General features: G+C 35.3%; 49 protein-coding genes and 1 pseudogene (1 of these 50 cut by a window edge). 38 read left to right on the top strand and 12 right to left on the bottom strand.

Annotated features, from left to right (window positions below; genetic code table 11):
- The 14 genes from HCX49_RS17515 to HCX49_RS17450 form a co-directional block, all read left to right on the top strand.
- On the top strand, positions 1-475 hold the 3' portion of the coding sequence (locus tag HCX49_RS17515; RefSeq protein ID WP_132769815.1) for a hypothetical protein. It extends 710 nt beyond the left edge of the window; only the last 475 of its 1185 coding nucleotides appear in the window; its start codon lies beyond the left edge, outside the window; it ends in the stop codon at positions 473-475.
- Positions 476-554: 79 nt separating this feature from the next.
- On the top strand, positions 555-1526 hold the full coding sequence (locus HCX49_RS17510; RefSeq protein WP_168127775.1) for a glycosyltransferase: 972 nt from the start codon (positions 555-557) through the stop codon (positions 1524-1526).
- A complete protein-coding gene (locus HCX49_RS17505) occupies positions 1505-2734 on the top strand; it encodes a hypothetical protein (protein ID WP_132769812.1) in 1230 nt (409 codons plus the stop codon). The genes HCX49_RS17510 and HCX49_RS17505 overlap by 22 nt, the downstream gene beginning before the upstream one ends.
- Positions 2735-2745: 11 nt before the next feature.
- Positions 2746-3312 carry an acyltransferase gene (locus HCX49_RS17500; protein ID WP_132769810.1) on the top strand — a complete coding sequence of 189 codons (567 nt, stop codon included), beginning with the start codon at positions 2746-2748 and terminating at the stop codon, positions 3310-3312.
- The gene (locus HCX49_RS17495) at positions 3313-4521 is read left to right on the top strand and encodes a glycosyltransferase (protein WP_132769808.1); all 1209 of its coding nucleotides are present in this window, start codon (positions 3313-3315) and stop codon (positions 4519-4521) included.
- Entirely contained in the window at positions 4518-5663 is a 1146-nt protein-coding gene (locus HCX49_RS17490) for a glycosyltransferase family 4 protein (RefSeq protein WP_168127774.1), read from the top strand. Before HCX49_RS17495 ends, HCX49_RS17490 begins: the two co-directional genes overlap by 4 nt.
- 127 nt (positions 5664-5790) lie before the next feature.
- A complete protein-coding gene (locus HCX49_RS17485) occupies positions 5791-7113 on the top strand; it encodes a right-handed parallel beta-helix repeat-containing protein (protein WP_132769804.1) in 1323 nt (440 codons plus the stop codon).
- Positions 7114-7158: 45 nt separating this feature from the next.
- On the top strand, positions 7159-8055 hold the full coding sequence (locus HCX49_RS17480; protein ID WP_132769802.1) for an NAD-dependent epimerase/dehydratase family protein: 897 nt from the start codon (positions 7159-7161) through the stop codon (positions 8053-8055).
- Between the two features lie 90 nt (positions 8056-8145).
- On the top strand, positions 8146-9036 hold the full coding sequence (locus HCX49_RS17475) for an aldose 1-epimerase family protein (protein ID WP_165905882.1): 891 nt from the start codon (positions 8146-8148) through the stop codon (positions 9034-9036).
- A gap of 7 nt (positions 9037-9043) precedes the next feature.
- Complete coding sequence (locus HCX49_RS17470) at positions 9044-11008, top strand: polysaccharide biosynthesis protein (RefSeq protein WP_237682839.1); 1965 nt, start codon at positions 9044-9046, stop codon at positions 11006-11008.
- A 173-nt stretch (positions 11009-11181) separates the two neighbouring features.
- Positions 11182-11916 carry a polysaccharide biosynthesis/export family protein gene (locus tag HCX49_RS17465; protein WP_237682838.1) on the top strand — a complete coding sequence of 245 codons (735 nt, stop codon included), beginning with the start codon at positions 11182-11184 and terminating at the stop codon, positions 11914-11916.
- Positions 11917-11924: 8 nt separating this feature from the next.
- Entirely contained in the window at positions 11925-14324 is a 2400-nt protein-coding gene (locus tag HCX49_RS17460) for a GumC family protein (RefSeq protein WP_132769796.1), read from the top strand.
- Between the two features lie 145 nt (positions 14325-14469).
- Entirely contained in the window at positions 14470-15426 is a 957-nt protein-coding gene (locus HCX49_RS17455; RefSeq protein WP_132769794.1) for an MraY family glycosyltransferase, read from the top strand.
- A 1-nt stretch (position 15427) separates the two neighbouring features.
- Positions 15428-15856 carry a WxcM-like domain-containing protein gene (locus HCX49_RS17450; protein WP_165905881.1) on the top strand — a complete coding sequence of 143 codons (429 nt, stop codon included), beginning with the start codon at positions 15428-15430 and terminating at the stop codon, positions 15854-15856.
- Between the two features lie 130 nt (positions 15857-15986).
- Here the strand turns inward: HCX49_RS17450 and HCX49_RS17445 are convergent, their stop codons facing one another.
- Positions 15987-17087 carry a nucleotidyltransferase family protein gene (locus tag HCX49_RS17445; protein WP_132769790.1) on the bottom strand — a complete coding sequence of 367 codons (1101 nt, stop codon included), beginning with the start codon at positions 17085-17087 and terminating at the stop codon, positions 15987-15989.
- Positions 17088-17320: 233 nt separating this feature from the next.
- Between HCX49_RS17445 and HCX49_RS17440 the strand changes: the two genes are divergently transcribed.
- Genes HCX49_RS17440 through gldN form a run of 3 tightly spaced genes read left to right on the top strand, consistent with a single transcriptional unit; the run spans position 17321 to position 20307 of the window.
- Positions 17321-18004 carry an outer membrane beta-barrel protein gene (locus HCX49_RS17440; protein ID WP_132769788.1) on the top strand — a complete coding sequence of 228 codons (684 nt, stop codon included), beginning with the start codon at positions 17321-17323 and terminating at the stop codon, positions 18002-18004.
- A gap of 55 nt (positions 18005-18059) precedes the next feature.
- A complete protein-coding gene (locus HCX49_RS17435) occupies positions 18060-19343 on the top strand; it encodes an SUMF1/EgtB/PvdO family nonheme iron enzyme (protein ID WP_168127773.1) in 1284 nt (427 codons plus the stop codon).
- A 13-nt stretch (positions 19344-19356) separates the two neighbouring features.
- Entirely contained in the window at positions 19357-20307 is a 951-nt protein-coding gene (gldN, locus tag HCX49_RS17430) for a gliding motility protein GldN (protein WP_168127772.1), read from the top strand.
- A gap of 71 nt (positions 20308-20378) precedes the next feature.
- On the opposite strand, the gene HCX49_RS17425 is transcribed toward gldN, so the two are convergent.
- Entirely contained in the window at positions 20379-21548 is a 1170-nt protein-coding gene (locus HCX49_RS17425; RefSeq protein ID WP_132769784.1) for a homing endonuclease associated repeat-containing protein, read from the bottom strand.
- 489 nt (positions 21549-22037) lie between these two features.
- Between HCX49_RS17425 and HCX49_RS17420 the strand changes: the two genes are divergently transcribed.
- From HCX49_RS17420 to HCX49_RS17385, 8 genes are all read left to right on the top strand, one after another.
- Positions 22038-22571 (top strand): sigma-70 family RNA polymerase sigma factor, encoded by a 534-nt coding sequence (locus tag HCX49_RS17420; protein ID WP_168127771.1) that lies wholly within the window; start codon positions 22038-22040, stop codon positions 22569-22571.
- A 275-nt stretch (positions 22572-22846) separates the two neighbouring features.
- Positions 22847-25297 carry a TonB-dependent receptor gene (locus tag HCX49_RS17415; RefSeq protein WP_168127770.1) on the top strand — a complete coding sequence of 817 codons (2451 nt, stop codon included), beginning with the start codon at positions 22847-22849 and terminating at the stop codon, positions 25295-25297.
- A 40-nt stretch (positions 25298-25337) separates the two neighbouring features.
- On the top strand, positions 25338-26576 hold the full coding sequence (locus HCX49_RS17410; protein ID WP_168127769.1) for a hypothetical protein: 1239 nt from the start codon (positions 25338-25340) through the stop codon (positions 26574-26576).
- 496 nt (positions 26577-27072) lie between these two features.
- Positions 27073-28299 (top strand): hypothetical protein, encoded by a 1227-nt coding sequence (locus HCX49_RS17405; protein WP_168127768.1) that lies wholly within the window; start codon positions 27073-27075, stop codon positions 28297-28299.
- Between the two features lie 233 nt (positions 28300-28532).
- Positions 28533-28823: a helix-turn-helix domain-containing protein gene (locus HCX49_RS17400; RefSeq protein ID WP_168127767.1), complete on the top strand. Its 291-nt coding sequence runs from the start codon at positions 28533-28535 to the stop codon at positions 28821-28823.
- Positions 28824-29082: 259 nt separating this feature from the next.
- Positions 29083-29274 (top strand): helix-turn-helix transcriptional regulator, encoded by a 192-nt coding sequence (locus HCX49_RS25850; RefSeq protein WP_410528505.1) that lies wholly within the window; start codon positions 29083-29085, stop codon positions 29272-29274.
- 44 nt (positions 29275-29318) lie between these two features.
- Positions 29319-29510, top strand: a complete 192-nt coding sequence (locus tag HCX49_RS17390; protein ID WP_168127766.1) for a hypothetical protein — start codon at positions 29319-29321, stop codon at positions 29508-29510.
- A 314-nt stretch (positions 29511-29824) separates the two neighbouring features.
- The gene (locus tag HCX49_RS17385; protein WP_168127765.1) at positions 29825-30214 is read left to right on the top strand and encodes an MmpS family transport accessory protein; all 390 of its coding nucleotides are present in this window, start codon (positions 29825-29827) and stop codon (positions 30212-30214) included.
- 261 nt (positions 30215-30475) lie between these two features.
- On the opposite strand, the pseudogene HCX49_RS25845 reads toward HCX49_RS17385, so the two are convergent.
- Both HCX49_RS25845 and HCX49_RS17375 read right to left on the bottom strand, forming a co-directional pair.
- Positions 30476-30730: pseudogene (locus HCX49_RS25845) on the bottom strand (ORF6N domain-containing protein).
- Between the two features lie 997 nt (positions 30731-31727).
- Positions 31728-32417: a hypothetical protein gene (locus HCX49_RS17375; RefSeq protein WP_168127764.1), complete on the bottom strand. Its 690-nt coding sequence runs from the start codon at positions 32415-32417 to the stop codon at positions 31728-31730.
- Positions 32418-32798: 381 nt separating this feature from the next.
- On the opposite strand from HCX49_RS17375, the gene HCX49_RS17370 reads away from it, so the two are divergent.
- Positions 32799-33314, top strand: coding sequence for an outer membrane beta-barrel protein (locus HCX49_RS17370; RefSeq protein WP_168127763.1), 516 nt, complete (start codon positions 32799-32801; stop codon positions 33312-33314).
- A 1047-nt stretch (positions 33315-34361) separates the two neighbouring features.
- Here HCX49_RS17370 and HCX49_RS17365 read toward each other — a convergent pair.
- Together HCX49_RS17365 and HCX49_RS17360 are read right to left on the bottom strand one after the other, a co-directional pair.
- The gene (locus HCX49_RS17365) at positions 34362-35042 is read right to left on the bottom strand and encodes a hypothetical protein (RefSeq protein ID WP_168127762.1); all 681 of its coding nucleotides are present in this window, start codon (positions 35040-35042) and stop codon (positions 34362-34364) included.
- A 154-nt stretch (positions 35043-35196) separates the two neighbouring features.
- Entirely contained in the window at positions 35197-35745 is a 549-nt protein-coding gene (locus HCX49_RS17360; RefSeq protein WP_168127761.1) for a hypothetical protein, read from the bottom strand.
- A gap of 820 nt (positions 35746-36565) precedes the next feature.
- On the opposite strand from HCX49_RS17360, the gene HCX49_RS17355 reads away from it, so the two are divergent.
- The 4 genes from HCX49_RS17355 (at position 36566) to HCX49_RS17340 (ending at position 42305) form a co-directional block, all read left to right on the top strand.
- The gene (locus HCX49_RS17355) at positions 36566-36805 is read left to right on the top strand and encodes a hypothetical protein (RefSeq protein ID WP_168127760.1); all 240 of its coding nucleotides are present in this window, start codon (positions 36566-36568) and stop codon (positions 36803-36805) included.
- 111 nt (positions 36806-36916) lie between these two features.
- Positions 36917-37711 (top strand): TlpA family protein disulfide reductase, encoded by a 795-nt coding sequence (locus HCX49_RS17350; protein ID WP_168127759.1) that lies wholly within the window; start codon positions 36917-36919, stop codon positions 37709-37711.
- On the top strand, positions 37708-40908 hold the full coding sequence (locus HCX49_RS17345; RefSeq protein ID WP_168127758.1) for a SusC/RagA family TonB-linked outer membrane protein: 3201 nt from the start codon (positions 37708-37710) through the stop codon (positions 40906-40908). The genes HCX49_RS17350 and HCX49_RS17345 overlap by 4 nt, the downstream gene beginning before the upstream one ends.
- Before the next feature lie 83 nt (positions 40909-40991).
- Positions 40992-42305: a RagB/SusD family nutrient uptake outer membrane protein gene (locus HCX49_RS17340; RefSeq protein WP_168127757.1), complete on the top strand. Its 1314-nt coding sequence runs from the start codon at positions 40992-40994 to the stop codon at positions 42303-42305.
- A gap of 66 nt (positions 42306-42371) precedes the next feature.
- Here HCX49_RS17340 and HCX49_RS17335 read toward each other — a convergent pair whose 3' ends face one another.
- Positions 42372-42689, bottom strand: coding sequence for a hypothetical protein (locus tag HCX49_RS17335; RefSeq protein ID WP_168127756.1), 318 nt, complete (start codon positions 42687-42689; stop codon positions 42372-42374).
- Between the two features lie 159 nt (positions 42690-42848).
- The gene (locus tag HCX49_RS17330) at positions 42849-43454 is read right to left on the bottom strand and encodes a MauE/DoxX family redox-associated membrane protein (RefSeq protein WP_168127755.1); all 606 of its coding nucleotides are present in this window, start codon (positions 43452-43454) and stop codon (positions 42849-42851) included.
- 386 nt (positions 43455-43840) lie between these two features.
- On the opposite strand from HCX49_RS17330, the gene HCX49_RS17325 reads away from it, so the two are divergent.
- A complete protein-coding gene (locus tag HCX49_RS17325; RefSeq protein WP_168127754.1) occupies positions 43841-44368 on the top strand; it encodes a hypothetical protein in 528 nt (175 codons plus the stop codon).
- Positions 44369-44397: 29 nt separating this feature from the next.
- Here HCX49_RS17325 and HCX49_RS17320 read toward each other — a convergent pair whose 3' ends face one another.
- The 4 genes from HCX49_RS17320 to HCX49_RS17305 form a co-directional block, all read right to left on the bottom strand.
- Complete coding sequence (locus tag HCX49_RS17320) at positions 44398-45420, bottom strand: AraC family transcriptional regulator (protein WP_168127753.1); 1023 nt, start codon at positions 45418-45420, stop codon at positions 44398-44400.
- Positions 45421-45532: 112 nt separating this feature from the next.
- Entirely contained in the window at positions 45533-46345 is an 813-nt protein-coding gene (locus tag HCX49_RS17315) for a hypothetical protein (protein ID WP_168127752.1), read from the bottom strand.
- 64 nt (positions 46346-46409) lie between these two features.
- Positions 46410-46982 carry a hypothetical protein gene (locus HCX49_RS17310; RefSeq protein WP_168127751.1) on the bottom strand — a complete coding sequence of 191 codons (573 nt, stop codon included), beginning with the start codon at positions 46980-46982 and terminating at the stop codon, positions 46410-46412.
- Positions 46983-47008: 26 nt separating this feature from the next.
- Positions 47009-47209: a hypothetical protein gene (locus tag HCX49_RS17305; protein WP_168127750.1), complete on the bottom strand. Its 201-nt coding sequence runs from the start codon at positions 47207-47209 to the stop codon at positions 47009-47011.
- 161 nt (positions 47210-47370) lie between these two features.
- Between HCX49_RS17305 and HCX49_RS17300 the strand changes: the two genes are divergently transcribed.
- The 7 genes from HCX49_RS17300 to HCX49_RS17270 all read left to right on the top strand — a co-directional run bounded on the left by HCX49_RS17300 (position 47371) and on the right by HCX49_RS17270 (position 57614).
- Entirely contained in the window at positions 47371-48138 is a 768-nt protein-coding gene (locus HCX49_RS17300) for a LytR/AlgR family response regulator transcription factor (RefSeq protein ID WP_168127749.1), read from the top strand.
- 15 nt (positions 48139-48153) lie between these two features.
- A complete protein-coding gene (locus HCX49_RS17295) occupies positions 48154-49212 on the top strand; it encodes a histidine kinase (RefSeq protein ID WP_168127748.1) in 1059 nt (352 codons plus the stop codon).
- A gap of 952 nt (positions 49213-50164) precedes the next feature.
- The gene (locus tag HCX49_RS17290) at positions 50165-53215 is read left to right on the top strand and encodes a SusC/RagA family TonB-linked outer membrane protein (protein ID WP_237682837.1); all 3051 of its coding nucleotides are present in this window, start codon (positions 50165-50167) and stop codon (positions 53213-53215) included.
- A 5-nt stretch (positions 53216-53220) separates the two neighbouring features.
- Positions 53221-54867, top strand: coding sequence for a RagB/SusD family nutrient uptake outer membrane protein (locus HCX49_RS17285; protein ID WP_132769721.1), 1647 nt, complete (start codon positions 53221-53223; stop codon positions 54865-54867).
- A gap of 804 nt (positions 54868-55671) precedes the next feature.
- A complete protein-coding gene (locus HCX49_RS17280; RefSeq protein WP_168127747.1) occupies positions 55672-55989 on the top strand; it encodes a hypothetical protein in 318 nt (105 codons plus the stop codon).
- Positions 55990-56531: 542 nt separating this feature from the next.
- A complete protein-coding gene (locus HCX49_RS17275) occupies positions 56532-57149 on the top strand; it encodes a fibronectin type III domain-containing protein (RefSeq protein ID WP_168127746.1) in 618 nt (205 codons plus the stop codon).
- The gene (locus HCX49_RS17270; protein WP_206368573.1) at positions 57150-57614 is read left to right on the top strand and encodes a DUF5675 family protein; all 465 of its coding nucleotides are present in this window, start codon (positions 57150-57152) and stop codon (positions 57612-57614) included.
- Positions 57615-57671: the final 57 nt, after the last annotated feature.

The raw sequence follows: 57671 nt of genomic DNA, 5'->3' as shown, positions 1-57671 counted from the left end.
TCTTGCGCAACGCATAATGGAAGTTACTTTGATGCTTCCAAATTCATATACTAGTAGTGTTATTGGTAAATTCTTTAAAGGAGAGGTGATAATGAAAGAAATTCAAGGAAAAACTCTAAAGCTTTGGTTGGGATCATCTTGTTTGTGTTTTATTATTACTTTGGCTGTTATGTATTTATATCCAAAGTATAACATTGTAGTATATTTATTTGTTCTGCTCCTACCACTTGGATTTGTCCGTTCGATGAGTATGTCTTACAGTGTTATACTCGATTACACTAAATATTATTTAGTTCGCACAGTTAGTATTTGTTTTATTCTAATATTAAATCTATTACTTGCTAAATATATTATTCAACTTCCGTATGGCCTTTATTGGTTTTCTATTTATATTGGTGTGTTGATATCTTTACTAATAATTGTATATAAAGTAACTTTTAAAAAGTATAATATTTATGAAATGTTTCATAGTTGATTTTAAGTCGGTTTCATTTTCGAAATTTAAGGCTCATGGTGGAGGTGATTTTGCATTGAGGATTATTGACTATTTCTTGATGAATAATGTTTCTTTTTTTATTCTAAATAATACAACAGAATATTATCAAGAATATTCAATAAAGAATCTTAAAGAGCAAGTAAAAATTAGTGAAACTTACTCTGATTTTCAGTATTTCAACCCTTTGTATCACGGAGGGGATAATAATGATTTCATCTATTCATGTAAATTTCTTTATGTCCATGGAGTGAGGATGTTGGAAATGCCATATGATAAGTATTCATATAAATATTATACATTCCCTAATAATTTTGTTAATTTTATTAAAAATGCTTTTTTAAATAAATATTATAAATCGAAGGCGACAGATTTATTAAATAGTACTGAGAAACTAGTCGGGAATGTTAAATTATTAACGCCAAGTGAGCATTCTAAATATATCTTTCTCAGTCAAAAGAATTTTAATAGAGAAATTTCCGTACTTCCTCCATTTCTTAATAAACCTATACATCCTGAAGAATTGAGATTAGATTTTAATGAGCCTTTTATTCTTTTTTTAAATGCTGATAGATGGGTGAAGAATTCTTATCGATTTTTAAGAGCTTATGATGAATTAATTAAACAAGGTAAAATTAAGAATATTAAGTTAGTAATGGTAGGAAAACCTATTTTCCATGAAGACTTTTCAGATGAAGTAGTTTATTTTGATTATTTGAATAGGGGTAATTTAGAATGGTTAATGAAAAATGCGCTTTTTCTTGCGTACCCTTCTCTAAATGAGGGGTTTGGGTATCCGCCTGTTGATTGTCTGAAATATAATACCCCTGTGCTTTGTACGGCTATATCAGCGACAAATATAGTCTACAACGGGAGTGTTGTTTTTGTTAATCCATTTAATATAGATGAGATAAAGTCCCGTATTCTTTATATGATCGATAATTTAGATCATTTGAAATCACAAAGCTTAGAAAGTAAATATTTTCAAATTGAACAAGAAATCAATAATAAATGGATGAAATTAATATCATAACAACTTGTTTTTCCATTGTTTACGGACTAATTATACTCAGTGGGATTCAATATTTATTATTTAAGAATATTTATAGATCTGTTAATAAAACATTTTTATTTTATGTTTTATTATCGATCGTTTATTATTTTCTTAACTTATTGGTAGTTCCAGATTTTTATGGATTTACCGGTGGTTTTAAAGTTGGGACTGATGATTTGAAATATTTTACCCAAATAAAGGATGAATCTGTATTACTTAAGAATACTCTTTCATATGGAGTGTTGAGTCATACTCATCAATTTAGTATATTTTTAAAAATATTATATCCTTTTCCAATCTATAGTCCACTGCAAATAATAACTTTTAACTGTTTGGGAATTACTTTAATTCCAATACTAGGGAAAAGAATTTTTGATATATATTTTACTGATGAATTTTATAGGACAAAGATCTTATTTATTTTATTGCTTCTTTGTCCTACTTTATTAATGAATGGACTTATCTTAATTAGAGATGGGTGGACAACTCAATTTTTTATGATTTTTTGTTACTTGTTATTAACAAAAAGATATAACTTTTTAATGTTTTTGTCTGCTGGTTTGCTAATTTTTTTACGTCCTTCATTTATCGTATTTCCTTTTTTGTTTGCTTTTATTGAGCTAAACTTTCATAAGAAGTTCTTTTGGTCAAGGAGTATAGCTTTGTTATTAATTCTGTTACCAATCGCAGCTATTTTTTTAAAACAAATTGAAGGAGTAGATTTAAGTGAAGGTGTAACTAGAGATGGATATGTAGATAGTTTCTTAGGGAAATTTGAGGATGAGTCTATCTTCTATAAAATCATGAAGCTTCCCTTTCCTTTAAATATTTTGGTTAGTTATATCTTCTTTTTAACGAGTCCTTTTTTAAAGTTTAGATTTTTTTATGAGGATACATTTATTATAAGAAATGTTTTTTCAATTTTAGAAGCAGTAATGATGATTATTTTAATGCCTGTTTTTTTTAAAAATCTCAAATCTAATGTTTCAAATTTATCATTTCAAAAATTATTAACTTTTGTCAGTGTATCAATTTTAGTGCTTTCCACTATTAGTCTTCAATTTAGACATAAAATTATATTATTGCCATTTATATATATGCTATTAGTTTTTTCATTTAAGAAAAGTTCATTAAATTTTATACTCATAACAATTTATCTGCTATTGCAATTGATGATAGTACTGTAAAATATTTAGAAATGAAAGGAAGAGACAAATTTAAAGCGCTGAAACCCATTTTTACGATATTAATTTTATTCTTTAAAATTTTACCAAAAGTTATTTGTGAAATTTTTTGGTCTATAATTATGCCTTTCAATGGCCTTTTAGCGAAGGGAATAAGATATTCTATACTGAAAGCAAATGCTAAGGAAGTTGGAGATAATCTATCGGTTGGTGCTAATACTATTATTAAAAATTGGCAGAATTTTTCTTGTGGAAATAATGTTAGTATTCACGAAAACTGTGTTGTAGATTGTGATGGTGAAGTGAAGATAGGAAATAATGTTTCCATCGCTCATGCTTCGTCACTTGTAGCAGCAAATCATACATGGAGTGATTATAGTGTTCCTATAAAATATAATCCACTTACGGTAATCGGTATTATTATTTACGATGACGTATGGATTGGTTGTGGAGTTAGGATTCTAGATGGTGTTAGAATACATAGTCGCTCGATTATTGCTGCAGGCGCTGTAGTAAATAGAATTGTGGAAAGTAATTCACTTGTTGGCGGAGTACCTGCCAAGTTAATTAAAAAAATATAGATGAAAGCATTATTTGTACATGATCATATTTTCTATAAAAAGAGTAATGACTTTTATAGTCCCGGTGGATTGCCAGTAGTGGCATGGGATCGTTATCTTGCCAGTGTCGATCAATTATTTGTTGTTTCAAGGGGGAATGTAGATGATCACAAAGAAGGTCTTGTAAAGTCTTCTAGACCTAATGTTGAGTTTGATTTGCTTTATAAAGTAAAAGGTGGATTAGATTATTATAGATTTCGGAAAGAAATTGAAGCTAAACTTCGATTTTATATTCAAAAAGTCGATTTTGTAATTATTAGATTACCATCAACAATAGGTTATTTTGCGTATCTTTTATGCAAGGAGTTAAAAGTCCCATTTGTAAGTGAGGTAGTTGGCTGTGCTTGGGATAGTACATGGAACTACGGAACGTTTTTAATTAAATTACAAGCCCCCATCAGATACTTTCAAATGAGGAAAGTTGTTAAGGAGAGTTTTGCTGTTACGTACGTAACTGAATTTTTTCTTCAAAATAGATATCCTACTCAATCTAATATAGTAATATCGGCTTCCAATGTGCAAATTCCGGAAATATTAGAAGAAACTAAATTAAGCCATATTAATTTTTTGAAAAGAAGTGAGGATGAACGCATAATAAAAATTGGCATTATAGGGAATTTAAATGTAAAGTATAAGGGCTTTGATGTTGCTATGCGTGCGCTTCATGAATTGAAAGTAAAAATGCCTGAATTGAAATTTGAATTTTATTTAGTTGGCGGAGGAGTTCAGGATTATATCCTTTCGTTAATTGAGAAATTTAATTTGAATGAGGAATGTAAGATTGTCGGTCGATTAAAAGCTGGCTCCGAAATTTTTCAATTTCTCGATGGTTTAGACCTTTATATTCATCCTTCAAAACAAGAAGGGTTACCTAGATCGGTAATTGAAGCAATGAGTAGAGCCTGTCCTGTTTTGGCATCTAGTGTAGCAGGAATTCCAGAATTAATTGCGGATAAATATTTACATCATCCAGGTGACTATCGTAAATTATTGCAAGACTTAATTTACGTCCTTACAGATTTAGAAGTCAGAGTTTCTATGTCCAATAGTAATTTTAAGAAATCTAAAGATTATGTTCAGTCTAGATTAGAAAGTATAAGGAAAGATTTCTTTCAACGAATAGTTGATCAGGTCAAATTAATTAAAGAATCTGAAATTAGTAATAGATGAAAATCGCTTTAGTAGAAAATTTTGGATCAGATTTTTTTGGTGCAAGATTAAGATATGCTCAATTTCTTAAAGATAACGGGCATCATGTAGTTGCAGTTGTTCCTGATGACGGTTATGCTGATAAAATAGTAGGAGCTGGTATTGAAACGATAAGTATTAAAGTTAACATTCGAAGCAGAGATGTGAAGACAATGTTTGCTTATGGCAGTAAATTAGGAGAAATATTTAAAAAAGAAAAATTTGATATTATCCATTTTTATCGTATGCAACCGAATATAATAGGAAGCCCGATAGCTTATTTTGCTTCAAGAAAAAGTAAGATTATAAATCATATTACTGGACTAGGTGTTGCTTTCACAAAATCATCCTTTAAGTACAATGTTATTAGATTTATAATAAAAAGTGCTTATAATTTAAACAGTCGAATTTTTAATGCACAATTAATTTTGCAGAATAATGAGGATAAGATAGAACTTGGAAATCTTCAAGAATTTTTGGTTGTTAAAGGGAGTGCTGTAAATGAAGATAGGTTTAGACTTGGATTACCTAAAAATATTGAGCTTATAGATGAATTGAAGAATACCTATGGTATGACGGAGGGCATAACTTTAATATTTGTTTCTCGTTTATTAAAGCAAAAAGGACTTTCTTATTTAGTCGAAGCTGTAAGGGTTCACAATTTGAATCATATAAATAATAAAGTTAATTTACTAATAGCAGGGTGGTTAGATTTTAATAATCCTGATTCCTTCACTAAAGAAGATATTGAGAAATTTAGTGATGTAGATGGCGTTATATTTTTAGGAAAGAGAAATGATATTGATCAATTGATCAATATATCTGATATAGCTGTCCTGCCTACATATTATAGGGAGGGTACGCCGCGCTTTCTTCTTGAAGCAATGGCCATGGGAAAACCGATATTAACAACAGATATGCCAGGTTGTAATCATCTTGTTAAAGATAATGAAAACGGTATTTTAGTTCAACCTATGGACCAAAGTGCATTAACAGCTGCGATAGAAATATTATCTAAAAGAGATCTGAATAATTTAGGTTCAGTAAGTCGAAAAATATATGAAAACGAGTTTTCTGAAAACGTAGTGTATAATAAATTGTTGGAGACCTATTTAAAGAAGTAGATCAAGCAAGGATATACAAACAGTATAATTTGTTTTTTGTTATAGTATAAGTAATCTTATCTATAATAAAAGGTAAGATTAAAGTAAAATCATTTACGAACACATTATTTATTAATTATTATATAGCATGTTAAAATTCAGTTTGATATTATTGATAATTTTTGGTGCTTCACTGAAAAATAATGCATTAGAAAATAGAAGAGAGAATGGTCCTGATTTACAAAAATATATCGGTAAACAAAAGAAATCTATTGATACAATTGACATTCGTACATTTGGTGTTTTAGGAAACGGTGGGGACGAAACAAAAAAGATACAAGAGGCATTAAATAAGTCTGTGGGGAAAACATTGTATATCCCAAAACAAAAGGGTAGCTTTTACCTTAGTGGCCAATTGATAGTACCAAGCAATTTAGAAATTATATGTCACAAAGAAGTTGTTTTTAAAGCTAAAAATAATTTGAAGCAAGATATAGAGAATTTTGAAGTATTATTTCGGTTTGAAAATTCAAAAAATGTAGTTTTTAATGGAAATGGGGCTAAATTCTTTATGGAAAGAAAATTTTATAAAAGTGAATTTAATCATTTGTTTATGATAAATGGTGCATCAAATATAACTCTAAAAAATATTTTAGCTGAAAATTCTGGAGGTGATGGTATCTATGTAGGTGCGTACAAAACTAGAAGCAATTATTCACAAAATATTAATATCATAAATTGTAAATCAAAGTATAACAGACGACAAGGGCTTAGTATTACAAGTGTATCGAGTTTTAAAGCAGAAAACTCTGAATTTTCATATAGTAGGGGAAGTGCTCCGTGCTCAGGCGTTGATATAGAGCCTAATAGTAGTAATTCTGTTTTAAAAAATATTCATTTTAAAAACTGTTTGGCTCAAGGAAATGAGCGAAGAGGATTTTTAGTTACTTTAAGTCGTCTAAACAATAAAAGCCAAAGTGTTGATATTACTTTTGAAAATTGTAGAGCCCTTAATAACTATAATGGTTTCACCTCTATGTATTTTTCACCCACTTCTTCTGGAGAAGTTCGCTTTATTAAATGTATTGCTGAAAATTCTGCTAATTCTGGTTTTACAGAGCTCTCAAGCTCTGGTTTAGGTGCAAAAAAAATATATGATAGTTGCATCTCAAAAAATAGTTCAAAAAATAGTATTAATTCTAATGAAGTTAATAACTCTGGGTTTTCTATTTACAATGTTAGAAATCGTAAAGAAAAATATCTAGGAAATTCGCAATTTATAAATTGTGAAGTTATTAGTGAAACAAAGGGAGTTAAGTGCGGTTTTTTTGTTGAGTCAGGAGGTAAAGTAATTAATGTTGATGTGAAGAATTTGCAGTTTAAAGGTGGTATAATAAAAAAAACCAACTTATTAATTAAAGACAATTTGAAATCAACAAGGAGTTTATCCGTTGCTCGAAATGATTTTTAATTTAATTACAATTAGGATAAATAAAATATCGAATATTTTAAAAAAATGAAGATAACTATTACAGGAGCAACGGGATTTGTAGGGCAAAATCTTACTAAATATTTAAAAAATAGTCATTGCTTAACACCAGTTTCACTACGTAATCAAAATTGGACAGATAATTTTAATATTGATATTGACGTTATCATTCATCTTGCAGGAAAAGCGCATGATACTGCAAATGCATCAAATGATTCTGTATATTTTAAAGTAAATCGTGATTTAACTATTCAGTTATTTGATGTTTTTTTAAAATCTAATATTAAAGACTTTTTCTATTTCTCTTCTGTAAAAGCAGTCGCTGATACGGTTGATGGTGTTTTATTTGAAGATATTGATGCTAAGCCATTGACTCCATACGGCAAGTCTAAATTTGAAGCCGAGGAGTATTTGCTCAAGCAAACTCTTCCTGAAGGAAAGCGTCTTTTTATTATTAGACCTTGTATGATACATGGACCTGGTAATAAAGGAAATCTCAATCTTCTTTATAAAGTCGTAGAAAAGGGTATCCCTTGGCCTTTAGCAGCATTTCATAATGAACGTTCCTTCTTGAGTATTGATAATTTGAGTTATTTGATTGAAACCATGATTGCAAAAAAGGATCTATCGTCTGGTGTATATAACTTTGCAGATGATGATGCACTGTCGACCAATGATGTGGTTCAATTAATCTCGATGACACTTGGACAGAAACCAAGATTGTGGTCTATATCGTCTTCATTTATTAAAACGGTAGTTAAAATCGGAGATATACTTCCATTGCCTTTAAACTCAGAACGTTTGAAGAAATTAACCGAATCGTACGTAGTCTCTAATTCGAAAATTAAAAAAGCTTTGGGAATTGAGAAATTACCTACCTCGGCCAAGGAGGGATTAATTAAAACAATTCGATCTTTTCAATAATTGCTGATAGAGTAGATTGATGGTGTAAAGGGGAAAAATTTAGTTTTACAAACTTATGAAATTATAAGAGTATTAATGTCTTTATATAAGATGCATAAAATCGAAAATAGTTTTTTAAAGATAGAAGTATCTGAAATGGGAGCAGAGCTAAAATCTCTCATTGATAAGAGGGTTGATTTCGAATGTATTTGGCAAGGTGATAATAGATTTTGGGCAAAATCGAGTCCAATATTGTTTCCCATTATTGGACAATTAAAAGAGAATTGTTATCATTATGATAAACAATCTTATTATCTTAATCGTCATGGTTTTGCTAGAGATCTTCTATTTGGCCTAGTAGAAAAGTCAGATAATAGTTTAACTTTTGAATTAAAATCTAATGACGCGACAAAGAAAATCTATCCTTTTGACTTTACACTAGCAGTCACTTATGAATTGTACGAAAATGAATGTATGGTAACTTATTGTGTTATCAATGATAGCAATATAGATCTGTTATTCTCGGTAGGTGGGCATCCTGCTTTTAATTTGCCTGAATATTCTCAATGCTTAAATGAAAATTATATTGAATTTCCATTGGATCATTCCTTAAATCGTTTTTATTTGAATGGTGGTTTATTATCAATAGAATCTGATCAAATTGAATTAGACGCTAAGAGGTTATTTTTGGACAATAAAATGTTCGATCAAGATGCTTGGGTACTAAAAGAAGTACAGTCAAAAGAAATCTATTTAAAAGAAAGATCTTCAGGAAATGGTATACTTTTTTCTTTTGAGGGATTTCCTTATTTAGGTCTATGGTCTGCTCCAGAAGCACTCTTTATATGTCTAGAGCCGTGGGCTGGTCTTCCAGATGATGAAAAACATAATCAAGATTTTCATGAAAAGGAAGGAATTATAAAATTGTCTTCATTGTCCAAGTGGTCTGCGAAATGGAGTGTACGAACAATAAATCAAAATTTCTTAAATTCGACAATATAAATTTGTGATGGAAAGTCAAGAAGAATACCACTGGACAAATATGTTAAGAAAGCATGGCCCCCGTTGGTTAGTGTTGCTAATCGACTTTTTATTGATGTGGTGTAGTTTTATATTTACCTATATTGTTATATTCAAGTATCGTGGGCCGATATCATTCTCTAGTTTATTGTTAGAGTCTTTAATCATATCCCTGGTCTATCTTTTGATTTTTATTCTTTTTAAACCCTATCAAAGTATTGTTAGACGAACTGGTCTAAGAGATTTAAAACTAATGGGTAACTGTATCGGTACCGCTTTTTTGATTTCGATCTTATTTTCTTACTTCTGGGAGTTATTCCTCGGAAAAGCATTTGTAAATAATTTTGGTAATAAATGGGAAATTCATTTCTCGCAAACCCAATTGCTCTTTCATGCCCTGCTTACTGGATGCGCACTGATTTCCGTGCGGTTATTATATAAAACGGTATATCATTCCTTTTTTTGGAATAACCGGCAGAATATGATACCTATTATCCTCTTTGGTGCAGGTAACATGGGGCATAACGCTTTTAATTTACTACAACTGGGATCGCGCAATCGTTACAAAGTAGTGGCTATTATAGATGATAATGTAACCCGTATAGGTCGTTATATCCAAGGAATACGTGTCAGATCTTTGAGTGACTTAAATATGGATCTTTTGGAGCGGATCGGCGGAGCACAAGAATTGGTTATTGCTATCGATAACTCTTCTCCCGAGCGATTGGCAAAGATTTCTGAAGTGGCCGAACAGCTTCCTTTAAAACTAAAGGTGATGCCTAACTCTGTTAAAATGATGGAAGGGGCGGTAGCAACCCGGCAGATTCGTACCCTAAAAATAGGCGATCTATTGGGACGTAATCCCATTGAGCTCAACAATCCAGTTATTGCTAATGCTCTAGCTAATAAAGTAGTCTTGATTACAGGTGGGGCAGGTTCTATAGGTTCGGAACTGGTTAGACAAATTGCTAGAACAGACTGTAAGTCCTTGCTTATACTGGATCAAGCCGAATCGGCACTTTACGATCTACAGCAGGAGCTTAAGAGCTTGGATAATTTCGATCGTTTTGAATTTGTCGTTGGAAATGTGCGGGATCATGGATTTATAAAAAATATCTTTGAACGCATTCATCCTCATTTTGTTTTTCATGCAGCGGCTTATAAGCATGTACCTTTGATGGAAGCTAATCCTTATGAAGCGATTCTAACGAATGTGTGTGGTTCTTATCAAGTTGCGAAATTGGCAGATACTTACCAGGTTGAGAAATTTGTGATGGTTTCTACAGACAAGGCTGTCAACCCAACGAATGTGATGGGAGCTACTAAAAGGGTGGCTGAAATTGCTATATCAGCCATTAACAAGCATTCTAAGACTAATTTTATCGTGACTCGTTTTGGAAATGTACTGGGGTCGAATGGCTCAGTAATACCCTTATTTGAAAAGCAGATTGATCAAGGAGGTCCAATTACCATTACACATCCAGATATAACACGTTATTTTATGACCATACCAGAAGCTTGTCAACTTGTTCAAGAGGCTGGAGTGATGGGGAATGGTGGTGAGATATTTGTTTTTGATATGGGAGTATCGGTTAAGATTATGGATCTGGCAAAGAAGATGATTAGTCTCAAAGGTTTATCCTACCCCGATGACATCGATATTAAAATCGTAGGATTACGTCCTGGAGAAAAGATTTACGAAGAATTGCTGGCAAATGATGAAAATACAATGAAGACACATCATGAAAAGATTATGATTGCTCAAGTCAATAATGTCGATATTGATGAAAAGAAGAAGAAAATCGATGAGTTATGTTTTATCGTTCAATCGGGTGATAATTCCATTAATCATATGAAAATGGTTTCCTTGATTAAGGAAATTGTACCGGAGTTTAAATCTCAAAATTCGGTTTTTGAAAAGTTAGATTTTACACAGCCTAAGTTTGAGGCATAATTGTTGTTAGTGACGTGATGTCATTTAAAAATCAGGATTAATTCAGTATTACTGTTAATAGTATGGAAAAAAAATATATTTTTGTGATTAAAGTTATGGAACCAATCTTAATAATAAAATAGAGTATGCGATTTAGTTTAAAGCACAGTCTTGCATTAGCAATGTTTGCATTAATGTTAGTAATATTTAGTTCTTGCGGATCCCGTAAGAATATGGTGTATCTGCAACAGGATTCCACCCAGATCAATACCCTATATAATCAACATGTACCCCGTATCCAAAAGAATGATATCCTGACGATTGTGGTGACCGCAGCCGATCCTAAAGTAACGGCGCCATTTAATCCTGTTAGTACAATGACTACCAGTAATATGACACAGGCTGTTGATATGGCTTTACGTCCTACTTATACAGTAGATGAAAATGGCGATATTACCTTGCCAATGTTGGGAAAGGTAAAGGTAACAGGCTTAACGCGTATTGAGGCAATTGAAAAAATTAGGACCGAATTGAGCCAGTACATTAAGGATCCTGGAGTCAATATCAATTATAACAACTTTAGAGTATCTGTACTAGGGGAAGTTAGTAAACCAGGGTCATTTACTTTACCTACAGAGCGGATAACAGTTTTGGAAGCATTGAGTATGGCTGGAGATCTGACTATTAGAGGTGTACGAGAAAATGTATTATTAATACGTGAAGTGGATGGACAAAAAACGATGCATCGTTTAGATCTCACTAAGCAAAATACCTTAAACTCTCCTTATTATTACTTAGCACAGAATGATGTGATCTATGTAGAACCAAATAAGGCTCAGATCAATAACTCTAAATTAGGCGCAAATACAAATATTATTATTTCAATTGCAGGTCTTATTATTACCGTAATTTCAGTATTGACACGATAGAATCATCCATGGAACAACCGATACAAAATAAAGAAAACAAAGAAGAAGAATTCAATCTTAGACAGATATTTGAGCAATATGCTTTCTATTGGAAGTGGTTTGTGCTAGCTGTGATATTAAGCGTTGGTATTGCTGTGGTATATTTACGATATGCGCAAAAGACCTACAATACTACAGCTAAGATTTTATTAAGAGATGAACGTAGTGCTTCTGCAGGAGAATTGGCTGGTATAGCAGAATTGACCAGTAGTATGGGTTTAGGTGGTGGAGGCCGCTCTGCATTTGTAACGGATCAAATTGAAGTGCTGACCTCACGTAGATTAATGCGTAAGGTTGTTGATCAACATAATCTAAATGTTATTTATTCTTCGAAGGGTAATATTAGATCATCGGAGCAGTTAGAAAGAGATATGCCTTTTGTGGTACAAACTTTGGGTACCCAAGATTCAATATTATTGAAGATAAGAGTTACTGTCGTGAATGATAGTCAATTACAGCTGACTGATTTGAGTTCTGGAGAGAAAAAGGTGGGTGTTTTCGATCAACAAATAAAAATTGGTAATTATAGTGTTCTTTTTAAAAGAAACCCAGCGCACAAAATTGAATTGAGTACAGATTATGAAATTTCTGTTATTCCTAAAGATTGGGCAATTGACATGATTTTGGGAGCGATTACTATTATGCCAAATAAAGAAATGCAATCGTATATTGTTAATTTCGGAATGGTATCTAGTTCAAGTAAGAAAGCAGCATTAATATTGAATTCATTAATTGAGATTTATAATCAAGATTTGACGTATGATAAAATGCGGATGACCAAAGCAACCTCCGATTTTATCAACAATCGATTGGTGTTAATTTCTAAAGATCTTTCAGGAGCAGATGAGCAAGTGGCCGATTTTAAATCGAACAATGCCATGGTCGATATGCAAGCTGAAGCAGGTGTGTTTTTAAATAATGCTTCTGATAATGACAAGAAAGTACTGGAGTACCGGACACAACTGCAGTTGGTGGATCATATGAATGATTACCTCAAAGGGGAAACCGAAGGAAAATTATTACCCTCCAATATTGGCTTGCAAGATGCTTCAATAGGAACTGCGATAGCAGCTTACAATAAATTAGTAATGGAACGCGACGATTTATTGAAATCGGCATCGGATATGAACCCTGCTGTAATTGCCTTAAATGAGAATATCGCCGATAATAAAAACAATATCCGTCGCTCGCTGGAGAACTATCAACAGGTGACGAAATTGGCCTTGAATAGTATTGAACGTAAATCGAATGAAATAAAAGGACGTATCAGTTCAATCCCGAATCAGGAGCAGGGCTTTAAGAAGATTTCGCGTCAGCAACAGATTGTCGAATCCCTGTATTTGCTTTTATTGCAAAAAAGGGAAGAATCTGAGGTCAGAGCGGCAGCTACACCGGATAACTTAAAAATTATTGATGCAGCTTATGGCAATGGAATACCTGTTGCTCCTCGAAAAATGATTATTTTATTAGGAGCATTAATGTTCGGTTTTCTAATTCCTTTCATTATTCTTTATCTGAAATTTTTATTGGATAATAAGATCCATTCGCGCAAGGATATTGAAGATATCGTCAAAGCGCCTGTACTGGGTGAGATCCCATCTGCTGAGGATACCATTATCCATCAGAACGATCGCTCATCGCTGGCAGAAGCTTTTCGGATTTTGCGTACCAACATGAACTTTATGTTCGGTGCTGATAAAAAGGATAAGTCGAAAGTGGTATTTGTGACCTCAACCATATCGGGTGAAGGAAAGTCTTTCGTAACGACCAATCTGGCGCAGATCTTATCCATGTCTGACCAACGTGTCTTACTAATTGGTGCAGATATCCGGAGTCCAAAAGTATTGGATTACCTAGGACTATCCCATTTACAGCATACCAATGTCGGTATTACCCAGTTTTTGATCAATCCTGAGATGGATGTGGATAATATCATTATCAAAAAACCTGGTAATTATGATTTTGATGTGGTGTATTCAGGGTATATTGCTCCTAATCCAGCAGAGTTATTGATGAATGGTCATTTTGATGATGTGATCAAATACGCTCGTGAACATTATGATTATATATTGGTCGATACAGCTCCTGTGAGTTTGGTAACCGATACGCTATTGATTGCACATAATGCAGATCTTACTTTATATGTATCGCGTGTCAATTTCTTGGATAAACGCTTGCTTCAAGTGCCACGTGAATTGTATGTCGATGGTAAATTGAAAAACTTAGCGGCTGTTGTCAATGATGTTGACTTTGCTCGTGGTTACGGTTATGGCTATGGTTACGGTTATGGTTATGGCGACAAAGGTGAAAAGAAAACAGGCTTAAGTAAATTGTGGTATGATTTACAGAGCAAGTTTAAAAAGAAATAAATTATAATTCAATATCAATTGGCGCATTTCTTTGTAGAATTGCGCCAATTTTTTTAGATCCATCAATGGATATTAACGCTATTTTTACATTGATATATCGTTCAGCATAACACGGACTGCCGATATTAACCTACTGCTTATAACAATGAATTATTTAATTGTCCTTATCATATTATTTGTTCTGGAGCTTCTTTATTTTAAAGTCGCCGACCGTTTTAATATTATTGATAAACCAAATGAGCGCTCATCGCATAGTACAGTGACTTTGCGTGGTGGTGGCATCATTTTTTATTTTGGTGCATTCATCTACTTTATCCTGTCAGGTTTTCAATATCCTTACTTTTTCTTGGGTCTAACGTTAATGACTGCAGTCTCTTTTTTGGACGATGTATTTACATTGTCCAACAAAATTCGTTTGGTTATTCATTTTAGTTCTGTCCTATTGATGACCTATCAATTGGACCTCTTCAGTATGCCCTGGTACTATCTGCTGATTACTTTTATTATTGTCGTCGGTGTTATCAATGCCTATAATTTTATGGACGGCATAAATGGCATTACCGCTTGCTATAGCTTGGCTGTCGGGGCGCTATTAATGATTGTCAATCATCAGCTCAATTTTATCCAACAAGATTTACTTTCGTATACGTTACTTGGTGTATTGGTCTTTGCATTTTTTAATTTCCGAAACAAAGCAAAATGTTTTGCAGGAGATGTGGGGGCGGTTGCGATTGCTTTTGTTCTGTTATTTGCACTTGGTGCTTTAATTATCCAAACCGGAAATTTGATCTATATCTTATTTTTGTCAGTATATGGTATTGATGCCGTCTGGACAATCGTACGTCGCTTATTGCGTAAAGAAAATATCTTTGAAGCCCATCGATCGCATCTGTATCAATTTTTAGGGAATGAAGCTAAGGTGAATAAATTGGTGATTTCTTTCTGTTATGGATTGATCCAGTTACTAATCGGATTATTAGTAATCCAATTTTCGGATCAGGAAGCAATGGTTCAAATTATATTTGCAGTGAGTTTATTAGTGGGGTTGAGCGCCATTTATCTGATATTAAAAACTTACATCATCAAAAAATATGTTCATTAATATGATACAAACTATACAAGGAGGAATAGCCCAGGATCAACGTGGACAGATTCGTTTTGTTAATGACTTTGATATGTCTCTGGTAAAGCGGTTTTATATGATCAAAAATGCCGATGTTGAACTGGTTCGAGGTTGGCGTGCCCATCGCATCGAACAGCGCTGGTTCTATGTCGTCGCTGGTGCTTTTGAAGTTGATCTGATTCAAATCGATAGCTGGGACAAGCCTGCACATGATCTTCCTGTTGAGAGAATAAAATTAGCAGCTACTGCCATGCAAGTTTTGCACGTGCCTAAAGGATATGGTACTGCTTTTCGTGCCCTACAGCCCGACAGTGAGTTACTGGTATTTGCCGATCATGGAATTGAGCATGCGCCATTAGATGACCACACTTGGCCCTTGGAATATTTTGTAGGAAGGTTAGACTGTTAGTTAGTTAGTTAGTTAGTTAGTTAGTTAGTTAGTTAGTTAGTTAGTTAGTTAGTTAGTTAGTTAGTTAGTTAGTTAGTTAGTTAGTTAGTTAGTTAGTTAGTTAGACCATTCTCACTTTCTAACTTCAATATTAATCGTTATCTATTCCCAGAAATTTGGAATAGGTATGAACGATAGGAAAAAAGAGTACTTCCTGCGGAGCATATCTTAAATAGCGTTTAAAATTTAACCACATTCGATATGCTCCTTCCGGATGGACGGATATTACGGATATTTTTCCACCTTCAAAGCGCTCATCATGCTGTCCAAAATTTCCGGAATACCAAATTTCGTCCATCATCCAGCCTGCATCGCAGTTATCGGGATATGGAAAGGGTAGTGATTCTTTAGGTAGACCTAAATAGTTTACCAAAATCTGGTGTAGTAGATGTGTCCAGTCCAATATTCCGGCAGCTCGATAAATGTTTTTTAATGCTTGCGGATCGATCTGTGTTGATACATGTGCATATAAGCGCGCAGAGTCACATAATTGCCTTAGTCCAATACCAAATGTGATCAAGTGTTTTAAAATATGTGCATTCACCTGTAGCAATTGTAATTCTGGAGCGAGTAATTTAATCGAAGTAGCATTGATGGTCAGCTCTTGTTGCTGGTTTTTATAACTATTTTCAAGCTTTTTCAACAAATTGCTTTTGAGAGGACTGCGGATATCAAAAAGCTTTTTATGATGCTCAATATGGATACCTTTCCAATCATAATCTAAACTAAATCCTGCTGTATCTTGAAATTCTACTTTTTTGTCTTTCAGTATTTCCCGTGCTTGTGCATAACCTTGATCTTCGAAATACCAGTCGATATCTCCTGAAATACGATGCTGAGGGACTTTATAGCACGCTGCAACGCCTTGCCCTTTTTGCAGAATAGGTTTAAGGCCTTGTTTGGTAAATGACGTATATTGCGCGGCAATCACTTCATTCATTTTGCTATTGTGACGTTCTATTTGATCGACCCTAACTGTCCATTTTATTCTTAATGACTGCGGAGGTAGCTGATCCTCTTCTAAATAAGAAAAGCTATCATATATAAGACCTTCTAAGGTATGATTAATGGCATACGCTCGGATTTTTATCCAATCCGCCTCAGCTAATGGCTGCGATAACAAAAGTGTTTCTTTACCCCATAGTCCGATACGTAATAACTGAAAAAAAATATCCTTATGTCGAATGTCCATATTTTCTTTTTTATATTTATAGATCAAAAATAGCTTTTTTTAGGGATTATTATGCTTTACAAGGTTGGATATATTGGTTCAATATTGAAATTTAATAAGCGGTAATCATGTATATGGCTCAAAAATTGCTATGAACCTCCATGAAAAACAGAGTTTGGTCTGCATCCAATTTTTGCAATTGCAACAACAATGTGACCTAAAATTTCGTTTCTAATAACAAATCAACTTATACAATGAAAAAACTATTTTTTACCCTTATTATGTCTGGCTGTCTTGCGACTGCTTCAGCCCAGTTTTCCCGTCCTATCAGTATAGGTGCTGGTGCAGGAGTTTCTTTTGGCTTGACAGATCTGAAGAATTCAAAAGTAAATTTTGCATGGTACGGAGAAGGGGATTATTTATTAACCCCATTTGTATCTGTCGGATTGCAGGCTCAGAAAGGTGAATTGACGGGTAACAGTGGCGATAATTCGTTTAAGAATAGCTATTATGCAGGTAACGTGAACGCAAAGTTAAGATTAGGTCAATTTATGGATCTGCCCGATAATTATAGCTATTATACTTTAGGAGCGAGTACGTTTCAACGTATTTTATCTAATGTTTATATCGGAGCTGGCGCTGGATTAATGAAAAATCGGATTTCAACTGATTTTACAACGACCTACAGAGATGCTGTCGTGAATATTGGAGGAGAAATTGCAGATGATCGTTCTGGCATTCATTTCGTCGTTCCATTAAATATTGGTGTAGATATTCCTTTTGGACGTACCTTATATGGTCCAAAATGGGCAGTAAATGTAAACTACCAACACGGTCTTAGTTTTAATGATAATCTGGATGGCGTCATGAATAAAAATAATGATCAATATGGCGTTATGACTGTTGGTGTGAAATATGCCTTTTTCAACCGTAACTAATTTGATAATAAAACATACTCTTCTATAAATAATAACAACCGCAATTATGATTAAAATGAGAAAACACTATCCGACATTTACATTCGGGCTGTTTATTTTAGCAGTTTTAGTGTCTATGCAGGCTTGTAAATCAAGCTCATCCATATATAAAGCACCGAAAGTTTCCGCATTCCGTGCAGGCGAAATGCCAGCGCCTCCGGGAATGGTTTATGTACCTTCTGGAACGATACTTTTTAAAAGCTCCCTTGACACTGCTGATACAGGTAAAAACGTAAGCTTAAGTGCTTTTTTTATCGACGAAACAGAAGTGACCAATAAACAATACCGTGAATTTATCAATTGGGTAGCAGATTCGATTGCCGTAACGGATTACTTACAGGATGATCAGTACTTTTTAGAGACTGGTGAACAAGGAACTGAGAGAAGAATTAATTGGAAAAAGGTAAAGAAAGCTTCTCCAATTTGGAAAAGCAATGATCCCACTATCCGTGAGCGCTTAGCGCCAATGATCGAAATGAGAGGTTCTCAGCGCACTTTAAATCCAGAGGTATTACGCTACCGTTTTTCTTATCAAAAGACAAAAGGGAACATTAAAAAGGTCTATGTGACCGATACGGTTCCAGTGATGCCGGTTGAAGAAATCTGGTCTTCTGATTTTCCAAATGCACAACTCGCTTCCCTTGATGTCAATTATTTTACACATCAATCTTTTGATTATTACCCGGTAGTGGGTGTCACTTGGAGACAGGCACGTGCATTTACTGACTGGAGAGGTAAAGAAATTATGGCAACTTTAATGAAAAACTCGTATTTGAGCGGTTACCAATTGACTTTAAGTCTTCCTACGGAAGCGCAATGGCAATATGCCGCTGAAGGTAAATTGGACCCCCGTGATACTTCGTCAACGAAACGCATGACAATCGATGGATCTGAAGGTAAAGAAAAGCTTGCAGTAAACTTTAAGCAGGGGGATGGTACCTATTCTCGTGATGGAGCAACTTTCACCCTTCCGGTAAAGTCTTATACGCCAAATGCTTTTGGAATCTATAATATGGCCGGTAATGTTTCGGAATGGACATTAGATGCTTTCAGTCCTTCTGCAATGGTTTTTGTAAACGATTTAAATCCTGCTCTTTTATATGATGCAGATGAGAAAGATGCTGATGCACTGAAAAGAAAGGTCGTACGTGGTGGTTCATGGAAAGATAATGGTGAGCAATTGAATACCGATACCCGTAACTATTCAGTGGACTATGAACCGCATTCATACATCGGTTTCCGTTGCGTGATGTCGGCATTTGAGATGCCAACGATCCAAAGTAAGACTAGAAAATTTTAAAATATAAATTCAGATGAAGATATTTATAACAATGGCAATGGCTTTAGGATTTATACCGGTCTTTGCGCAACAAGAAATACCGGATAGTTTGAAATCGCAACAGGTTACAACTGCCGTACAAGGAGAAGTTTTAATGGATACCATACCGACAACGGATGGTTTTTATCAGGCCAATAACCTGGAAGATGCGGTTCCTTTCGCTTATCCGGAAATTAACATGAAAAATATTCGCTTTTATAAGCGAGTGTGGCGTGATATTGATCTGAAAGATGAAAAAAATGCATTACTTGCTACTCCTGGTAATTCATTAATAGAGATCATTATGAAATCTATCGAAACGGGCAAGTTATCTCTATATAGTCCAGATGATGATTCTTTTAAAGGAAGAATGAGTGCCAACGAAGGTATGGCCCGTTTTACGGATAGTGTATTGGTTCCAATTTTTGATGATGAGGGAAACCAGATCGATTCAAAGATGACTTTAAATGAATTTGATCCGACCCGCGTAACGAAATTCCGCATTAAAGAAGATATCTTTTTTGATAAACAGCGTAGCCGTTTGGAAAGCCGTATTATCGGCGTAGCTCCGCTAATGAATATCACAACTTCGGCTGAACTTGCGGAATCGGTCGGTTCTACTCCTGCATTTTGGTTGTATTTCCCGCAGTTACGTTACAGTCTGGTTAAAGTTGATATTACAGATCCGGATAAGGGTCTATACGATATGACGATGGATGATTTATTCGTTCAAAAGAAATATGCAAGTACCATCATCCGTGAATCATCTGCCGGAGCTTTAAAATTAGGTGATGAAGCACAGCAGGCGCAAGATGCGCAACAGATCGAACAAAAGATCGATGCATATAAAAAGAAACTGTGGACAAGCCCTAAGGGGGTGAAAGAAGAAAACTTGGAAGAGTTTATTCCCAATGCTCAGAAACAGAAAAAAGTAAAGAAAAAATAGGCTTAGCTTAATACTAAAAACATAAAAAAAGCATTCTCAATTTTTGAGAATGCTTTTTTTATGTCTTGTATTTAACGTTGTCTGACATATTTTGGTTTTTTCAAGATGTTGCGTAATTCCTCTTCGGTATAGTGCCGTTGACCTTTGGCATTTAATTCAAAACCGCAAACCAGACGGAGGCCGCCCATGCAATGAAACCGCTTTTCATAAACTTCCCTGGAGTATCCTGTCAGTTCTAGCAGCTTACTACGCGGGATACCATTTTCAAAACCATGCAGAATACTTGCTGTCTTGTAAAGCTCTGCCAATTGTTTTTTACTGAGCTTACAGCGCTGAGGGGTTTTATGGGCTGGTGTCTGACCGATGGAATGAATAAAATCATTTAAACGTTGATTAAGCTTCCAGGTCATAGCACCTGAAGTTGCACCCATTTTAGCTTCTAGTTCTTTTACTGTGGGCGTTCTTCCTAATTTCTTGGCCAATAGAAGGTAATGATCTTTTATACTGAATTTCGTTAATGGGATTTTCGTCCCAGCCATATAGCATAAGTTATTCCACCCAAATTTTTCCTTCACGTACCATGCCGAAGGATAGTTTTCTGGTTTTAAACGTTGATAATCTTTTATATATTTAATCCGATGCTTTTTGATCAGTTTAATAACCTTTTCTTTTGCTTCTGATTCGGTCAGCGTAGTGATCCTGAAGTATGGTGGTAATCCAACGTATTCCAATACATCAGCCCAGGTGCTGACATTGAAATGGGTCAAATAAGACCGATCATTATAAAGTCCATTACTTTTTAGACATTCTGAGATCGCAGGCGACCGCTGGTGTTTGATGTAATACCGGACTAAGGAGTTTTTTAGTTTCCCTTTCGAAGGGATACGTCTATCATTTGCATCATATCCTGCTGCAATGATAAATTTATTCCAGGATCCAAAATATTTATGGATGCTTCCCGATTTTGAAGAAAATTCTCTGCGCATGGGAATGCGCTTATTCGTTTGATAGAAATCATGTAATTGGGCCAATAGTTCAGCTTTGACGATAGCTTCTGTTTTTTTTACGTTAGGCTGTAGCCCTGCGGCTGCAATAAAATTGTTCCAGGTGCCAAAATAACGGCGGCTCATCGTATTGAGGTTTTCCATTTCACGACGTACGGGAGTTCTTCCGTTTTTAGTGTAAAATTCGTTCACGATCGAAAAAGCTTCTGCGATGATTTCTTCTTGTGTTGGATTCAAATCGTACTGAAAATATTAGTTGATAGAATAAGTTCATAAATGCGAATATTAAAGATAATATTTTTCTTTATTAAAATGAAATGTTGCTGTGGAATGATGAGAAGGTTAGGGGGTGAGAAAGTTAGAAGGTTAGTTTGTTAGAAGCTTTGTATTTAGATATTAGTATTTAGTAATTAGGCAAGGGTGGATGAGAATAGCATTCGCGCACGAGTCTTTGAGTGATAGGATCTACAAGTTGTTCGCTAAAATTACTTCAAAAATTGATTATTTAGTGAGTTTTATGATAATAAAAGTTGAATTATCATTTACAAGAATAACAGCTTTGAAAAAGAGAATGAAGTTTTAAAAAAAGCGTATTAAGGTATTGATATCTTCTTAATTTGCAATTCGAAATGGTCGATATTAAGCTCATAATTTGTTTAAGTAAATTTTAAATTATTATTTGGATTGTATCTAAATAAGATTAAATTTGTCCAGTAATCATACGATATGGACGTTCAAAAGAATTTAATAGATTGTCAATCAATTGATGAGAAATGTTTCGAATTGATTTATAAACGCTATTGGGATCAGGTGCTAGCATATGCGACCTGTATTGTCCATGATCAATCGTTAGCTGAAGATATTGTACAACATGTGTTTGTCTCCCTGTGGGATAAAAGAAGTGAACGACATATTGAAAATATCGAAAATTATCTCAAAAGGGCAGTAAAATATACTGCTTTCCATGAAATCAAAAAAAGACTTAATATAGACGATAATACGAATCTTAGTGATGTTGATATTATCGGTGATCAGGAATCCGATCAAGACATCCTGTATAAAGATTTACATCAGCGACTAGATGAAATCATTACAAAACTTCCTTCCAAAAGTAAAGATCTGTTTGTACTTAAATTTAAAGATGGGCTGGACAATAATGCGATTGCATCTGCTCTGGATCTTTCCGAGAAAACAATTCGTAATAAGCTCTCTATCAGTTTAAAATCAGTAAGAGTAAACCTTAAAAAAGTTGGTTTTTAACCACTTTAATCTCCTTATTTATATTTAGTATAAATAAATCGGGACATTTTGTATTAAAACTACACTTAGTACTATGGATGTTCATATGTAATCCTCAACAGACATCCTTTTTCTTCTTATGATAATGAACAAGAATATGCAATGTGCTATTCAAGAATTCAGCTAAAAAGATAGTTTAGATGCTGATATTATAGTAATGAGATTACTGAGTGAGGTGTTTTTAATATGGAGGTTTGAAAAATTAAGAACCTTTTAAAGTGATAATAAAACAGTAAATGCAATCTAAACAATTATTTTTAACAGTATTTTTTTTACACATCTCTCTTTTGCTATGTGCACAAAAAATAGAAACGTTTAATCTATCTGGTTACGTAAAAGATACTTTTGGAAAACCTATCTCTGGGGCAACTATCTATATAAGGGAATTGGATAAGGGAACGACAAGTGATGTGGATGGATCCTATCAATTCTTAAAATTAAAAAACTCTAATTTAAATGTACGCGTATCAAGTGTCGGTTACCATTCGGAAACGAAAACCTTAAATCTTTCCACTAATGAAAATTCTTTTTTGGATTTCCAGTTGCGCCGTGATGAGAAATCACTCGCGGAGGTTTCTGTGGTTGGACAAAGCTTAAACCAGCGAAAGGTACAGGAAATAAAACAATCAGGCTATGCTGTCAATGTCATTGACCTGACTACACAAGTAGATAAGGTTGCAGATCTGAACCAATTATTAAGACGATCTCCTGGAGTAACTATTCGTGAAAATGGTGGAATGGGATCGGATTTCTCGTTTAAAATTAATGGTCTGGATGCGAAAATATTTATTGATGAGGTGCCCATGGAAAATTATGGAAGCTCCATGACCTTGAATAATATTCCGGTCAACTTAGTTGACCGTATTGAAGTTTATAAAGGTGTTGTGCCAGCCTATTTACCTACAGACGTACTGGGAGGTGCTGTAAACATTATCACAAAACGTAGAAATAAACAGTTTTTTGATTTCAGTTATGGATATGGTTCTTTCAATACACACCAAGCATCATTGATCGCAAATATGAGAGATGCCAAAACGGGCTTGATGGTCAAAGCGGATGCTTTTTTTAACCATTCGGACAATAATTATATGATGTACAGTAATCCCAAATATGGTATTAATCTGGATGGATATTTTAAATCATTTGTCGATGAAGAAACTGGAATTGTGCAGAATCAATTGGTAAAAGTAGATAAAGCCCGCCGTTTTCATGATGCCTATACTTCGGGAATGGGAAAATTGGAGGCTGGATTTGAAAACGTGAAATGGGCAGATCGATTACTTTTTGGCCTAAGCTATTCTGAAAATAATAAGGAAATACAAATGGGCTCAAATATAAAATCGGTATACGGCGGTCGATGGTCCGAAAATAAATTCCTTACACCTAGTATACAGTACCGGAAAAATGGCCTATTTCTTCCGGATCTGTATGTTGATATTTTTGCAAGCTATGGTGATAGTCGTACAGAGGTACGTGATACTGCAAAGTATCTCTATTACTGGTCCGGAATACCGCAAAGCAATGGCACATTCAAAGAAGAAGCTTACGATCAGATTATAAACAAAAGTTATATTGCAAAGACAGACTTTTCTTACAATCTCAATAAGAAAAAATCGCAAGTAATCAACTTGAGCTATAACCTCAGTACCAATCAGCAAAAGAATTTTGATATGATGAAAACTGAGGAATATCGAGAAATCAATAGCAGGCCAAAGCGTCTAAACAAACACCTGATAAATTTGGCTTGGCAAGGGCAATGGTTAGATGAAAAACTAAGTTCTGTGGTATTCTTTAAATATTATGGGATGGATAATAGCTATACTGCAGATGAACGAAAATACGATAGCGACGGAAAACTTATATCAGGAGATGTGGTCCAGTATAATAACTATAAAGACTATAAAAGTGGTGGCTTGACCTTAAGATACCTTTTAAAGAAAGATGTAGGTATCAAAACCTCGCTTGAGAAGTCATATAAATTACCTTCCGTAGAGCAGTTATACGGAAATGTCGTGTATGTATTACCAAATGTTGATCTAAAGCCTGAAGAGTCCAATAATGTTAATCTAGGGATGTTTTATAATGGATATTTTAATGATCAGCATTTTATCAATGTAGATGTCACCACTTTCTTACGTAATACCAATAATTATATACAGATGGTCAGTGCCGGGAACTATTATCGATACTCCAACCTCGATGGAGCAAGATTATATGGGATCGAGTTTGATGCGAAATACGGCTATAAAGATCTGTTTCGGGTCAATGTGAATGGTAGTTATGATAAAGCAATTGTAACGAAATTACAAACAGGAGAATCTGTTGATAAGGAAGGATCGATCTTGCACAAACAACTGCCCAATAGACCTTATTTATATGGAAATGTGGATGTTTCAATTGGGAAAAATGATTGGTTAGGAAAAGGAACCCGTATTGAATTGACCTATATGAATCAATATACCCATAAATTTTATATGAGCTGGGACAATTTGGCATCTCAAGAGACAAAACTATATATTCCTAGTCAAGACGTTCATTCTGCAATCCTTTCCTACTCTTGGAAGCATAATAAATACGGAATTTCTATGGAAGCTAGAAACTTTACCGATGAAAGACTTTACGATAATTTTGGACTGCAAAAAGCAGGTCGTGCATTCTATACCAAATTAAGAATGTCCATCTTTTAATTTAAATTTTAACAATATATACTATACAAATATGCGTTTTATGAATACTTATTTTAAAAAATCATGCCTGATGGCCGTTGTGGCTTTGAGTTTTGCGGCCTGTAAAAGCTCTTCTGATAATACAAATACAATACCTGATGAAATAGCTAAAGCTTCAAAATATGGTATTACTATTCAGGTGGAAGCTGCAGGAGAAAAACATGATTATATTTTGCCGGTTGAAGACCTGATGAAAGAAGGATCGGTATCTCCTGTAGGATTCGGGATTGACGTGACTGGAAAGATAGATCAAACTTACGGGGTAAGAGAAGGGTCTAATATTTTTATAACAGAGGGTAATGCTGTATTTAAATACTCAGTAGCAACTGGCGATATCGTCGAAAAAGGGAATGCTGTGGTGTCTAATCCAGGAAACTATTTGGGGATGATGAAGTCGGCATTTGTTGATGGACGCGTAAATTTTATCAATTGGTCGGCATCATATAATGCTGCTACAGAAGCTATCGATAAACGTTTATTTATTATCGATACAGCGACCATGATTGTGAAAGGTGAATCGGCATTAAATTTTAAAGTTCCTGCAATCGCTAAAGCTGGTAAGCCAAATGAATTTTATGACAAGTCAACGATTCAGTTGTCTCCAACAAGTTTAGGAATTAGAAATGGTAAAATCTATGTCGGATTCTTGTATCTAACACCTGAGTGGGCCGCTCCAGCAAAGCAGGTCGCTTATGTGCTGACTGCGGACTATCCAAGTTTACAAAATCAAAAGATTGCTTCTAATGATAAATATGGACATACAACAGGTACCTGGTATCAAACAAAATCGAGCTTTTTCGACGAAAGCGGAAATTATTATTTCACGACTATCCGTGAAGGAAAGTATTACACTTTATTGCGTATGAAGGCTGGTACTACAGAAATAGATCCAGATTATGCATTTGATTTGTCAAATTATAGCTTATTCTCTGAAGGTTATATGGGACAGCAATCGGATCAGCACACCTATTTAAAAGATGGGAAAGCATTATTGGGCGCTTATGTTTTTGACATCAATAATAAAGTGATGGTCAAAAATCTAAATGATTCTGGATTAGGGAAAGTTCAGATCGTGCCTTCAAATGGCGTATTAGTCGATGGTGGTAAAGCTTATGTATTTGTGAAAACTGTAGATTCTCAGTGGTACATAGCTTGCTATGATACCGATAAAAACGAATTTAAAAGAGGTATACAAATCAAAGGTGGAATTACTTCTGCTTATGGTGTGGTTAAATATTAAGACCGCTGTACTTTTCTTTGTTATATTTCATTACTCTTAGTGTTAAGGAATATAAACTAGGTATTCTAGCTTAAACAGTTGAAAAATGAAAAGCGTGAATGATAATTATGTTATTAGCAACAAATTAAAGATCATTTAAACAATAAGAGCAGTTTCAAATTGAAGCGGCTCTTGTTGTTTATGTAATTCTTAAAGCTATTGTGCTTTTAAAGTATTCTTTTTCGTATGCATAACTATCCATTTTCTGGATGATCACCATCACATTAGAATTGTTGGTGCAGATCTTCTTCCTCCCCAACTTGAGGTCACATTTTGCGACTTCAAATTCCCCCATTCTTCACGGTTAGGTAAAAACATAAATTCTGCTTTTCATTAATTCATTAAGTTTTTTTATGTAATATTCTTTCACTATATTAAAATTTAAAAATAAACCACCTTATATTTTGAGGCAGTAGGCTCACCTATTTAATCGAATTTTCAAGTAAACTATATTTAAATGGCTAGAAGGAAAGTATCTAAAAAATATGTATCACCCGCAGGAAATGAAATTTTGGCTCAAAAGGCCTTTTTTGAAAGATTACGAATAGCCTTGGAAAAATTGATAGGGGCTGGATATTTTGAAAAGATTCCAAAAACAACTTTGCTTAAATGTTATAATGTAAGATATCCTACAGTGAAAATTGTAGTGGATCATACGATCATCGTTGATGAAAAAGAGCGTAAAAAATATAAAGAAGATTTTAATGACAGACTAAAGACATTTCAACTGAAAACGATGACTGGTGAATCAATCAGTTATGCTAGTTTCTTTACAGAAGTCTTACTTCTTATTCAGGTATTTAATTTTCTGCCTGAAAATGAATATAAAAAAGAAACAGATATTAAAGCTTTATTGAAACCTTATTTTGAAGGCGAATGGTACAACAGAAATGTTTCAGAGGTCTATTCAAATCTGAATTTTTACAATTATGAGTACTTTGATTTTTACAAAGGATCAGTTCAATTTATTCTTTCAGAATTACGTACTATTAAACCGGGCGGTAGTAATGTGTTGCAGTTATGTAGAGTTCCGCATCAACTTGCTTCAGAGGAAATAGATCATGCCATTCGCCCCATCTCGCGGCTAGGCTATCTACCACCAAATGGTACTGATTGGAATAAATTAGCTTTGATATCTGCAGAACAGTTAGGCCTTGAGGATTTTGAAACACAAGAAAAATTACCTATCTATATACAACACCATGCTCTAAGACGTTACCAAGAGCGGAGTCTTTCTTCCATGGGGCTTGCTTTTATTCATCTAGGCCACATATTGGTTTTTGCGCAAAATCATACTACCGTCGTGCGCAATTCACATATCCTATTAGCATATTATGCTGGGAGACATAAGATCGGTTATTTTGTGGTTACTCATCATCTCGACAAATGGATTGTGCGCACATTTTTATTATTGACAAACGAAGGAACGCCCGAGGGCGAAAAACTGAAAGAGCTTACGGCAATAAATAAAATTGATGCGCAATATTTGAAAATAGATACTATGGAGGCCTTTATTAATTATGATATTGAAGGGAATGAGAAGCTGTTTGCTATTTTCAAAGAGGCAGGTTGTGCCTCCTTATTTGAATATGCTAAATTCTTTGATCGCACAAATAAACAAATTAAAAATGCAGATTTTATATCTAAATATTTGTCTATTGCAGGAGATCAAGATGAATATTAAAATTACTATTTTTTCTAAACCAGGCTTGCTCATGAAATCGTAACAGTCCTGATTACGCCATTTTGCTCAATAGCTTTCCGGATATTAGTATTTAGTAATTAGACAAGGTGGACTTTTTCCTTACTTCGCCACTGCCCCAAGATCGGATTGTTGTGGATCTAATTGCGTGATAAATGTTTGTTATTTCAATCAAATTGATTAAATTTGTCTATAATATCAAACAATATTGAGGTATGAGTACCAAGAAACAAGTCGTTTTTCCTAGGTTAGCCAAACTTATGGAGCAAGTAGGCGAAAATATAAAACTGGCAAGAAAGCGTCGCAAACTAACAACTATTCAAGTTGCAGAGCGGGCTGGAATTGCGCGCTCAACTTTATACCTTATTGAAAAAGGAGATACAAGTGTCGCATTTGGTGCGTATTTAAATGTGCTCCGAGTATTAGGTTTACAAGATGATGTCTTGCAATTAGCATCAGACGATAATTTAGGAAGAAAATTGCAAGATCTCGAATTATTAAAGTAGACAATGGCACAAAACAAATATCAAGAGCAGAAAAAGAATTGATGAGTAGTGCATTTAAAACACAAGTTTAAATGACTAAATATTGGGGTTAAGACAAAGGGGATTTAGGAAAATGCTTTATGATTGATGTCATCATATTTGAAGAAAAAAATAGATATTTATGGAAATTAAAAGTTGGAAAGATATTAAAGATACCGTTTACGGTGAGGTTGGTACATAGAGAAGAGATGAGCTTGAAAGAGATTTTTCATCACTTCAGATTGGGTTATTACTAAAAAAGGCGCGTGAAGAAAAGCATCTAACGCAATTAGAACTTGCTGAATTGGTTGATAAAAGGCGAGAGTATATTTCAAAAATTGAAAATAATGGAAGTAATCTCACACTTAAAACTTTATTTGATATTGTAGAGATGGGCTTAGGTGGAAAGGTTAAGATTTCTATTGGACTTTAACATACTTATTTTGAGAAGTATTTAACGATTAAAAAGCAGTGAACATGTTGAATAAACTTGACAAAATAGCAGATAATATTTCTTTTTCTGAGCGAATACGATTGGGTATTCAAAAGGCTTTAATCAAATTAGCTCATGAAACTGCGGAAAAGAATGGTACATTAGTTGTAAAGATTAATGGCGAGATCAAAGAAGTCGCCGCGAAAGACCTTTTAAATACCTTGCCAAAAGAATAAAATATATTGTCTTTCGCATATTAACTGAACCTTATCCCTCACTTTCCTTTCGTTCATCTGCGACAGGTAATCTTGTTACTGGCGTTTGCAAGTTTTGAACAGGCAGGAATGCCACCAAACTGCGTTTTTTCTAAACACTATTTTTTGGAGGTTTGCGCAAGGGCGATATTAAAGATTATCTAACGACAGGATATTTCCCTTATCATCCCTGCTGTAGTAGATCAGTAATCTTAACAGCTTAAATATGATTTTAAAAAGATAGTAAAATCTCCTAGGCACGAAAATTGTAAAAGCCTAGATTTAAAATTAAATATATGAAAAAGCTAAAAAATTTATTTTTGTTAACATTGTTAGTTGGTGCTACAACATTTTCTTTAACAGGCTGTAGTGATAAAGATGATCCTGCTCCAGAAGGTGGAAAAGCTAAGGTTCAGTATAAGCTGATTGCTTCAGAGGGTGTTAATATTTCAACAATTGTCTATTATTCTGATAATTCTGTTGTGACTAAAACAGGTGATTTTGGATCGACATGGACAAGCGAAATTGTGACAAACAATGAAGAAACCACGATGATCAGTGCAAATGCTGTTGGACCATCTGATCAATCTACTTTAAAAGCGCAGATATTAATTGATGGAAAAGTGGTAAAAGAAAACCCGGTGTCAACAGGGAAGATATTGACAACTAATGTATCGTTGAAATAAATTTCGTACAAAAACTATTATTCATCTTATCTAAGGTATAATAATAAGTTTGATATAGTATGTTAATAAAGAAGACCGAATGTTTCATTCATTTGGTCTTCTTTGTGTTAGGGTATTTGATTTCGATACGTGTATTTTGAAAAAATGCTAAAATAGACTTTTCTCCCACGCCTAAAAAATTTCTTCTTTATTACCAGTTTCTAAGGTTCATGCCGTTATGTTCAGCTAAATGTTGTCTTATTTGAGCAAAAATTATCATATTTATATACTTACCTGAATTGTTTGTTCACTGTTTATTACGCTGGATAACATGAGAACACCGAATTCAGTAAATACATTTGGCGCAGATCTTCTTCCTCCCCAACTTGAGGTCGCATTTTGCGACTTTAAGATTTCAAATTCTTAAATAGTTAATGTGGACATGAAGTTCTTAGGAAATCTGGTTAAGTTGAACCGTACATGTTCATTTAATCTTTTCTTTTCAACCCCATATAATTCTGCAAAATCACTATCCATAACTACTTTGTGTCTACAGAGTTTCCATCCTTGATAGTATGATATGATACTATCAAGGATATAATTTATTTGCTAATATTGGATCATCTAAAACTAGTAGCTTAATTCAGTTTTAGTTTAAATGCCTATTCTATACCTCTTATCTAAGCTAAATTTCTTGTTTTTATTCTACACACTAATTTTGTCGTAAAAAAATCAAAATAGTATGAAAGGGTCTCGAGGTGGAGTACTTTTTTGAAAACAAAAACAGGCATTATGAAAATAGGACAAAAAAGATTACAGCTTATAAAATATTTTTAAGGTTGGTACAGTTCACCTTATTTGGATTCAATTGGTATCCCGACTATTGGTTACGGAATGCCTACCTATACTTAGAAAAGTGACGATAAACGATCCGGATTTACCCAAAACAGAAGGATAGCTTATGCTTTTAGAAATACTTTCCAATTATGAAGATGATATTAACCGGTTGTTGCTAAAGCAACCTCGTTAAAATCAATTTGATGTACTGGTATCTTCTTATTCACCTCTGTAGTAAAATCAGTATAGGTAAAAAGATAGCCTTTAGGAAGTATATCTAGAGTGAATGTTATTTAATCAGTAGTTTTTATACCTTTTTATTACATCGAATATATGATTTTGTCCATTTTATTATATAAAAAACTGGACATTTAGATTTTAAGTTATAATGTCCAGTTTTGCTTATAGGTAGACTTACCTGTACTTGCGCTATTAATATGAATTATTAGTAATCTTTGCTAAATTTTATCGGTATAAGGTTTATAGTAGTAAAAATAGTGAAAATTTACTCTCGTTTATCTAACGCAGGTAATATTTACACTTGTTATTGATTCTTATCTGCTTGCGAAGATCAATAGTCTTTATCCCTCACTTTCCTTTCGTTCATCTGCGACAGGTAATCCTATAACTGACGTTCGCAAGTTTTGAACAGGTAGGAATGTTATCAAACTGCATTTTTTTAAATACTATTTTTTGGTTATGATTTTTTTTGGATGTTGGCGCTAGGGCGATAGTAAAGATTATCTAACGACAGGATATTTCCCTTATCATCCCTGCTATAGTAGATCACCATTTTTAGTAGGTATACCACGGGTCTTCCTGCCTGCAAGGCGGGCCTCCAAACGCATGCATTTTTTTTGATTGCATGCAGTATGACTCCGTGGCTAGGGGTAGGGGTATTTGGTTCTGTGTTTGTTAAAGCAGCGATCCAACCATTCTTGAATATAAGAAACTGAACACTGATTGAGTCAGATTTTAGACCTTTATTGGGTTTAACTGCAGGCAGACCCATTGTTGTGGCTAATTGCTGGAGGTAAACTTTTATTCCCTTATTTGGTGCGGGTGGTATCGTTGTGATTGTAAAAACACCCTCCTCCTCTTCAGGATCAATATCTAAAACATAACAGGGAGAAATCGAATCAATAATCAAAGGTCTTCTTTGGCTCTTACTTTCCGCCTCAGGGCGAGTGGAGAAAACCATACTCTTGGGTTGCATAGCCTGTGGTAATGCCCGCAATATGGATTTATCCATCTTAATGGCGGGGGGCACAACCGGACTGCTGGATTGTCTAGCCTGTGGTAAAGCTGGTAATCCAAATTGCATCAAAAGTAAAAGTAGCAAATAGCCACGTATGGCAAACCTGTTGCACAGTGATTCTCTTTTCAAAATTGTAGGACGGTCGTTAATTTTAGCAGTTTACAATAAGATTAAATTTAAAAAAATTATCTGTAATCTGTTGATATATTCTTGTGCTTCTCTAAGATAACTATCTTTTCCTTAATTTTTGTCAATTATAATGTTCGTTTGCGCATTTGAGTTGTGGGATTTTTTTGTTGCCGACTTTAATTTTCCTATGTTTGGTAAAATTTTCCAAAACTAATTTTAGTTTATCCTGTAGATGAAATTTTCATTTTTAACAATTTCTTTTTTATTGGGATTCACCTTATGTAATAAAGTATAAAAACTTTAATAATAATATTGAGATTCTAATACTCGCACTATATAAATACGATATGGTGAATACTAATTTTTTAATAAATATAGCTTATGAATAGAAATATACTTCTATCCTTTTTTATGGTTTTTGTTTGTTTTTTAACAACAAAAGCACAAATTTCAAAATATTCGATAGGTGTCTTTAGTGACATGATGTTGGAAGCTCCAACCTATGATACTTTTTATGGTATAAATGGTAAATATGACCTTAATAATCACAGTGGAATACAGGTTTTTGGTGGCTATAGTAATGTCCATATGACAACAGTTGGCGCGGATTATATTTACAATATAAATGACCAAACGAAAAGTAATTTTAATATCTATGGTGGAATAGGTTTATCAGGAGATTTTTACAAACAAAAGATTGTTGTTGAATTTGAAGATAAAAAAATATCAGGATATGCTAAGAAAAATTATGTAGCTATAAATCCAACAATTGGAGTTTCGTATCGTTTTAACCCCGTTAAAAGTACGGTCTTTGCAGGTTACAAAGTGAAATACTATCCATTTGAGGATGCTATGGATATCAATTATCTTTCTGTAGGGATTCGTTATCACCTGTAATATGGATAAAATAGTAAATGCTTGCCGATTACCAATTTCGCATTTTTAATTTGCTTAAATAAGTGATTTTTGGTTTACACTTGATTTAATAAAAAAGGACTTCAAAAATATCGAAGTCCTTTCTGTTATTATAGGTAGATGAAAAATCAAGTGAAAAGCAACTAAGATTTACAATTTATTCAATCTTACTTAGTAGCAGATAAATCTGTATAAATAGATGTTTTATTTAAAAGCCTTATCCTGAAAAAAAGGGATAACTTGACTGTTAAATCTCCAAATTTGAAGCGCTACACAATCTTGTACTAAAGATACTAAAAAGATTTAGTTTTTAAAGGAAAGGCCTTTTATGATAGACCTTACCATTCACTTTCATTTCCTTCAGCTGGTTTCGATAATAAGCCAATAACTGGACGCTTGCCATCACTGTAGAATTGTCCTTAAGACAATCCATGATGCCTACTGAAAGTAAATCAACTTATCATGAACTATTCTAAATTTATATGGTTCTAGGCCGAGTGCAAAAGTAAGATTGTGAAATTTGAGCTATCGTCATTTAACTAGACCTGTTTTGATAAAAAAGGACTTCAAAAATATCGAAGTCCTTTCTGTTATTATATGTAGATGAAAAATCAAGTGAAAAGCAACTAAGTTTACAATTTATTCAATCTTACTTAGAAGCTGATAAATCTTTGGAAATAGCCTTTTTATTAGCAAGTCTCTTTCTGACAAAAAGAACAACTTGAATAATATTTATTACTATTACAACTCCATATATAAAATGCAATACGATCATAAACTAAATATACTAAAAAGTTTTAGTTTTCAAAGGAATGGATTTTTATGATAGACCTTCTTTTTCAATTTTCTTTTCCTTCAGCTGGTTTCGGTGATAAACCAATAATTGGACGATCACCATCAGCGTAGAATTGTGCATAAGACAATCCATGATGCCTATTGAAAACAAATCAAAACATCATGAACTATTCGAAGGTTGGCTTGGGTTAGATATTGTTCTAAAGAATGTCTTTTTGAATTAAAAATTTTATTTTAAATATTGTGTATTTGATTTGTCTTATTATTGATATTGTCAATTGCTGTAAAAAATGGTACTAATTCAGGATCTATCCATTTGATTAAATGATAAAGAATTTGTTTGATCTCTGTAGCCTCTGTACAGTCGATATGTTGTCCATTGAAACATATTGGCTCACAATGATTGACTCTATTTCTAAAATCTTTGATCTTCTCTAATTTGGCATGTATACTAGCGCGGTTTTCATTCGTAGGTTTATGAGGGAAAATTTGTATTGGTTTTCCGTTCAACAAAGAATAATGATGTGGTAGAAATAGTGCTATCCAGAAACCAAATGTTTGGTCTGCTAATAGCTTACCATTAGTAATGGTTGTATTTCTTCTGTTGAACTTACGTTCGGATTTTATAATGCATTCTTTTAAATAATAACGTGATTGTCCAAGAGAGGGATTGCTCATGAATCCATTTTTTTGATTAATAATCCAATCTGTATCAATGAAATGTGCCGCTAGTATGTTACTTAAGGAATTACGAAGGATTACTTCAAATTGGGTCAATAATGGATGAAATGCTTGTGCCAATCTAATATTTGCATTATACAGTCTTTTTGCTTTTTCTTTATGATTATGGGTGGCATATAAATACCGATTGTATCTTGATCGGGAAAGATATTTATGTCTAAGATTTATTTTCATTTTGGTAATTGGTCTAAGAATTACTATATTTGCACTGTAAGACTTGGTCAAGCCTCTTTCATTTCTGAAATGTAACCAAGTATAAGATATAAAGGGATTCTGTAAGGATCCCTTTTTTTTATTGTCTTATTAATTCAGTTATCAATGCCCACCATTATTTCGTATCTCCCTCAGCTGGTTTCGGTAATAAGCCAATTACTGGACGTTCGCCATCACCGTAGAAGTAGTCGAAAAGTTGGCTGGCTAGGATATTAGAAATTTTTGCGAGAGCATATACCTGATATGGATAAAAATCTGTTTCGTCAGTATTATTTCTTACCCTACTTACCCTACTTCCGCTAGCGCCAATGGCGTTTGCTATTTCTGCGTCATTCAAACTTATTCCAGATACAAAAATCGAGAATTTACTATTGTTCTTGTTCGTTGGTTTTATTCCTTCATACTCGTAATCATGAAACAAGTCTTCACAAGCAATATCTATATCTTTCTTGAGCTCTGTTAAAGTAATGTAGAACATTTTTCCAAAAAACTTATCACTACCATTCTTAGTAATTAAATCTTGAATTCTATCTTTGGTTTCTTCTTTATTATCTTTATTTAATTTGCTCTTTTTGATATTGTTATATAGATATTCTCTAAATTCTTTAAATTTAATATCCTTATAATCAGATGATTCTATGTTTTCTTGAATATTATTTTTCATTACTAATATTAAATTCTTATATTTGAGTATCAATTAGTTACCTGATTGTAGTCTCGACACCGAAACGGCAAATTTCAACTGACGCGAGATGATAGGGTTTGTGAACCCCCATCCTTTTTGTACATTTACAATTAGAAGGGGTAAGCTCCCTATTGGAAACTGCGTCATCGGTTCTTTGCCGTACCAGGTGTCAGTGGAAAATAGTGGAGCTTACCTTTTATATAAACCTTCACAACCTTCCGCACGAGACTTATTTTCATTAACCAATGTTTTATTAACCGAATAATGATGAAAAGAAAAGAGTCCAAAAATCCATTTTTACGTCTGCCGATCCAGGATCGGGCAGGGCATAGCGCTATCAATGCGTTGATAAAAAACAAGCTCCGACAACCGGAATAGCTTGTCATCCATTAAAACCAAAAGGGCGTATCTACCTGTGATGGGCAATGAATAATGGCGATAATAATATAGAGCCATTTTAACTGTCCGATCCCTTGTTGGTTTTACCGATTCATAGCTTCACAATCAGCGCAAAAGCAATAGGATTTCGATTCCTTAAAATTTCACACATTAAAAGTAACGAATATTTTATTGCTAAACAATGATTAAGCTTTTATTTGTATAGATTTTCTGTATAATATGAATCGGTTTTTATTCGAATTATATAAAATGCAATCACGAAGAAAAATTTTAATACGTACTGAAGACATATTATTGCATTTTTTCCATCTTATTTTTTAACTGTTAAGCTGTTAATAGCAGGTTGCTGGATTTCTAGAGTCCAGCCCGCTAAAATGTGCTTAACGTAACACTTAATCGAATGCTAAAAAATAGCAAAAGGGAAAGCTATGCGCTATCCCCAGAGGAAGAAATGTTTTCATACCAGTCTAAAAAACGTATTCCAATCCTCAAAAAACCTGTTATGATAAGCCTTTTACCGGAAGGAGTTTTTAAAAAGCGAGTCGTGGTATTGAAGAAAGAGCAACTTAATCATTTAGTTAAGAATAGAAGTCGTGCTCAAGCAGGAAAGTTCTACCTAAGATTAGCGGAGAGCAACTAAAAAATAAAGTTTCAGTGTTTATAGATCCCTTTCTGCCGAGGGCTAAAAAAGACTTTAGAATCAAGTCTCCCTCGGTATGAACTGGAGTATGGGCACATTATGTCTAAAAATATGATCAAAATATTAAATATATATAGCATTGGCTTTTGGAAATTGATCCAGAAGCTATTTAAATCTAAGGGAGAAGGGTATCTGCTAATAACTAAAATACTGACAATAGTTGTGTTTATCTCGACAAGTGGTATAAGTCATGCTCAGACAAAAGGTAATGGCGGTGGGGTATATGGACATCGTATTGTACCCTACAGCGATCCTATTAATATTATACGTATCAAGTCTAATCCTAAAAATGATGTAAGATTATTTCCTCTATATAAATATGTGGTGGATACGTCATTTGTGAATCCACTACGTATTGGAGATACGTTAACAGATGATATTCTGGATCTATCTTTACAGGTTATTGATAGTTTGGGTGAAAAACAAATCATATCATTGCGAGATTTCTCTTCGCAAAAGTTGTTAGTACTAGATTTCTGGACAACGTGGTGTAGCCCCTGTATTAAGTCTATGATAAAATGGGAAAGCCTACAATCTAAACTTCCTAACAAAATAATCTTAATTGGAGTACACCTCGATTTCGATTATAAAGTTAAACCTTTTGTATTAGAGCGAGGCTGGAAATCCCCAACTGTTATTGGTCTAAATGGATACGTGCTCAATCGCTATTTTTTTGATCGCGATGTTATAAGTAGAACTGTGTGGATTAAAAATAGAAAGGTTGTAAACATTAGTGATGCTAAGGATTTTGGAGAGGAAATGATAGGACGTTATCTAGAGGGAGAAGATGTAAAACTGCCTCGGAACCTAGATTGGACCTATAGAGAGAAAGGAGTAAAGAGATGAAAATTATTGTTTTCTTATTAGGAATTTGCTATTCAGTAAATTCTTTAAGTCAAGTAAAAGGTAATATATCGAATGCAAAAAATCGTGAACCAATGGAAGGAGTGAATATTAGACTTGTTTCATCTGGTCAAATATATTCCACTGATAAGACTGGCCATTTCTTTATTCAGCAAACGAATACTATTGATACATTGAAAATAGTTATGGTGGGTTATAGATCTATTATAATTCCCATTTTAAAAAATCAGAAATTATCTGTGGAACTGGAACAATCAGTAAATGAAATTGAAGAAGTTTTAGTACAGACAGGATATCAGAGAATTCCAAAGGAAAGGGCTACTGGTGCATTTTCGTATATCGATAATAAAACTTTCAATCGGATTCAAACTCCGGATATATGGAGTCGACTTGAAGGTATCAGTAGTAGTTTAAATTTTGAATATCCTGGAACAGTACGATCTCTCAATAGCAAACCTGATGTTCGTATAAGAGGATGGGGGACTATCCATGGTGAAACTAAGCCACTTATTGTATTGGATAATTTTCCTTATGAAGGAGAGCTTGAGTCTATTAATCCAAATGATATCGATAATATAACTTTTTTGAAAGATGCGGCTGCAGCCTCTATATGGGGAGCGAGAGCCGGTAATGGGGTAATTGTAATAAATACAAAAAGAGGTGTTATAAATCAAAAGCCAAGACTATTGATTCATTCTAGTCTTACTGTAGATAACACTCCTGATCTCTTTTACTCAAAAAAGTTTTTAGCTCCTTCTGATCAAATAGAATTGGAAAAAATACTTTTTGAAGCAGGAAGATATACAAAAAATAATTGGACAGCAGTCTCTCCGGTGGTTGATATTTTATTTGATTTAGCTGATAATAAGATTACTTCAACGATGGCGAACGAAAGAATAGAATCGCTAAAGCAAAATGATATTCGAAAAGAGGCACAAAAATATCTTTATCGCCCAGCTGTGTCTACCCAGCAAAGTGTTAGCGTCTCTGGGGGGAGTGAAAAACAACAATATTATGTGTCGGCCGGATGGGATAAATTAAATAGCAGTCTGGTCAACGAATCTAGAGATCGTTTAACAATGACCTTAAGTGAAAATATCAACTTTTCAAAAATGTTTAATTTCTCATTTCAATTAAATAGTGTTTTTCATAAGAACAAAAATAATGGCGTTGCTATGTCTGATCTGCGACCTACTGGACTAGATGAAATTTATACTTACGCTACTCTTGCAGATATACATGGAAATGCACTTCCAATAGTGAAGAATAATCGGTTCGCTTATACGGATGATGCTTTGAACCAAGGGCTTCAAGATTGGCATTATAGACCACTTGACGAATTGAACTTAAATGATAAAACCGATCAAAATAGCAATCTGAGAGCGGTTTCTCATATCGGATTTAAACCGTTTAGCTTTCTTAATTTTGAAGCGCGCTATCAATTTCAATTAGATCAGGGCGGTAGAAGAGAATATTATGCTCCTGAGTCTTATTTGGTGAGACATGAAGTGAACAGATTTACCCAAATGGATGGGAATAGCCCCATACCTGATGGAGGGATTTTGAATACATCAAATTCAAAATTTAAGACTCATTATGGACGACTACAAGCAAATGTTGATTATTCATTTCGAAATAATCATGCGATTAACGCTATAGTAGGTGCAGAAATACGTGAAGAACAAAAACAAATGCTTGGTGCAAATAAACTATATGGATATGACAATGATATATTAGTATTTAACTCGATGTTGGATTATACTCAAGTGTACCCAACAATACCTATGGGCTCAGCACGTATTATAAATGGTTCTTCTGCAGGTACGCTGTATGTTGATCGATTTGTTTCCTACTACGGAAACTTCTCTTATGGGTATAAGCATCGTTATTATCTTTCGGGGAGCTTACGCTGGGATGCTTCTAATATATTCGGTGTGGATTTTAATCAAAAAGGGGTTCCTCTATGGTCATTGGGGGCTGCATGGAATATGCTTCATGAGTCTTTTATGAAATTTGACTGGTTGAATAATTTAAAATGGCGTTTTACGATTGGTGCTAATGGTAATACGGTTCGTACAGTTTCTTCTTTACCATATATTGCTTATTCAAATAGCAGCATAAATGGAAAATCTATGGGAAGATTACAGAGCGTAGGAAATCCAGATCTGAAATGGGAGAAAGTAAATACAATTAATATTGGAACTGATTTCGGCATCTGGTCTAATAGAATTTCTGGAAGTCTCGATTGGTATCAAAAGGAAGGAGCAAATCTAATTGGTAAAGATATGTTGGATCCAACTACTGGAATCTTCAACTTAGGATTAAATTATAATCTCGATAATAGGCGCAACTACGCAAATGTAATGACTAAAGGTTTTGATATTGAATTGAAAACAATAAATATCAATAAGACATTGCGATGGGAAACAAATTGGCTTTTCAGTAAGGTTAGTAATGAAGTTACGCGATATTATACTCCTTTTTCGTCAAAAGGATTAGACTTTTTCGGATCAGTCTCTGCTGTGCCTATTGTTGTTGGCGATGCTGTAAATCAAGTATACGCCATACCTTGGATAGGATTGGATGAGACAAATGGTTCTCCATTAATAATGCTTGATAATAAACTTTCAACGGATTATAATTCTTATTTCAGCAATTTAGAATTACAGGATGCGCTTCGAGTGGGTGTATCTTCTCCTCCTTATTTTGGTTCTATAAGAAATCATGTTGAATGGAAAGGTTTTTCAATGGGAGCAAATGTAATATACAAATTTGGACATGTATTTCGTAGACCCAGCATCAGTTACAATAGTTTGTTTGGAACAAATAAAATAACTCATGTTGATTACTTAGAGAGATGGCAAAAGGCTGGTGACGAAAAGAATACCACTATCCCTTCGATGCCTTTGAGCACAAATGTGCGTCGGGATCAAGCTTATTTATACAGTGAGGCTTTGATCACAAAAGGAGATCTGATAAGACTGCAAGATGTGACTTTTTCTTATTCCTTTGGGCGTAGATATCTGCAACCTTTAAAAATAGAGAATGCGCAGTTATATTTAAATCTCAGAAATTTAGGTATTTTATGGAAAAGTAATAAAGTGGATATTGATCCTGATGCTGGGGGATTATATCCTATTCCGTTTCAACTGATAATTGGAACAAAAATTAATCTTTAATTCTTCGAAATATGAAAGTAAAAAGAAATAAAGCGATATGCTTAGTTGTGGTAATTATCTTTCCGCTTTTAAACATCAGCTGCATGAAAGATTTTTTAGATGTCAAGCAAGATAGCTCTCAGGTAATTCCGGTTACATTAGACGACTACGAAACTATGCTAAACAATTGGGTGCTAAATTATGGATATCCTTTTCTAGGAGAGGTGAGTAGTGATGACTTTTACGTTAAGGGTGTGACGTGGAATAATCTTTCTTCTGCTACACAAAAAAATGGATATGTTTGGGAGAAAGATATCTTTCAGGGAGAATCAAGCCTGGATTGGAATCAAGGTTTTGAAAGGATATTGTATGCCAATTTTATATTGGAAGGAGTTGAGAAATTAAGTGAAAATGAAAGTGGGGAAAAAGAATATCATAATGTACTTGGCTCTGCTCTGTTTATAAGAGGATACAATTATTTTATTTTAAGCCAGGTGTTTTGTGATCAATATGATGAAGATACAGCCGCAATAAAACTAGGACTGCCACTGAGGCAATCTTCAAATATTAATTTAAAATATGATCGATCTTCTTTACTAGAAACAGTAAAATTTATCGAATCAGATTTAAAGAGAGCGGCAATCTTACTCCCTATAATTGCCAAATATAATACTTTACCAAGTAGAATGGCAGCATGGGCAGCTCTTGCAAACTTATATCTACAAATGGGGAAATATCAAGATGCTAAGATTTATGCAGATTCTTTATTACAGGTGAATAAAAATATTATAGATTATAATAATATAGATGTAAATGTAAATCTGCCATTTCCAAGGACCGGTCAAGGAAATGAAGAGGTAATATTTTATTCTCAAATGAATAACGCTACGATTTTATCCAATTCTCGATTAATTGTGGATAGCTTGCTTTACGATAGTTATTTATCTTCTGATTTGCGAAAGAATGCTTTTTTCTACAATAATGCAGGTGTGTATACCTTTAAAGGACATTATTCGGGACTAACCGCAAATTATTTTTGTGGGCTAACAGTGCCAGAGATTTTATTAATAAGAGCGGAATGTTATGCGCGATTAGGTGAAGTAGAAGGAGCGCTGCTGGATTTAAATACTTTATTGAAGAATCGTTATAAAAAAGAAGATTTTGAACCTGTGAATCGAATCTCTCATATTACGTTACTTCCGATCATTTTAAATGAAAGAAGAAAAGAGCTAGTGTTTAGAGGAAAAAGATGGGGAGATCTGAAGAGATTTAGGAAAGAGGGCCTATTAAAAGAAGGTTTGATAAGACATATAGAGAATAATATTTTCGAATTGCCTTTAAATAGTTCGAAGTGGATTTTACCTATACCACAAGATGTTGTTAATATTGGTGGTTTACTTCCAAATATTAGAAACTAAAGGACGATTTAAAAAGACTGTATAGGTCTAGTTTAATTATTGACCTATACAGTCTTATAGATTTAATTAAGGCTCTTCAGTAAATGCCTTATTTGGAGTTCCAGGTAGATCTTCAACAAATTCAATGGTCGGATTTGAAGAATTATCATACTCAACCGCACACATCTGCACACCAGATGGTGCTTCAATGCAGTCTCCACTTGGATTACCTCCTAATGGACTTCCGATCCGATGTTTGTTTTCTAGCGCATCGTAAGTTACTGAATGCCATTGTGTAGTTTTTTCACTGTCCTTAACTCCCGCAGACATTAATGTAAAAGCTAATGCTGCTGCTGCAATTCCTCCTCCTAGAAGAGACATTGCAAATTTTTTAATTTTGTTCATACATTTTTCGTATTTTAATGTTGTTTTTTTAATTTCCTAGTGCTGTTGATTTTTCTGTTCGTAGCCATCAACAGGAACATATGGGTAATCCCAGTCTTTTGGCAGACGCGCCCTTCCTCCTGATAACCTAGCATCATGATTCCGCTGTGGCATATGTTACTATTCTGTTTTATGCGTATGGCCTGGTTTCCATAAACGGGCTTTTTCAACCTTAATATTTTTTGTAAGCAGATATCCTGCTATACTAAGAAGCATGAATTCGAGGTTAAACCAAAAATGAAGTTTCCATGATATCGGTGCGATCAGTCCACAGCTACAGGGTAGGTTGTCACTCCAGACATGGAATACAGCCAGCCCCACATAGCCTGTGAAAATGCTCATCAAGGCTGCGGAAAATAATAAGCCTAATCTGCGTGTACTATTGATACATAACAAAATGGATGTCAACATCTCAATGGCAGGAACAGCATAAGTCAATGTGATGGCTAAAGTATGCGGAAGTGGTTGCCTCAGCATACTTGCTTTGTTTTCTGTAAAATTTACGATCTTATTGAACACTACAGGTATCCATAAAATCATCAGTAATATACTGATGACAATGACGCTTATTTCTTTCCAATTCGATAGAACAATTTTTATGCACTTCGTAATTTGCTTTAACCAAAATTTCACTAACAATACAGCAGACTTACTCTTACTATTCAAAGCAGTTCCTTTCGGGCTATTCAAGTTGTATTTGTTGATATGTCTGTTGTGCTGTAACATGTTTTTATATTTTTTACATCTTTACTCAAAGGTAGCGCGTATCGAAAAATTCTATTTCGGCGATCGGCATAACACGATTTCGGAATTTTTTATTGAAAAGGTTAAGGGGCTAGAAGGTGAAAAGGTTATTTGGTTAGAAATGACAGTCACTTGATCACTTGTCACTTCGTTACTAATTAAGAGGTTAGAGGGTTAGTCGGTTAGTTCATAGTAGTTAGATTGTTAGTGTGGAGTTTGGTTAAGGTCAAATATGGAGTTGTCCTTAAAATAGGGTGGTTTTTAAGGTGAGATTGTGGTTCTTACGTTTTTTATAAGTATGATAAGCTGTTGCGCGAATAATTAAAAATATTTATCTTTCGTTAATTAATAACCAATCTATAAAATCAATGAGAAATTATTTAGCCTTAATAATCTTGTTTTTGTTTGCTCTACGAGCTTCTGCGCAAACTGATCTAGCAAAAGAATTGAAAATAGTAAAAGGCCAACTTCAAGAACAGATGCAGCGGAATGACTATTTAAAAAATGCATTAGCGCTAAGGGAGGGTGCGCAAGAACTAACTGCCGATGATATTACCATTAAACTTACCCGCGTGTACATGAAGGAGAGTAAAGTATGTGTCGAGGGCTTAGTAAAATATATAGGCGATGGCGATCAGGTGATCCAGTTTTCAGATCAAGACCTTGTCGATCCAAAGGGTAATCTATACAAAAGCTATAACGCTGGTCCACTAAATGAACCGACAGGAACGTTGCATATTGCGCATGCTGTTAAAGATATCAATTATGGTTTCATTATTATATTTGATGAGATAAAAGAAAAAGTACCCGATATCAGCTTATTAAGTTTAAGGCTGATCGGCAGAGGTGCGAGTGGAATACCTTTTAACTTTAAAGGTGTACCCGTTAAGTGGTAGCTCACTTTTAAAAGATGCAAAAGAGCCAATTATTGATCATAATTGGCTCTTTTGCTTACTTTATTTTTTTTTGCCAATATTTGTTGCTGATAAGCGCTCGGTCGCATGCCCACATTCTTAAAGAAAAAATCGGAAAAACTGCTTACCTCGCTATAGCCACAATAAGTGGCTGTTTCACCTACAGTGTACAGGGCTAACTTTTCTTTCGCTTTTATAATAATAAGTTCGTGCAGGTACTGTTGCAAAGTCAGGCCAAAATACTGTTTGTGTACAGCAATGAGCCGTTTGTGCCCGACACTGAATTTTTCAGATAATCCACTTAGTGATAGATTGCTAAATTCTTGACTAACGAGGTCTTGTATAGCGCCTCGTACACGTTTAGCAAGATCTTCACTTGGATCAAGCCATTCATAACTCGTAAATTGTTTGAACTTAGCAATGTCAAATAGGATATAGAGCATTTTGATTATCTCGGCTTCATGACCGGGATGGTAATGAAAAAAAATCTCTTCTAATCGCTGGATCTGATAACTCGTTTTTTCTTTGATAGGCCAGATCGGGGTCTGGAATAATTTCTTTTTATCCCGTAATCTTGCGGTTCTAAATTCATAGAGAAAGCTATGTGAGGGAAAGATGTTAGCCCGAATAAAACCTACATCAATTAATAAACCATAGACAAGATAATGACCGTACTGCAAGTGGACGGAAAATTTTCCTTTCGGTACATAGGCGTACGTGCCATGTCCACCTGGTAGCTGAATATGATCTTCGCTCTTGTTGTTTTTGATAATAATTTGACTAGGGGATTTGAAAGCATAAAGCAAATGAAAATCTGATTTTTCTGTTTTAAGTGGCAAGATACAGTCTGCTTCAGCATATGCTTCAATGCGGTAAAGGAGTACTGAATGATAGTCCAGATACATGTCCACAAGCTGGAGACTTTCGGTTTGGTGTTTAACTGTAGTAACATCAGGATGCTGTGGCAGAAAGTTGTGCATTGGTCCACTGAATTGTGCAACTTCGGGTATAGGAAAGTGATAGGTTTTGATCATTGATTAGGTGGTTAGTTTATAGTAATTAGATTATAGTATTTAGTAATTAGAAAGGGTAGACTTTTCCGTTACTTGTTAAAAAGTTAGAGGATTAGTAGGTTAGAGAGTTAGATTACTTCGTACCTCCTTTCGTTGTATTGATTGTCTCTGTCGCGATGGGCACCTGCAGCTTTGGCTTGGAGCGTTCAAGAGGTTTTATATTTGGCTTGGCGATATTCAATAAGGGATGTTCCCAGGCACAGAGGTTGTACCAGATCATCAATAAGGCAAAATGGAGCAAACCCATACTCAGGGCTATGCCGATATGCATCAGGATGATACCATTGATAATGAGTGGTCGAAATGTTTTTTTTATGTATGCCAGTGGATAGCAGAGTTCCAGCAGTATGGTGATGATGCCTAAAAGGATCCAAAGATATTCGTAACGATAAGCAGATAATGGGACCGAAAAGTAGCTGGCACCAATAGGCTGGTGGATCGCTTTCCATACCGCTTCGCCATTCCACCAGGTTTCGCCAAAGGCTTTACCGAGTCCTGCAAAGAAATAAACAACGATGAGCTGTAAACGGAAAAATGTGGTGCCAAGGTTTGTCAACCCTTGCCTTTTTAGTTGTAATGCTTGCCGGCCTCCAAACAGTAAACTGAAAAATAAACCTGTCTGCGCGAGATAGTCGACCCCATAACTCCACACACTGTTAGCAACAAAAAAGCTGTAATGTAAGATGAAAAGGCTGAGTGTAGGAAGAAATGTGTACGAATGAAAACACATGAATAATCCACTCAGGATGTATAATGCTGCAAATACATAGATCAGATCGGTGTTGATGATGAACATAGACCAGGGTAATTGATATTGCTGGATATGACTGGCTGATAAGAGATGATGCGAATAGAGCAATTCCAAATCTGGCCATAGCTGTATCATCTCGAGGCTCAATAGTAGTCCGATCCCTTTGGGCAACAGGTACATGCCCCATAGAACCGAACCATCAGAGGTGAGTTGTACTGCTTGTGCTTGCATACTGATAAAGCGAAACGTAAACGGTTTTTTGATGGTGATCTGATCGAAGTGCTGCTAAAGTTGGCGTGAGCTTGGTTATTAACGTGCTCACAATGCTATCTGAGGGGTATTGTCTTATAAGTTCTTCGGTAGCTAGCTGTACGGCAAGGCGTACACTTTCTTTCGCTTCTTCTTGACCTTTTTCTAAAAATATCGTACTCATATCGAGAAAACTTTGATAACGAATCCGCCCGGTTTCAGTACGGATGCCGGGCGAATTATAATAACTGTTGACCTTATTGGACTGGCAATGGAAATGTATCTGGTAGCTATTGCCTACAGATGGGCTGTAAAATGCATATCCGCCGTGAATACCTGTATAGGAAGCGTAAAGACCTAAAAAGTGCGCATCTATCAGTTTACTAAATAGGACATGCAGATATGTGAATTCTTTTGACTTTGGAAGATGCTTATACAGATGCCCAAAATTGGTGTCAGCGACGATACTGAAGTGAATAGCACATAGGCTATACAGTAACCTTCGGGTCCAACGTTGTTTCATAGGGTTTTGATGAAAATCTTATTGATTTACTTAATGTTTTTAGGTTTATCAGCGATGGTGAAAATTTTGGTTTTGAGTCCATCTTTTATCGGCTCGTCCAATGTCGATAGTGCTACAGTTACGATAGGATCGGCTTTCGCAGGTGTCTTTTCTTTTTTTGTCAAGTGAACTATACTGATCACTAAAGCAGTGGCTGCCATGATCGTCAGGTTTTTGTTGTATTTCATCTTCTAGAATATTGATTTGTCGGAGATCAATATCCCTAATTTCATCTATCAATTAAATAGTAACTATTTATATACTATGTTATACTATTTTTCATTGTTTAAATATTTTTTATTACATTACGGGTTAATAATTATATTTCCAGTTATATTACACTTATTTTATGAGTCTACACCGCGTTATTATTATTGATGATGAGTATTTGGTGCGTTGCGCAATTGAAGATAAATTGATTGAAACGGGATTATTTGAAATCACTGGTTCGTTTGATAGTGTATCACAGGCGCATAAGTTTTTAAGAACACAAAACCGCCTGTTAGATTTCATTTTCTGTGACATCGAGATGCCTGATGTCACGGGTTTAGAGGCAGCAACGCTATTAAAGTCGTACTGCTTTTATTTTGTCTGCTGCACAGGACATCAAAAATATACAGCGGAGGCATGGAAGCATTTGGTGGATGCCTTTTTGGTAAAACCGATCGCAGATGATCTGCTCCTGGCATTGGTGGATAAATATCGTCGTATGATGCGAAATGCGGGTAAACCTAAATTGGACTATCTCATGATGGATCAATTGCCGGAAAATAATCAGCAGGAAATGGGTAAGCGGGTGCGTAGCTTCATCAAGATCATGATCGGTGATGTGAGGTACTTACAGAAATCGGGTAATTATCTGTATGCCTATGGTCAAAATGAAAAGGGTCTACTGGTTAAAATAGCAAGAACGGCGAGTACCGTTAAGGATTTTAAAGAAAAATATTGGTTTTTAGAAAATCTGATCTGTATCAATCAATCTGAGATTGTTAATATGGACTATGTGAAACATTACGAAAACGAAAAACTGACTGTTGGCAATGAGATCCTTGTAGTCTATAATCTGGGAAAGAAGGACGTCGCTTCCTTTTTTGCAAAGCATGACCCTAATTATTAATCTGTTAATTCTTGCATGCATAGACAGCGAAAAACATATCTTATTGGGGAATGCTTGCTTGCGGGGGTTTCCATTATATTTTTAGCGATCTACTTTTATTTGGTAGTACCCGGTTATTTCAATGGTACGTTGGATTTTGTTTTTTTATGCCTCACGTATTTTTCGCTATATTTTAGTTCACGCTATATTCTTTTACCATTCGTATCTAAACTTTACCGACCTCATATCGTTTTCTTGGCTATCGGTTTTTTAGTGCTCTATGCGCTGATTCTTATTATTGTATTAGGTGGGAGCTGGTTATGGGGTGGATTGGAATGGTCCGAAGGTGAATGGGATATCCAAAATTTTTGGCATGTATTTGTGATTTTCCTCTTGCCCTCCATCGTTGGGCTATGTATGTATATCTGGAAGGTTGGATACGGTGACTGGAAGTTGCTGCAAGAATCGACGATGCTGTATGATCTGCTACTGAAAGCGTATTCATTATTGAAAGTGCAGTTGCTACAGCAAGAGCTTTCGCCACATTTTCTCAATAATACGTTGACCATCATCCAGCCATTGGTCCGCCGTGATCCTCAGGCTGCCATAAATGCAATGGAAAGGTGTAATCGGATTTTTAGGTTTTATATGATGCATCACGGTAAAAAACTGATCGCTTGTCAAGATGAACTGGATCAGGTGGAACTGATCCGGCAGATTTATGAACTGCGAAAAGGGAAACCTATATCTCTGCAGATTAGGGGAGATGTGGCTTTTGTTTCTTCCATTTTGGTACCGCCCATGCTCTTGATCAATCTGGTTGAAAATGCTTTTCAATATGGTGACTTAGATAATCGGGATTTTCCTGTTTGCATTACGGTTGGATTAAAAGACGAAACTATTGTTATGCTGGAAGTGATAAATGGTCTTTCTCAGACATGCAGGGTCTCAACGGGTACAGGTACCTCTCAGCAGCGAACTAAAGATCTTCTCAAGCTATTGGACCCAGAGTCGGGTGTTATGGAAATAGAGATATCTGCCAAGATCTACAGGGTGCGTATAGCGTTTGATATGGATGTAGCCAGTAATCATTAACTACTACTATGGTAGTAGTTAATGATGTTTTTTACGTACAACTACTACTCTAGTATTAGTTGTTGAATGGAACGATGCTCTGCCTTTAGTTTCCATCGTTATCTTTAATTTCTATCTTATGATTTAGCATATCACATTGCAAAGAACCGTTTTATTGTAGACAAGTAAGTTTTTAGTACTGTTTGAGGGTGACCTTAAAAAGAAGTACTTTTTAAGGTGAGCTTATAGTTCTTGTACTTGTTTTAAGGTCAATTATTGAGCTCACCTTAAAAATGGGTATTTTTTAAGGTGAGTATGTAGTTCTTGTCTAGCTGTAGTTAGTTTTTAATTATTATCTTAAATGTAATTATAAACTTTACCATCCCGTTGGGATATTTCCATTGTTTTTAGGGGCTTGGCGGACCTTTGAACTTTTTTTGCTTTCTAGGTCTAAGAAATTGCCCTACCTGTGCGCTGATGGTCTTTACTCAATAGACCATGAATTAGGTATCTTGTTACATACACTTATTGATAAAATATCAAAACATACATGGAAAACAGATCCTACAGTTAAGCACTATTGATTATGATAACTGTAATAATGGGTCTTTTCTTTTAATTATGCTTTTCTGATATTATCCTAGTGATATGATTTTTTTTTGACTCTTGCATTTTATTACGTACTTTCAAGTAAGAATTACACACTAAACTAAAAATACACTAAAGTAGCATAGCAAACCAATTTGATTTCGAGTAATTTATGTTTTAAACATAAAAACGATTTTGCTAAATTAAAATGTCATTTTTTTCGTCTTTTTTATTTTCGTGAATCTGTAAATTGGGGCGGTTAATCTGAGATTATATTCATTCAAAACGCACCTCCATACCAATGTAATACTTTTAAAATATTAATTATAAACAGAACGATTGTGTCAATTTGCTAAATCGTTTTATTAACTCAATAACTAGATATATGACCAAAGTAGATTTAAAAACAATGGCGCATTTGAAAGGAAAATCCAAGCTGTTTTTCTCGCTTATTGTCCTGGCTTCTACCATCAAGCAAGCCCAGGCTAATTCTAAAACTGTTTTTGAGAACAGTTTATTTAAGGAATCAATTACAAACCAACAGCAGCTTCAAGGTAAAGTAGTTGATAGTGACGGTAAGCCAGTTGCAGGAGTTACAATTGCTGTAAAGGGGACTTCCAAAAGTACCCAGTCAGACGCATCGGGTAATTTCTCTTTGGAGGCTAAGTCTGGAGAGGTGCTGGTTGCGACTTCCATCGGCTTTAAAGCGAAAGAAGTCACTGTTACAGGTTCCAATGTCTCCATACGAATGGAAGCAGATCAAAGTCAATTGGATGAAGTGGTTGTTGTCGGTTATGGTACGCAAAAATTGAAAGAAGTAACATCATCCGTCGCACACGTCAGCGCAGATCAATTTCGCCAAAGCGGGGCAAGAAATCCTCTGGATTTGATACAGGGTAAGGTAGCTGGTCTACAAGTTTCCAGGAGTGGATCCAATCCAAATTCTGGAGTAGCGACCCAGCTGCGGGGTGCGATTTCTGTTACGGGTAGTGCGAGTCCTTTATTTGTTATTGATGGAATACCGGGGGGTAATCCCGATCTGCTGCAACAGGATGATATTGAATCTGTCGATGTCTTAAAAGACGGTTCTGGTGCTGCAATTTACGGAACAAGTGCAAATGCAGGCGTCATACTTATTACGACAAAAAGAGGAAAGCCTGGCAAGGCTAAATTTAATTATTCCAATTATCTCCGAAAAGAGTATGTCTATAATAGGCCTGATTTTTTAACTCCCCAAGAGTTTAGGGACAAGATCGCATCGGGAGAGATAAAACAACCGGATTTCGGACATTCAACAGATTTTTTTGATGATTTAATCAACAAGGATAACTTTTCACAAAATCATAATCTGTCCATGTCTGGTGGAAATGAGTCAACGACCTATCGTGGTAGTGTCAATTTTCGAAATCTGGAAGGTATTGCAAAAGAAAATTCAAGAAAGGAATATACAGTTAGGACCAGTATAAATCAAAAGGGATTTAACGATCGATTGAACGTTTTGCTCAATATGGCTACCAATACCAATAATGCGAACTTGCTGGGCGGTGGAGGATGGGAGAGTGAAGTTACCAAAAACCCGACACTTTCAAATTTTAATGACGATGGATCTTATCGTTATGACCGGACAAGTACAAACGAATTTGCACGATTGTTTACCGAAACGAGCTATCGGAAACAACAAACGTCGTCGTTGGATGGAAAAGCAGATCTTGATATTATGGAGGGACTAAAGGCCAGTGTTTTTGGTTCGGTGCAACGTAATTCTTATATCGACGGCGCCTATCGTGCTTTAGACAGTGAGGCGTCATTAGAAGATCAAGATTATCCCGGTGGTGGATATGCTTCCAAATCCAATTTGCTGAATGAGCGGTATGCTTTTGAACCCACATTACAGTATAATACAAAAATTGCAGATAAGCATGGATTGACTGCTTTGGCGGGGTATAGTTATCGCTATGAAAAGGAGGAGGGGCAAAGTGCTGATAATAGGGGTTTTATAAACGATAATTTTCATGAGGATAATCTGTCGGAGGGACAGGCACTCAGGGATGGCCGTGCCAATATGGACAGCTATAAGAATGACAATACGCTGATCGCTTTTTTTGGAAGGATAAACTATACTTTCTCAGATAAATACATGGCTCAGTTTATTCTCAGACGTGAAGGATCATCCAAATTCGGGGCGAATAACAAATGGGGAAGCTTTCCTGCAGTCTCTGTTGGGTGGAATATCAGCAATGAAGATTTTATGAAGGATGTGGATTTTATCAATAACTTGAAATTGCGCGCCGGATATGGTGAAACCGGAAATACGGGTTTTGCCAATAACGCATCTCGGCTGACTTTGGGCGGTGGCGGAAAATATTTGTTCCCGGATGAAACCTATCGGGAAACTTATGGACCCGATCGCAACCCAAACCCGAATCTAAGATGGGAAACAAAAAAAGAGACGAATATCGGAGTTGACTTTACGATGTTTAACAATAAACTTTCAGGGTCTATTGATGTATTTCAACGAAAAACAGTCGATCTTTTAGATACTTATACCACCCCGCAGCCGCCATATATTAGAAATAATATATATTCAAATGTAGGTACGCTTTCCTCAAAAGGGATTGAATTGGCATTGAGCTATCGCGCCATTGATCACGATAATTTTAAATGGAACATGGATTTTACGGCAAGTACATTGAAAAATGTATTGGATTCTTATTCCAATGATGTGTTTACCGTGAAATATAAAACATTCGGATCTATTGGTGGTGCTGGAGCTTTGGGTGATGCTTTTACGACTTACGAGGGGCAGCGTGTTGGCCAATTTTTTGGAAAACGATTTGCAGGCTTTGACGACGACGGAAAATGGTTGTTCTATAATCGAGATGGTGAGGCTGTAAGAAACGATGAGATCAATAATTCAAGAGATGATTTAAATTCTTCTGACTTGGCGGTATTAGGAAATGCTGTACCCAAATATTATGTTTCCTGGACAAATAACTTCTCGTACAAAAATTTTGATCTGCGCATTTTTATGCGCGGAAAATTTGATTATGACATATTGAATACGACAGCACTCTCGTATGGGAATAAGGTATGGTCAGGAAACCTGTTGCGTGATGCCTTCACTAAATATAAAGATATAGACGACACGTACATGTATTCTGATTATTATCTGGAAAGTGGAAGTCATCTGAAAATCGATGAAGTAACAGTGGGGTACCGGTTTAAATTAAAGAATGAAAGCTGGATAAATAACTTACGCGCTTACTTGACCGTTCAGAATCTGGCGACCATAACCGGATATTCGGGCAATGATCCTGATTTTGTTTTGGATGCGGGATTAGGGAATGAAGTTAATGGACAAAGTTTAGGTATTGATAGTAGAGGTCCTTACCCGAATACAAGGTCGTTTTTGTTTGGTTTAAATTTTAGTTTTTAAGTGCTATGAAAAATATTGTTAAGATTTTAATGCTGGCATGTTTGGTGAATTCGTCAAGCTGTACAAAATTGGATGAAAATGCTTATGATGTAATTGTCGCGGATGATTTTTATAAAAATAAAAATGAAGTTATATCTGCTGTACTGCGGCCTTATACCCATGCCAATGCGTGGATATCGCCATCTGGACAGGATGGATGGTGGCGTCCTGCCGAATTATCTGCCGATCAATTGGCCTGGCCAACCAAAGGGCGTCACGGAGAGGACGGTGGAAAATGGAAGCGACTGCATTATCATACCTGGACAGTCGACGAAGGTGGATTAAATAATGCATGGGTATTAATGTATTGGGGGGTAGGATTATGCAACAGTCCGATCGATATTCTTGAAAAATCCGATGTTTCCACCATGGGAATTGCCGAAGAGGAGAAGAAGCAATATATTGCCGAGCTTAAGCTTTTAAGGGCACTGCACTATTTAAAGTTAATGGATTTATTTGGAAATATACCCATTACAACCAAAGCACCGAGTTCGGCAGAGGAGCCTTTACCGGCCCCTTCTTCTACTAAGGAAGTATTTGAATTTATTGAAAAGGAAATTTTAGAGAATATTGGTGCTGCACCAAAATTGTCGAAAAGTATGCTTGGACGTGTTTCTCAAGCTGCTGGTTACGCCATGTTGGTCGAGCTGTATCTAAATGCTGAAAAGTGGTATGGACAACCACGATGGGATGATTGTATCGCTGCAGCTGATAAACTGATAGCAGGTGCAGCAGGCGGATTGAATGGTGCCATGGCGCTGGATCCGAACATACAAGATTCGTATGTGCCGACAAATGATATGTCCAAAGAAACCCTGTTTTCTATTGCATACGATTATCAAAAGGCCGATTTTGAGCCTGGTTTCCCAAGTGAATTTTATCACTTTTTGCAGAGCGAGATTTACGGTGGCGGAAGAAATGGTAATAATGGTATTGTCGTCATTCCAGGGGTTTTTAGTCAGTACAACGAAAAGGATCTGCGGAAAAAGGAGTGGTTTTTCAGTGGTCCGATGGTTAAGTTTGCCGACGGTAAAATTGTTGAAGGATCGGAAGAATATAAGGGAGAACAGCTTGTCTTTGTTGACGCTATTCGAAGAGCAAAGTCTGGAGGGACGTCATCAACCATGAGCGATGGTGAGGAAAACAGTGGAATCCGATTCAATAAATATAAACTCGGTAATTCGATTGATGGAACTGTCGACGGCGTTAAAATCCCTGTCAATGATCAGTACAACAATACGGACTGGAACGTTTATCGTTTGAGCTGGATTTATTTCGCGAAAGCAGAAGCGTTGATGCGTAAAAATGGCGGTGTTGCTTCTCAAGATGCGGTCGATTTGATCAATGCTTGCAAAAAACGGGCATTTTCTGATCCAGATTGGACAAAGGAACAATATACGACAGCAACATTGACACTGGAAGAGCTCCTAGCTGAACGTGGACGTGAGTTTATTTTCGAAGGCTTCAGAAGGAGAGATTTAGTTCGTTTTGGCAAATTTCATTCAGCAAATTGGTGGGATCATAAACCGACAGCTGAGACCAAGATAATATTTCCGATCCCTCAACAACAGATAACGATGAACCCGAATCTAAAACAAAACCCGGGTTATTAATGAATAAAAGTATAGTGGCTATCTTTTTGAGTCTATTGTGCTTTTATACTGCTAGCAGTATATGATTTATGTGTTGTTGAAAGACGGCATAAAAAATGGCGATGTATTTTCACTTTTAGAAATACATTGCCATTTTTTATGCTTACTTGTTTTAGTTTCTTACCATCCACCTGTTGCATAAATTGAATGTAATCAAGAGCTTTCTGTAAAGTAGAACAGATCTTTACTCATTATTTAATTAGTCACTGTGTGACTGTTTGCCAAATAAAAGCCATCTCAATTTATCACTTAGTCGAGTTAAGGAAGCCGTGAGCAGCGACATGGCTATCACTTCCTTGCTCATTACTGCGTTACTCGTTTCATAGTTTTTTAGCGCTTGTTCGAAGGTGGCCTTAAAAAGAGTTGCTTTTTAAGGTTGAGTCTGTAGATCTCATATTTGTTTTAAGGTCAGCTTACAGTTCTTGTACTTTTTTTACTTTGTCATTATGTTACTGCGTGACTCATCACTGTGTTACTTATTTAAAAGTCAGGAGGTGAGGAAGTTAGATGGTTAAGAGGTTATATGGTTATTTGGACAGAGGTTTAGTAGTTAGATAGTTAGAATATCATTATTGCTTTCTTGTTTAAATGTTAGAAAGGTAGTTAGTTTTTAATTATTATCTTAAAGGTAATTATAAACTTTTACCATCCCGTTGGGATATTTCCATTGTTTTTAGGGGCTTGGCGGACCTTTGAACTTTTTTTTGCTTTCTAGGTCTAGGAAATTGCCCTACCTGTGCGCTGATGGTCTTAACTCAATAGACCATGAATTTAAGTATCTTATTACATACACTGATTGATAAAATTGAAAAACTAACAGAAGCTTTACTACTGATCTGTAAACTGCTCTCTCTACTCACCGCTGCTTCACGAGGCAAAAAAGCCGAAACTAGGTCGCTGTCTGAACGCAAGCTTTGGACACACCTTGATGTGATGCGTTACCTGAATATAAGCCTCTCCACCTATAAAAGACGGGTGAAGGAAGGTCTGCTTAAACCCATGACACTGACCGGGGACGACCGCTACTTTGAAGAAGATCTGACCGAGGCTATGGAACGAAGCCGCATAAAGGGTAAAGTTTAATGCTGCCGTTTCGCGCTATGGCACAAGGTCAATGACGGTGGCTTTACCTATTTCGCAACAGAGGGAAATGCTCTATGCAGTCGGGGAATCTACATTTTTATCAGACAATTTCATTTAATTGCCCTCCAGTATCATGTTGATCCTGGTAATAATCAATTTATTCATGAGGTGCCGATGGTGCGGATGGAAAAAATGAAAATGACGCGTAGGGAAATCAGACGCTCTTGTAAAATAATAAGATGGACGGGCGACATTACACTTTTTCTCTTGGGCGATGCCGCTGTTATAGTTGCCAGATATGCTGCGCCATAGTGCGAAACCTGCCTTTTTTTGAAATGCTCATATCAAATAAGATCAAATGAAATCAATACGACTCAATCTAGCTCAAAACTTCATTTTCGCTCGGTATCAAGATATGTTTGTCTTATTAAATAAGCTCGCGAGGAATATTTAATGTATTAGTTAACAGGTTTTTAAATGAATAGACTAATGGGTTAGAATAGTTTATTCAAGTAATTAAATGAAACATTATGGCAACAAAAATGAAGGCCCTGATCGGGTTTGCGAAAATGAGAGACGATGAATTGGTGATGTCCTGCAGAACAATAATCGGTGCAATGACCGGAAATCCCAAATACCCTAATCCGACGCCTGATCTCCTAGATCTGGAGTCAATTTTGGAAGATTTTATCACTAAGCTTGCGGTATCTAGAAAAAGAGGATCGCCCGAAGATACTGCGCTTAAAAATGAAAGCCGGGAACCCTTAATCGTTGCGCTGCAACAGTTGGGTTATTATATAAACGGTGTGGCACAAGGGCATCTTTCAACCTTGCTTAGTTCCGGATTTCCAACGAACAGTGCATCGTTCGGTAATCAGGTACCGCTTAAAATCGATAATGTGAGACTTTCGGATGGCCGCCAATCGGGACAGGTAAAACTGGAGTTTGCTCCGCAGAAAATGGCAACCATCTATGAATACCGCTACCGGATCCGTGATGACTTTGAACAATTATGGGGTGATCGGTTTACGACGACCTCGTCGCGCGGCAATATCATTGCTCCTCTGGAAATCGGTAAATTTTACGAAGTGCAAGTACGTGCGGTCAACACGCAGGGTACTGGTGACTGGAGCGATGCGGCAAGTATACTGGTTCGATAGATGATAAAAGTAGTACGAGCGAGACAGGGGAAGCAAAGTACCCTGTCTTACATTTTTGTCGATGGAGAATTTATCTGTTATGCACTAGAAGATGCCATTCGCGATGTAAAAATCAAAGGGGAAACGGCAATTCCAGCTGGTCAATACTCTCTGATTTTGAATGCCTATGGTGCCATGAATGCCCGGTATAAACGCCTGTTTCCAGAGTTTCACAAGGGTATGGTCGAAATCGAAGGAATTCCTAATTATAGCTATGTCTATATCCATATCGGAAATAATATTGGTGATACTTCTGGTTGCATCCTGGTCGGTAACAGTTATGAATTGATCGATGGTGACTATGAGCTAAGGAAATCGAAGAAAGCATATATCTCTTTATACAAAATGCTGATCGACAAAATGGCATATGATGCAGTTTGTGTGCAAATTGATAACCAAATGCTAGACAGTAACGGAGTAAGCTAGTAACATAGTGATGATGTTAGAGAGTGAGAAGGTTAGTAAGTGTGAAAGGTTTAACTC

This window comes from Sphingobacterium sp. B16(2022), assembly GCF_012030425.1.
In the GTDB taxonomy this organism is placed as follows: Bacteria; Bacteroidota; Bacteroidia; order Sphingobacteriales; family Sphingobacteriaceae; genus Sphingobacterium; species Sphingobacterium anhuiense.
Note: the sequence above shows the minus strand (reverse complement) of the source record. Positions and strands in the feature narration are given on the sequence as shown.

Excerpts from the sequence above, each read along its gene's own strand:
- HCX49_RS17325 (WP_168127754.1), top strand. The coding sequence starts at position 43,841 with ATGAGAAATTATTTAGCCTTAATAATCTTGTTTTTGTTTGCTCTACGA.
- HCX49_RS17485 (WP_132769804.1), top strand. The coding sequence starts at position 5,791 with ATGTTAAAATTCAGTTTGATATTATTGATAATTTTTGGTGCTTCACTG.
- HCX49_RS17385 (WP_168127765.1), top strand. The coding sequence starts at position 29,825 with ATGAAAAAGCTAAAAAATTTATTTTTGTTAACATTGTTAGTTGGTGCT.
- gldN (WP_168127772.1), top strand. The coding sequence starts at position 19,357 with ATGAAGATATTTATAACAATGGCAATGGCTTTAGGATTTATACCGGTC.
- HCX49_RS17415 (WP_168127770.1), top strand. The coding sequence starts at position 22,847 with ATGCAATCTAAACAATTATTTTTAACAGTATTTTTTTTACACATCTCT.
- HCX49_RS17290 (WP_237682837.1), top strand. The coding sequence starts at position 50,165 with ATGACCAAAGTAGATTTAAAAACAATGGCGCATTTGAAAGGAAAATCC.
- HCX49_RS17310 (WP_168127751.1), bottom strand. The coding sequence starts at position 46,982 with ATGAAACAACGTTGGACCCGAAGGTTACTGTATAGCCTATGTGCTATT.
- HCX49_RS17475 (WP_165905882.1), top strand. The coding sequence starts at position 8,146 with ATGCATAAAATCGAAAATAGTTTTTTAAAGATAGAAGTATCTGAAATG.
- HCX49_RS17405 (WP_168127768.1), top strand. The coding sequence starts at position 27,073 with ATGGCTAGAAGGAAAGTATCTAAAAAATATGTATCACCCGCAGGAAAT.
- HCX49_RS17450 (WP_165905881.1), top strand. The coding sequence starts at position 15,428 with ATGATACAAACTATACAAGGAGGAATAGCCCAGGATCAACGTGGACAG.
- HCX49_RS17440 (WP_132769788.1), top strand. The coding sequence starts at position 17,321 with ATGAAAAAACTATTTTTTACCCTTATTATGTCTGGCTGTCTTGCGACT.
- HCX49_RS17510 (WP_168127775.1), top strand. The coding sequence starts at position 555 with ATGAATAATGTTTCTTTTTTTATTCTAAATAATACAACAGAATATTAT.
- HCX49_RS17465 (WP_237682838.1), top strand. The coding sequence starts at position 11,182 with ATGTTAGTAATATTTAGTTCTTGCGGATCCCGTAAGAATATGGTGTAT.
- HCX49_RS17460 (WP_132769796.1), top strand. The coding sequence starts at position 11,925 with ATGGAACAACCGATACAAAATAAAGAAAACAAAGAAGAAGAATTCAAT.
- HCX49_RS17340 (WP_168127757.1), top strand. The coding sequence starts at position 40,992 with ATGAAAGATTTTTTAGATGTCAAGCAAGATAGCTCTCAGGTAATTCCG.
- HCX49_RS17420 (WP_168127771.1), top strand. The coding sequence starts at position 22,038 with ATGGACGTTCAAAAGAATTTAATAGATTGTCAATCAATTGATGAGAAA.
- HCX49_RS17345 (WP_168127758.1), top strand. The coding sequence starts at position 37,708 with ATGAAAATTATTGTTTTCTTATTAGGAATTTGCTATTCAGTAAATTCT.
- HCX49_RS17390 (WP_168127766.1), top strand. The coding sequence starts at position 29,319 with ATGTTGAATAAACTTGACAAAATAGCAGATAATATTTCTTTTTCTGAG.
- HCX49_RS17455 (WP_132769794.1), top strand. The coding sequence starts at position 14,470 with ATGAATTATTTAATTGTCCTTATCATATTATTTGTTCTGGAGCTTCTT.
- HCX49_RS17480 (WP_132769802.1), top strand. The coding sequence starts at position 7,159 with ATGAAGATAACTATTACAGGAGCAACGGGATTTGTAGGGCAAAATCTT.
- HCX49_RS17355 (WP_168127760.1), top strand. The coding sequence starts at position 36,566 with ATGCTAAAAAATAGCAAAAGGGAAAGCTATGCGCTATCCCCAGAGGAA.
- HCX49_RS17370 (WP_168127763.1), top strand. The coding sequence starts at position 32,799 with ATGAATAGAAATATACTTCTATCCTTTTTTATGGTTTTTGTTTGTTTT.
- HCX49_RS17315 (WP_168127752.1), bottom strand. The coding sequence starts at position 46,345 with ATGATACAGCTATGGCCAGATTTGGAATTGCTCTATTCGCATCATCTC.
- HCX49_RS17275 (WP_168127746.1), top strand. The coding sequence starts at position 56,532 with ATGAAGGCCCTGATCGGGTTTGCGAAAATGAGAGACGATGAATTGGTG.
- HCX49_RS17335 (WP_168127756.1), bottom strand. The coding sequence starts at position 42,689 with ATGAACAAAATTAAAAAATTTGCAATGTCTCTTCTAGGAGGAGGAATT.
- HCX49_RS17280 (WP_168127747.1), top strand. The coding sequence starts at position 55,672 with ATGAATTTAAGTATCTTATTACATACACTGATTGATAAAATTGAAAAA.
- HCX49_RS17470 (WP_237682839.1), top strand. The coding sequence starts at position 9,044 with ATGGAAAGTCAAGAAGAATACCACTGGACAAATATGTTAAGAAAGCAT.
- HCX49_RS17360 (WP_168127761.1), bottom strand. The coding sequence starts at position 35,745 with ATGAAAAATAATATTCAAGAAAACATAGAATCATCTGATTATAAGGAT.
- HCX49_RS17330 (WP_168127755.1), bottom strand. The coding sequence starts at position 43,454 with ATGTTACAGCACAACAGACATATCAACAAATACAACTTGAATAGCCCG.
- HCX49_RS17495 (WP_132769808.1), top strand. The coding sequence starts at position 3,313 with ATGAAAGCATTATTTGTACATGATCATATTTTCTATAAAAAGAGTAAT.
- HCX49_RS17350 (WP_168127759.1), top strand. The coding sequence starts at position 36,917 with ATGATCAAAATATTAAATATATATAGCATTGGCTTTTGGAAATTGATC.
- HCX49_RS17490 (WP_168127774.1), top strand. The coding sequence starts at position 4,518 with ATGAAAATCGCTTTAGTAGAAAATTTTGGATCAGATTTTTTTGGTGCA.
- HCX49_RS17285 (WP_132769721.1), top strand. The coding sequence starts at position 53,221 with ATGAAAAATATTGTTAAGATTTTAATGCTGGCATGTTTGGTGAATTCG.
- HCX49_RS17320 (WP_168127753.1), bottom strand. The coding sequence starts at position 45,420 with ATGATCAAAACCTATCACTTTCCTATACCCGAAGTTGCACAATTCAGT.
- HCX49_RS17410 (WP_168127769.1), top strand. The coding sequence starts at position 25,338 with ATGAATACTTATTTTAAAAAATCATGCCTGATGGCCGTTGTGGCTTTG.
- HCX49_RS17295 (WP_168127748.1), top strand. The coding sequence starts at position 48,154 with ATGCATAGACAGCGAAAAACATATCTTATTGGGGAATGCTTGCTTGCG.
- HCX49_RS17270 (WP_206368573.1), top strand. The coding sequence starts at position 57,150 with ATGATAAAAGTAGTACGAGCGAGACAGGGGAAGCAAAGTACCCTGTCT.
- HCX49_RS17500 (WP_132769810.1), top strand. The coding sequence starts at position 2,746 with ATGAAAGGAAGAGACAAATTTAAAGCGCTGAAACCCATTTTTACGATA.
- HCX49_RS17305 (WP_168127750.1), bottom strand. The coding sequence starts at position 47,209 with ATGAAATACAACAAAAACCTGACGATCATGGCAGCCACTGCTTTAGTG.
- HCX49_RS17445 (WP_132769790.1), bottom strand. The coding sequence starts at position 17,087 with ATGGACATTCGACATAAGGATATTTTTTTTCAGTTATTACGTATCGGA.
- HCX49_RS17505 (WP_132769812.1), top strand. The coding sequence starts at position 1,505 with ATGGATGAAATTAATATCATAACAACTTGTTTTTCCATTGTTTACGGA.
- HCX49_RS17435 (WP_168127773.1), top strand. The coding sequence starts at position 18,060 with ATGAGAAAACACTATCCGACATTTACATTCGGGCTGTTTATTTTAGCA.
- HCX49_RS17300 (WP_168127749.1), top strand. The coding sequence starts at position 47,371 with ATGAGTCTACACCGCGTTATTATTATTGATGATGAGTATTTGGTGCGT.
- HCX49_RS17400 (WP_168127767.1), top strand. The coding sequence starts at position 28,533 with ATGAGTACCAAGAAACAAGTCGTTTTTCCTAGGTTAGCCAAACTTATG.
- HCX49_RS17365 (WP_168127762.1), bottom strand. The coding sequence starts at position 35,042 with ATGAAAATAAATCTTAGACATAAATATCTTTCCCGATCAAGATACAAT.